Below are 57,363 nucleotides of genomic sequence, written 5' to 3' on the forward strand. Positions count from 1 at the left end.
GGGATCCTCTGGTCGATCCCGTACCTCGCGGTGTTCACTGTGTTCCTCGTCTGGCCCGCGGTGAAGGGGCTGTACATGAGCCTCCACACCTACCCGAACAAATTCGACCTCACGGAGACCGAGTGGGTCGGTCTCCAGAACTACGTCGAACTGTTTCAGGACCCGGTGTTCTACAACGCCATGGAGGGGACGCTCCTCTTCGTCGCCGTCTCGGTCCCGGCGCTCGTGATCCTCGGGCTCGTGATGGCGCTCGGCGTGAACCGGGATGTCACCGGGAAGCGGACGCTCCGTGCCATCTACTTCAGCCCCTACGTGCTGACCGTCGCGGTCGTGGCACTCGTCTGGGGACAGGTCTACTCCCAGAGCTACGGCCTGCTCAACTACTATCTCGGCTTCGTCATGGAGAACCCGCCGGGCTGGCTCACCTCGCCGGACCTCGTGATGGCGTCGCTCGCGTTCATGACGGTGTGGTGGCTGGTGGGCTTCAACTTCGTCATCTTCCTCGCCGCCCGCCAGAGCATCCCCGAACGGCTCTACGAGGCCGCGCGGCTCGACGGTGCGACCGGCTGGCGCGCGTTCAAGGACATCACGCTCCCGCAGATGCGGAACTCGGTCGTGTTCGTCGTCATGGTGCAGTTCATCCTGCAGTTCCAGGTGTTCGCACAGCCGTACATCATGACCCAGGGTGGCCCGAGCGACTCCTCGGACACGCTGGTCTACTACCTCTACCGGAGCGCGTTCTCCCAGCAGCAGTTCGGGTACGGCGCGGCGATGGGATACGTGCTTGTCGCCATCCTTATATTGATCGCCATCGTGAACTTCAAGGTAATCGGTGATTCCAATGCCTGAATCGACGCAATCGCGGTCGCTCGGCGCCTCTTTGACCGGGGACGCCGTTCGGAGCGCCCTGTTGCACGTGGCCCTCTACGGGCTCGCGTTCCTCATGGCGGTCCCGTATCTGTACACGATCTCGCGGTCGTTCCAGCCCAACGAACTGCTGCGCGACCCGCGGCCGTACTGGATCCCGCCACTCGTCGGCGAACCCATCACGTTAGAGCACTACCGGTACCTGCTGGAGAACACGCTGGTGGTCCAGTGGACGATCAACACGTTCATCATCGCCGGCGGGGCGACGATCCTCATCGTCGCCATCGACTCGATGATCGCATTCTCGCTCACCCGTCTGGACTGGCCCGGACAGGGTGCCATCATGGGGATCATCCTCGCGAGCTTCATGGTCCCGTACTACATGAACATCGTGCCCCTGTACCAGATCGTCTCGAACCTCGGCCTGATCAACTCCTACTGGGGCGTGATCATGCCGGCGGCCGCGAGCCCGCTCGGGGTGTTCCTCCTCTATCAGTTCTTCAGAGACATCCCGGTGGAGTACGAGGAGGCGGCCAGACTCGACGGTTTCTCGACGTTCCAGGTGTACACGCGCATCATCCTGCCGCTCGCGAAGCCGATCCTCTCGGCGCTCGCGCTGTTCATGTTCGTCTACAACTGGAACGCGTTCCTCTGGCCCCTACTCGTGCTGTCGAACGAGACGGCCTACACGCTCCCGATCGGTCTCGTGAACCTCTATCAGGGCAACATCGACACGCCCGGGCTCCACATGGCCGTCGCCATACTCGGCTCGCTGCCGCTGTTCGTCATCTATCTCATCTTCCAGGGACAGATCGTGCGGGCCGTACAGATGCAGGGCGCGACCGGATGACGATGAGCGACGGCGACTCCGCGGACGCGACCGTCGGCGTCCACCGCGCCCTCGCCACCGCGGCCCGTCAGGTGTATCGCCACCCGCTGCCGATGGTGGCGATCAGCGTCGGCTGGGTCCTCGCGTCCCTTCCGCTGGTCACGATCGGACCCGCGACGCTGGGCGCCTATAGCGCGGTGCGGTCCGTCCGCGAGGACGGCCGCGTCGACCGCGGAGCGGTCAGGGAGACGCTCGCGGCCCACTGGCTCGACTCGGTGCTGTTCAGCGGACTGCTGGTCGTGTTCCCTGCCATCGCCGTCCTCTATCTCGGTCAGTACGCGGCCACGGGCGCGCCGCTCTCGGGCGTCCTCGGCGCGGTCGGCTTCTACCTGGCGTATCACGCCTGGGTCGTCTTCGCGCTGGCGTTCGTCTCGCTCGCGGACGGCGCGGACGCGGTCGACGCCGTCACGGGCGGGTACCGGTGGTCGGTCGAGAACCCGGTCGCGACCGTGCTCGTCGGCATCGTCACCGGGACGCTGCTGGTCGTGAGCGCGCTCCTGACGATCGCGCTTCCGCTCGTGTTTCCCGCGCTCGCGGCCGCGTTCCACACGGAACTGGTGGCCGCGGAGCGAGACGCGTCGGACAGCGACGAAACGGAAGCGACCATTTCGTCGGAGCGGTCCGTCGCCGGTGACGACCGCAGAAACGACGTTTCGACGACGTTCGGACGGTAACGCGACCGTCAGTCGTCCAGATTCAGCGACTCGACGCCGTAGCTGATCTCACACAGCTCCGAGTTGGCCGCTGTCGAGGTCATCTGTAGGAGTTCGTCGCCGTGTCGCGAGGGCAGCAGCGGCGTGGTCCAGCCCACGAACCCACGGCCGCCGAGTTCGCTCTCCGTCTCGAACGACAGCGGGGCGTCCACGGCTTCCCAGTCGCCGCTGCCGTCGAGGTTCGAGTTCGCCAGAATGACCTCACCGTTGCCCGCTGCGAGGTCGCGGTTCCCGTCGACGAGCTGTTTCCCTGAGACGAGTATCGTCCCGTCTTTGCCGCCGGCGCGGGTCCACGTGACGTAGGGCCCGTTGATGAACCGCCGGCCATCGGCCGTCGAGACGAGGGTTCCCACGTCGGTCGGATCGCCCCAGTCACGCCCGTCGGGCGAGGTCTCGACGTAGACCTCGCCGTACAGGTAGTCCGGCCCGATGACCTCGTAGCTCATCATGTAGGTGCCGTCGGGTAGCGGGGTGACGGTGGGCATCCCCGGCCGCGTCGTCCCGTCCGGGATGGCCGCCACGAACTGCTCGTCGCCCCACGACTGGCCGCCGTCCTCGGAGGCCTTGTACGCGACGAGCTGATTGTAGTCGTCGTCGGTCCCCATCCGCTCGTCTGCGAAGTAACAGACGAGGTTCCCGTCGTCGTCGAGCCCCAGTTCCGGCTCCCAGACGGGACTGTTCCCGTCGTAAGGGACGGCCTTGCCGCCCGTGACGACCGTGCTCACGAACTCCCAGGACTCCCCGCGATCGGTGCTGGCGTAGAGGTCGATGCTCGTCTCGCCGAGTTCGCCGATCTCGCCCTCGGGAACGTCCTCCGGGTCGTCGAGGATCGGGATCGAGTTCCCGGCGGCGAGGACCGTCCCGGCCGGCCACGGGCCGACAGCGTGCGGGAGTTCGAACAGGGTCGGCTGGTATCGAAGCCCCCAGTCCTTTCCGCTCGTGTCGTGGATCTCGGAGAACTTGGACCAGGACTCCCCTCCGTCGGTGCTTCGGTAGACGGGGAAGTACGGCTCGGACCCGCCGCTCATCGACGGGTAGTACTCGAACGTCGCGAGCAACTGTTTCTCGCCGCCCTTCCCCGAACCGTGCTTCAGACGTGTGACGCGAGGATACAGCGACCCGGGCGCGGGCGCGCCAGACGGGGGCGAGTACAGAGTGCCCTCGACGTCTGTCGACTCGTCGTTACGCCCGCGGCCCGCGAGGACGCCGGCTGACCCGACGGCGCCGACCCCAACGGCACCGACCGCGGCGAGGTACTTACGGCGGCTGTGCTGGCTAGTGGAATCGCGTTCGCTCATGACGCAGTCACGTGTTCACACGACTCCACAATAACTGTATCCCCGCTGTCAGCTTGAAAGAGAAAGGTCCCGGCTACGTTACTCCGAGAGCGTCAGGCCGACGACAGATGACGCGGGGGCTTCGAACGTGACGGTGCCGTCGCCCTCGTCGTCGACGGCCAGGTCGGAACCCTCGAAGGACTCGGCGTTGTCCTTCGTCGAGTACTCGCGGATGTCCTTGCCGTCGAACAGCACGGTGGCCGACTCGACCGACGCGTCCGACCCGGCGTCGACGGTGATCGTCTCGGCCTCGTCGTGACGGCGGTTCGACGCCGTGACGAACAGCTCGCCGTCGCCCTTCGAGGCGGACGCCGAGACCATCGGTACGTCGTGGTCTTCCTCCTCGAAGGACTCCACGTCGGTGTCGACGCTCGTCTCCAGCGCGGTCTGGCCCACGTGGTTCTCGTAGAGTTCGAACACGCGGAACGTCGGCGTCCGCCACGCCGATTCCTCGTCGGTCTGGACGAGGCACTGCAGGACGTTGACGGTCTGAGCGATGTTCGCCATCGAGACCACGTCGGCGCGGTCGTGGATGAGGTCGAGGACGCCGGCCGTCGCAACCGCGTCCCGGACGGTGTTCTCCTGTTCGAGCCCGTTGTCGTTCGTCGCTTCGGGATGCCACGCGCCCCACTCGTCGACGATGATGCCGACCTCGTCCTTCGGGACGAAGTCCGAGATGGTGTCCGCGGCACGGTCGATGTCGCCCGCGATCTTCTCGGCCCGCGCGAACATCTTGTAGTACTGGTCGTCGGAGAAGTCCACGTCACCGCCGGCCTGGTAGTAGCGGTGGACGGAGAAGTGATCGAGCAGATTGAACGGGGACCCCATGCCGAGGAACGTCCCGGGGCCGAACTCCATCCCGCCGTTGAGGTTCTCGAAGAAGACCCGGTTCCAGTCGTCGGTGAGGTGGCCACAGGCGATGAACTCCGTCGAGTCGGCGTTCATCAGGTTGTCGAAGCCGTTGAAGTAGTTCGCGAAGCGGCGGTACTCGTCGGCGTACTCGTCGGGCGCGAACCGGCCGCCACAGCCCCAGTTCTCGTTCCCGATGCCCCAGTACTTCACTCCGTAGGGCTCTTCCTGCCCGTTCTCGCGTCGGCGGTCGGTCAGTTCCGTGTCGCCGTCGTAGTTACAGTACTCGATCCAGTCCAGCGCCTCCTGCGGGGTGGAAGACCCGACGTTGACCGCGATGTACGGGTCAGTCTCGAGGAGCTGACAGAGGTGCAGGAACTCGTCCGTTCCGAACTCGTTCGACTCCTCCGGAACGTTGTCGCGCCCCTGTGTCCACCACAGATTCCGTCGACGGGGGCGTTCGTCCTGCGGACCCACACCGTCCTCCCAGTGGTAGTCGTCCGCGAAACAGCCACCCGGCCACCGCAGGACGGGCATTTCGAGTTCCCGGAGCAGTTCGACGGTGTCCATTCGGATGCCGTCTTCCGTCTCGACCTGGTCGTCGTCGCCGACCCAGATCCCGCCGTAGATACATCGGCCGAGGTGCTCGGCGAAGTGGCCGTAGATGTTCTCCGAGATCCGATCGATAGTCTCGCCACCGCTAACGCTAACTTCGCTCGACATACGTTTTCGAATCCACGCCGGGTCGTATAACTATTGTGCTCGGCACCGGCTTCCGGTCCTGTTCCCCGGCATCGGCCCGGCAACCGCTGTCCGACGCACCGGGTCCGACTTGCTCAATTCATCCACCGCTGTCCGAACCACCGCAGAGCAATTCTCTGCTGAATCCTCGCGCTATACAAAATTCCGCGAAATAGGGACGAACGCACCCAATCACGCACTCAATACGAGATTGCAGTTCGATATTGGTCTTCAAATACGGATCTGATATAATATATGGCGATTCTCATATTGAACATAGATAAATATACTCGATATGAGCTCAAATACCTCGATATGGGATTATAGTGTCGTGTGGAGATAATATTAGAGCACACCGACAGGCATCAGCTGCCAGAATCGGTATCAGAGCGGTTCGCTCCGTCTGACTCGTCCCCCTTGCTGGGAACGCGTCCGGCACGCCAGTCAGCGGCGAACAACGTTCAACGATGTTGACCGCCAACTGCCGGTCCCCGGCCACTTCGGTGGTGGTCCGGTCACCCGTCAAAATCACTGCCCCTGGCGTCCGCTGCTCGATTACGAGGATCTGTCCCTCGACCGGTTCGAATATCGAACCGGGGCCACTCATAATGACTGTACAACTGTTATTTCATCGCCCGCTGCGTGCCAATAATTCCCACAACGCACCGTCCAACAGTGTTGAACGATGTGCGTGAGCAGTCGTGGTCTCCGACGGGCGGTCAGTAGTGCGAAAACCCGAGTTCGATGACGTTCGCGCTCTTCTTGACTGCGGCGACCAGTTCGTCGAAGCGCTCCGTCTCCTCGATACGGCTCTTCGGCCCAGAGGCCGACACGGCTCCGACGACTTCGTCGGCGCTCCGGCTGTGAATCGGCGCACCGATGGTGAGGACGCCCTGTCGCCTGTCCTGGTCCTCGATGGAGTACCCGCGGTCGCGGGTGCGCTCCAGTTCCTCGAACAGTTCGTCGCGATCCGTTATCGTGTGCTCGTTCGCACGGGGGAGTCCGTGTCTGTCGACGATGGACTCGACGCGCTCTCTCGGGTAGTGCGCGAGAATCGCCTTACCGAGGGCCGTCCAGTGCATGTGCGTATACTCTCCCACGGGGGCGTTGTCGTGGATCGCGTCCGGGCCTTCGGACTTGTAGATGAGGACGCGAAGCCCGTTCTCCTCGATTCCGAGGCTCGCGACCTCGCCCGTGTCGGTTTCGAGTTTGTCCACCTCTGCCCGCGCCGTCCGGTAGAGCTTCGACCGGTTTCGGAACGTCCCGCCGTATTCGAGGAACCGATAGCTCAGGGTGTACTCCTCGTCGGCCTGGACGACGAACCCTTCGTTCTGAAGCGTCTGGAGGTAGATGTGGACGGTGCTCTTGGGGATGTCTAGCTGTCCCGCGAGATCCGAGAGCCCGACCCGGCCTTCGGATTTGATCTGGTCGAGAATGGTGAACGCCTTCTCGACCGAACCGAGCGTCTTCCGCTCGTCCGCCGGTGAGTTGCTGGCCATAGGAGAACTGACTCGCTTCGCGGGTTTAATTGTATCCGTCGGGACCCTCGGGGTCTCGACCGCTCACTCGGAAAAATCGACCGCTCACACAGAACGAACCGCGTCCCGTCGCGAGTCGTTCGCGCTATGACTGTACGAGGTTCCGCAGGGACGCCTCGTCGCCGGTCTCCGAGAGCGTCGTCACGTTCTCCGCCACGATCTCTGCGAGCCGGTCCCAGTGCTTCGGACTGTGACCAGCGTTGTGCGGCGTGATGAGCACGTTTTCGAAGTCCCACAGCGGATGGTCGGCCGGCAGCGGCTCGGGGTCGGTCACGTCGAGAGCGGCCCCGTCGATCTGGTTCCCTCGCAGTGCGGTCACGAGCGCCTCGGTGTCGATAATCTGGCCGCGACCCACGTTGATCACTCTGGCGTTCGGCGGGAGCGTCCTGAATTCCTCCGCCGAGAGCAACCCGCGCGTCGTGTCTGTCAGCGGGGCTGCGACGACGAGATAGTCCGTCTCAGCGAGGGCGGCCTCGAACTCGGGTCCGTCGAAGCCGATGACCTCGTCGGTCGGTCCGCCCTTCTCCGGCGTGTACCTGACACCGATCGTCTCGACGTCGAAGCCGGACAGCCGCTCGGTGACCGCCGTTCCGATCGCGCCGAGACCGACGACCGTGACCGTGCTCCCCATCAGCTCCTCGGCCTGATAGTGCCGCCACTCGTTTCGCTGCTGGCGGTGCAGTCCCTCGCGGAGATGCCGCGAGAACAGGAGCATGTACCCCGCGACCTGTTCGGCGATGTTGGGCGCGTGGATGCCCGACGCGTTCGTCACCGCGATCCCTCTCTCGGCGAACCGTTCCAGGGGCAAGTGGTTGTACCCCGCCGCGACGCCGGCGAACAGCCGGAGGTTCTCCGCGCGCTCCAGGAGCGCCGCGTCGATGTCGACGCCGCTGACGACGGTGGCGTCTTCGATGAGGTCCCGCTCTTCCGTCGACGTGGCGGCGAATCGCACGTCGTGGTCCGGGAGTCTGTCGGCGAGCAAATCGGCGTAATCGCGTGCGTGCAGTCCGTGCGTGTTGGCACGGAGGACGAGCACGTCGGGTGCGTTGTCATTCATGGCTATCGCGCCGGCAGGAGACCGCGGTCTCCCTCTGGCTGTACGTGCAGGCAACTGAACGAACGTATATTAATGTTTCCCACTGTGGCCCCCGATACGGCAGTCGCTGCTCCACTCACCCAAACTATTATGTATGTTGGGGGTTTCGGTGCGAGTGAAGAGACCACCATGAACAGGCGTCAATTCATCCAAGCAGCGGCACTCAGTGGCACAGCCGGCCTCGCCGGGTGTATCGGCGGGTCGAGCGATTCGAACAGTTCGGGCAGTTCCGGGACCACGACCCTGGAGTACTGGGAGTACTTCCACTCGCAGTCCGAGGTCGCCAAGACCCTGATGGAGTCGTCCGTCGAGGAGTTCCAGTCCGAGACCGACACGCAGATGCAGATGAACTGGGCGAGCTGGAACGACATCAACGGGGGCAAGTGGAAGAACAACATCCAGAACGGGAACCGTCCGGTCATCTACGACTCCACGAACTCCCTCGACGGGCAGTTCATCGAGCCGGGCTGGGTGAAGCCGGTCAGCGAGTACAAGGACCGCCTGGACGACGAGGCGGTCGAACACCTCGAATGGGCCTTCGAGATGACACAGAGCTGTTACCGCGGCTTCGACGAGGGGCTCTACGAGATCCCGATCGGTCTGGAGGTCGGCGCGCCGTTCATCGCGCGGACTGACCACTTCGAGGAGGCGGGCCTCTCCATCGAGGACGACTTCCCGCCCGAGAACTACGAGCACCTCGTCCAGGTCGCGACCCAGTTGCAGGAGCAGGGGCCGGCTGACTACGGCTTCCAGATCTACGGGGCGCAGGGCGACGTGACCGACGAGGCCCTCGTGACCTGGACCGCGTCGGAGGGCGGCTACGACGGGATGTACCTCAACGAGGACTGGTCGGACGTGAACTACGACAACGACGTGTGGAAGGAGATGACGAAGAAGTACGTCGATCTCTATCAGGAACACGGACTGTCCTCGGATAAGGCCCCGACGGCCTCGAACGAGGGCGCGGCGCAGATGCTCATCCAGGGCAACGTGAGCATGGTCCAGGGCAGCACGAAGGACTTCGGGTTGCTCCGCAGCCGCGCGGAGGACATGCTCGCCGACGGGACCATCGTGTTCGGGCCGTCCTGGGAGGGAGCCGCCGGCAACCGCGGCGACTTCTTCACCCAGTGCATCGCGCTGATGCGAAAGCCCGACGGCGTGGACGAAGACGCCTGGCAACAGCGAGAGGAGGCGGCCATCGCGTGGATCAACAAGGTCCTCTCGAAGGAGTTCCAGCGGCAAGTCCCGCGATCGCTGGCCACGCTCCCCGCCCGCAAGGACGTCTGGCCGGCGCTCAAAGAGGACGACCTACTCAGCCAGAGCAACTTCATCTCGACCTTGGAGACCACCGTCGACGGGATGGAACACGGCTGGTCGAGCCACCCAGGCATGAACGCGATCCAGTACAACATCGCCGGGCCGCTGTTCCAGGAGGCCGTCCGCGGGGAGATCTCGGCCGAGGAAGCCTGTGACCGCGCCGCCAGCGAGATACGAAACCAGGTCACCTTCTAAGATGGCTTCCCAAACGAGTCACGCGCTCCTTCGCAGGACCGAACGCTACCGGGACGTCCTCTCGGAGAACTGGTTCGCGTACCTGTTGATCCTTCCAGTGCTGCTGTTCCTGGTGTTGCTCATGTGGGTTCCGTTCGTGCAGGGAATCTACATGAGTCTCCACAACTGGCCGTTCGGAGGCGACCCCTCCTGGGTCGGACTCGGCAACTACGAGTACCTGTTCGGGTGGCAGCCCTTCATCACGTCGCTGAAGGCGACGCTGATCTTCGCGTCGACCACGCTGTTCCAGCTCGGCGTCGCGCTGGCGGCGGCGCTCGCAGTCCGCGAGATCCGCCGGGGGAAGAGCCTCGTCACGGGGTCGTTCCTCCTCTCGTACACGCTGCCGCCGCTCGTCACCGGGACGATCTGGGCGTACATGCTCGAACCGGACCTCGGTCCGGTCTTCGGGTACCTCACGCAGTGGGAACTCCTCGAGGAGACGATCTACTGGGGGAGTCACGGCGACTCGGCGCTCGCCGTCATCCTGTTCGTGACGACCTGGACGTTCTGGCCGTTCATGTTCCTCATCATCTCGGCCAGCCTCGAGAGCATCCCCGAGGAGATGTACGAGACGGCGCGCATGTACGGGGCCAACCGGGTCCAGACCTTCCTCCGCGTGACGCTCCCGCAACTCAAGAGCGCCATTCTCATCGCGCTCAGCATCCGCATCATCTGGAACATGACGAAGATATCCCAGGTGCTCCAACTCACGAACGGCGGACCGGGGTACGAGACGTCGATCCTCGCGGTGTTGCTCTATCGGTTCAGCTACGAGCAGGGACAGATGGGCATCTCCTACGCCGTCGGCGTCGTCCTGCTCACGATGACCATCGGCTTCGTCTTCGTGTTCATCCGCGAGTTCGAGCGGGCAAGCGGCGGTGATGCGGCGTGAGCCTCGCCGACTACGACGCCGTCGGTGTCACGCTGAAGGCGTCGACCTACGGCGTCGTCTGGTTCCTGGTGCTGTTGAACCTCGTCCCGCTCCTGTTCATCCTCTCGGTGTCGTTCATGCCGCCGACGGAGTTCTTCGGCGCGCCCCACATCGTCCCGTACGAACCGACGCTGGAAGCCTGGACGAGCGGGTTCGCCGAACTGAAAGACAACCTCGTCAACAGCTTCCTCATCGGCACCGGCACGGCGCTGCTCGCGCTCGCTATCACGATTCCCGGCGCGTACGCCTTCGCCCGCAAGGAGTTCTACGGGAAGAAGCTCGGCTTCTACGCCATCATCCTCGCGATGATGTTCCCGTACATCCTGCTCGTCATCCCGATCATGGGCCTGTGGAACGACCTCGGGCTGTACAACACCATCCCCGGGATGATCCTGGCGTATCAGGTGTTCGTCGCCCCGTTCGCCATCTGGATCCTGCGAGACTTCTTCGAGACCCTTCCGAAGGACATCGAGGAAGCGGCGCAGGTGTACGGCTGCACGCAGTTCTCGGCGTTCGTCCGCGTCATCCTACCGCTCGCCGCGCCCGGAATCGTCGCCGTCGGCTTCCTCGCCTTCCTCACCGGCTGGAACGACTTCCTGTTCGCGAACCTGCTCACGACCGGGACCGGTCCGGTGCCGGCCGTCCCGGTGCTGTACGGGACGATCGGCGGCGGGTCCGGTGAACGGGTGTACTGGGGGAAGCTGATGGCAGAGACGCTCATCATCGGAACGCCGCCCACGGTGCTGTACCTCGTGGCGAGAAACTACCTCGAAAACGCCTTCACCGTATGAGTCGAAACACCACCACACGACGAGAGACGGACCGGACAGCGACCGACCCACCCGAGGAGAGTATGAACGCGACCACTGACCAGACCCACGGAGAGACGAACAGCGACGGCGACCACATCCAGATCGACGGTCTCCGAAAGACCTTCGACGACGGCGCGATCGTCGCTTGCGACGACGTGAACATCGCCATCGACGAGGGGGAGTTCGTAATTCTCGTCGGTCCCTCGGGCTGTGGCAAGACGACGACGCTGCGGTGTATCGCGGGACTGGAGGAACCAGATCAGGGCCAGATACTCGTCGACGGCGAAGACATCACGGGGCTGAAGTCGAAAGACCGGAACCTCGCCTTCGTGTTCCAGAGCATCGCCCTGTTCCCGCACATGAGCGTCCGGAAGAACATCCGGTTCGGCCTGGACATGAACACCGACCTGGGCTCGGACGAGAAGAACCGGCGCGTCGAGGACGTCGCGGAAACGCTGGGGCTGGCGGAGATGCTGGATCGGAAACCGAGTGCGCTCTCGGGCGGCCAGCAACAGCGCGTCTCGCTCGGTCGCGCGATGGTGATGGAGCCGAAGGCGTTCCTGTTAGACGAGCCGTTCTCGGCCCTCGACGCGAACCTCAGAGACGAGATGCGCGTCGAGGTCAAGAAGATCCAGCGCGATCTGAACACCGCGATGGTGTTCGTCACGCACGACCAGGAGGAGGCGATGACGCTCGGGGACAAGATCGTCGTGATGAACGACGGGCACGTCCAGCAGATCGGGACGCCGTACGAGATCTACAACGATCCGCGAAACCGATTCGTCGCCGACTTCATCGGGTCTCCCTCACCGAACCTGCTCGAGTGCACCGTCGAGCGAACCGAAGACGGTCTGGCGTTCGTCTCGGCGTTCTGTTCGATCCCCGCGACGGACGAACAGGTAGGGCACGTCGAAGACCGCGTCGGCGAGACGGTCGTCTACGGGATCCGACCGGAGTATCTCGACATCGTGCCCGACGGCGGCGCGTTCGTCGCGGACCTCGACGTCGTCGAACCGCTCGGCGACCGGGACGCCATTCACCTCTCGGCGGGTGGCACGTCGCTCTCGGCCGTCGCACCGCAGGGCGAGGTCGCGCGCGGAACCGACCGCGTCCGCATCGACATCCAGACCGAGGAGTCCTGGCTGTTCGAGCGAGACGGCACTCGGCTCGTCTGAACGGACTGATTCCCCACCCCCTACGCACGAAGATTTAAGCAATACCGGAAAGCAGTAGACACCATTCCAAGCCATGTCACGACACGAGACTGCCTATCACGCCGCCCTCGAAGGCTCCGAGGTCGCACACCGCCTCTTTCGAACGGAACTGTCCGTCACGACGAAGGACTCGGCGATGGACTACGTGACGAGAGCGGACACCGAGACGCAGCGGCGCATCATCGAGCGCATCCTCGAGGACTATCCCGACGCGACCGTCGTCGGTGAGGAGGGAGACGAACTGAAGGCAGTCCCCGCGAACGGGAGCGCCTGGGTCATCGATCCGATCGACGGGACCTCGAACTTCGTCCACGACATCCCGTTCTGGGCGACGACCGTCGCCGCGGTCCACGACGGCGACACCGTCGGGGCGACGACGATCATGCCGGCGCTCGGAAACACGTACACCGCCGGCCCCGACCGGGTGACGCTCAACGGCAATCGGATGACCGCGAGCGAGAAGACGGCGGTCGAAGAGTTCAAAGTCGCCGCCATGCTCCGATACGGCCCCGAGCGAGACGACGTGTTCGGCGACCTCCTGTCGACACTCATCCGACGGTTCGGCGACCTCCGTCGACTCGGGTGCGCCCAGGGAACGCTCGGTATGGTCGCCTCGGGGTCGCTCGACGCGGCCGTCTCGACACAGCCGAACCCGAACCCCTGGGACACGATCGCCGGCGTGTATCTCGTCGAACGCGCCGGCGGGACGGTGACCGATATCCAGGGGGAGCCCTGGACTCCCGACGCCGACGGATTCGTCGCGTCGAACGGTCGGGCCCACGACGCGGTCGTCGAGCGCGTCAGAACCGTCGTGGCGTAGTCCTCGGCTTCAGCGGCCCGCTGTCGACGATTCCACTCTGGACTCTGAAATACACAACTTCGTCCAATAAACAAACAGAATAACCGCATACGACAGCTAAAAACTCACTTATAAATATGAATACGGTAACATAGAAATAGAAACCTCATTTATGGGGTATAATACTAAATTCTGTAAACATTTCTTGCTATATAACATCGTCTATCGGTATTATACTCGTCTTACGGAGATGCTACGATGAGTGTGAACTCGACTATCGATCCGTCGATATCCACTTCGCTGGAATACCAAGCCGGAAAACTGTCTGTCGTTGAAACCGGCCAATTTCGCCGACGAACGCGCGGCTGGCGGTGTGTGCGTCCCTGCAAAGTCGTCGAAGGGAGACCGCCGGGACGGATCAGGCCGGCGGCGAGATGATCAGGTGATCTTCGACCGTCTCGAGCACGGCCGCCGGGAGCTTGACCCGACCGTTTTCGTCGGCCTCGATGCCAAATATCTCAGGCCGCTCGGTGTCGAGAACGAGCGTCTGGAGGGAGCCGGACTCGGGATTAATTATCACGTTGTGGACGTTTCCGACTTCACGGCCGTCCGAACTGACGACACGCTTGTCGGAGAGGGTGCTTGCGAGGACCATATCAGATTTACAGAGTGTTTCTAATTAAAACCTTTCACTACTCGGTCGACGGTGCCTCTTCACTCCTCAAAAGCGAAGTGCCGTAGCGGCGTCGTCCACAGAGAGTACTGACTGATTTCACTGTGACTCGCAGCGACCACCGGAGTCGAGGGAAGTACATCCATCAACGATGTGATGTCGAGACCGGGCTCGTGGAGCGATCGAACGTCAGTGCACACCCGAGCGGCCGACGTCACTGCGACCGTTGTGGCCCTCGGGGACGTACTCGGCGCCCGCCAGTACGGAGGCAAACGGAACTACAGCTTCGGGGTGACCACGGCGAACGGCACACGAGTCGGGGTCTGGAGGCGACTGAAAAACGCGGATCACGCTGCCAACGCGAGTACTCTTCGCCGGAGCAAGACGTGACGAAGAAGCCGTCGAAGCCAGCCCCGGATCGGAGGTTCAACCCAGTCTCACCGTCGGCTATCGACGCGAGGACCTGTGGCCTCCCAGAACCGAGCCAGAAATCTCGCCGTCGGTGTTGAATCAGCCATCCCAACCCACGTCCTGTTCGATCTCGTCGAAGAGCGCACGAACTCGCTGTCGGATCTCGTCTCGGATCGCACGCACCTCGTCGCGGTCCTCCCCATCGGGGTCGTCGAGCGCCCAGTCACGAACATCGACCGCCGTGTCGTCGGCGTCGAGGTCGAGCGTCGAGCAGCCCATCGTCGCCACGTACGCACAGGATTCGAGTTCCGCAATCGTGATCTCTCGTGGGGTCCGATCGGACAGGTCGATCCCCTCCTCGGCCATTACTTCGACGACGATCTCGTGGACGTGATCCGCGGGGTGGGTCCCGCCAGTGAGGATTTCGACCTCGTCTTCCAGTCCTCGCTCTCGTCGTTCCCGTTCGGCGAAGGCGGTCGACATCTGGCTTCGCCCAGCGTTCTGGACGCACACGAACGCCACTCGAATCGGAGCCTGACTCATCGCGAGTTCCCCCTGGTCTCGTCGAGTGCGTCGACGAGGGCGATCGCCCGGTCGGTCGCTTCGTAGTACCGCCAGGTTCCGTCCTTGCGGCGCGAGACGAGACCGGTATCGTACAGGTCAGAGAGGGCGTGGCTCACCGCACTGTCGCTGACATCGACGACAGGCGTAATCTCACAGACGCACAGCTCGCGGTCGGCAGCAATCAGGAGTCGAACGATCGTGTAGCGAGTGTCGTTACTGAGCGTCTTGAGTGCCGCCCGATCCCGAGCGCAATCTGCTGGCGAGTCCCTCACGTGACGTTCGAGCGCTGCAACTCGACCTTCGATATCGCTGGCACAGCACTCGCCTTCCTGATCGGCGATCAGTCGCTCCAGTCGCTCCGTCTGCTGGCTCATACTAAATTAGTTGAACATTCCTTCAGATAACTATTGCCGTTCTCGGCTGGGGGTGCAGTCGAGGGCTCGCTGACGACTCGCAGTACGCTCCCCGTCACCTCGAACTCTCGTACCAATGGAACGAGTTACACACTGATCGCGGTGCCGCGTGCGATCGGAATCAGTGGCTGAGACGAACACCTATCGGCCGATCGGGACTACCGAAAAAAGTCCCGGCGGTGGCGCCGTTCAGGTGGATCGGTTGCCACGCGTCCAGCCGGGGTCGTGGCCGGTACTGTGGATAAGGTCAGACCGGCACGCCGGGCAATAGTCGGGAGTGACCGATTCGCTTCGGGGAACGTAGACCGCATCGCCGCACTTCACGCACGCATCCGGGACGATGGTCGCGCAGTCCGCGCAGATGTTGAAGTCGTCAGCTGTGAGCTCGCGCAGGGGTTCGAGTTGTTTATCTAGGAGATACTCGTCGATGACCGTCTGACAGCTGTGACACGGTTTCATGGCGATGCGTGTCACCCCTGGTGACCACGCGATAAATATCTGCCTCCGAAATCGAACCACGACCGGGACTTGGACCGAGGTGGACTCGCGCCTGATCCTCCAGTCGTGCTTCCGACGGGGGGTCATGGTAATCCGACCCTCGGAAGTGTTATCCGCGAGAGCGGACTATCGTTGTTTGTAATGGCAAACGGTAAGGTTGATTTCTTCAACGACACAGGCGGCTACGGGTTCATTTCGACTGAAGACGACGACGTCGACGACGACGAGGACGTGTTCTTCCACATGGAGGACGTTGGCGGACCGGACCTCGAAGAAGGGCAGGAAGTCGAGTTCGACATCGAGTCGTCCCCGAAGGGGCCGCGCGCGACGAACCTCGTCCGCAAATAACGACTGAGTTCGTCCGTCGCTCGTCGCGACGGATGGCAATTCGTTCTTTCAGATGCCCGTCTCTGAGCGACAGCGTCGCGGGGCCCACACCGGTCAATAGCGCAGCGACGACTTGGACCGCGATGCTGTAACGCGACTCGTCGGAACCCCGCGCTGAGCGTTGGTTCGGCGGAGACCGGGTGAGATGCGAGAGGTATTCTGTCCGAGCAACAGAGTCGCGACGAGGGACGGAGATTCGAAGGGACAGTGCCGGGATATCACGGCACCGGGTGGTAGGCTGGGGGTGGCGGATAGGCACCGAAAGTGGACATGGGTCGGTGCCTGTGTCTGTGTTATCAGGCTCACTCCATTGTTTGTTCTGGCTAATTGTTTAGCCCCCTCCATCGACAGCGGGCTCGGCTACGAGGAAGATACCAAGCGAACGTCCCGGTATCGGCGACCTGGAGTTCTGTGGCAGATACGACACGCTCCCCGGCACCCGACCTCGAGCCGAGTGAAACGCTCCACCGAGCTACTTACACGCGGCAAACAGGACGCGACCGTCGGTGGTTCGACCGGCCCGCATTTAAATCGCCCCACGACTGAGAGTGTGAGTTAGCCGGCTCGACCCCGGACGCAGTGACGCATGCAGACGACACAGTCCGCAGACGGAACGGAGATTGCCTACGAACGACGCGGCGACGGGCGACCGCTCGTCCTCCTCCACGGCGGGATGGCTCCCCGGGCGTACTGGGAGCCGGTCGTCCCGCACTTCGAGGGGTTCGCGGCAGTCATTCCCCAGCGGCCGGGCTTCGGCACGTGCCTCGACGACCCGGCGGAGACGAGCGCCGATGACGTACTTGCGCGCGAGGCCGAGTACGTCCGCGCTATCGTCGACGACCTCGACCGCGAGCCGGTCCTGCTCGGGCACTCCTTCGGCGCGCTGACCGCCATCGAGAGCGCGACGGACGCGGCCGTCGAGGCGGTCGTCGCCTACGAGCCGGCGGTCCTCCCCGACGGCTTCCGCGCCGGGGCCGACCTCGCCGACGAGATGGCGACGCTGATCGAGCGCGGCGAGCGCCGTAAGGCGGTGAAGCGCTACGTCGAGACAGTGCTCCACCCCGACGGCATCGACGACCTCGACGGGTGGCTGGCGGAGTGGCCGGTCTGGCCGGACTGCGTCGACCTCGCCGAGGAGGTCGTCAGAATGAACCGGGCCGTCGAGCGGTATCGGCTCCCCGACCGCCTCGACGTGGACGCGCCGACGCTCGTCCTGACCGGGACCGCCGGCCCCGACTTCCTTCGCGAGAGCGCCCGGAACGTCCACGGCGCGCTCCCGAACAGCCGCCTCGTGGAGTTCGACGGCGTGGGTCACAGCGGTCCGGCGGAGGCCCCCGCCCTGGTCGCGGCGGAGGTCCGGGCCTTCATGCAACGGTCCGAGTAGCGATCCCAGCCGCGACGAGCCATCCGAACGGCGGTCCGTATCGGTGTTCCCATTAGCCGCCGTGGCAACGGTGACGTATGGGACTCGTCGCCGAGTTCGATATCGACTGCGAGGCGCTCCCGCTCGTGACTGTCGCGAGCGCCGCGCCCGAGGCGTCGCTGACGTTCGAGTTCCAGTACAACCACGGGCGACGGCCGCTGTTCCTCGTCACCACCAGCGGCGGGTCGAAGCACGCCATCGAGTCGGGGTTCACGGACGCCTACGACGTGGCAGAGTGGACGCTGGTCGGTCGGGCCGGCGACACCCGGCGGTATCAGCTCCGGCCGGCGCTCAGCATGACGGCCCAGCTCGGCGACCACCTCGACGACCTGACCGGCCTCAAAGCGCTCGCGACGGCCGACGCCATCATCGAACGGATCGAGGTCCGGCGGAACGGCTGGACCCAGACGGGCTGGTTCGCCGACCGGGACGCGTTCGAGCAGTTCTCGTCGTTCTGGCTGCGAAACGGCGGCTTCCGCGTACACCGGCTCACGCACGACGGCGAGCCTGAGCCGCCGGGAGACGGCCTCACGGACCGCCAGCAGGAGGCCCTTCGGACGGCGTACGAACTGGGGTACTTCGAGATTCCGCGGCGAGCGTCGCTCGAAGACGTGGCGGCCGAACTCGACATCTCGGCATCGTCGGTGTCCGAGCGCCTCCGGCGCGCACAGACGCAACTCATAAGCGAGACGATGGCGACGACGTGGCCGCCGCTCCCGGACTGAGACGGGCGATGGACCCCTCCGGACGCGGGCCGGACGGCGGCGTCACCGCCTGAATCCCCACTCGAAGACGAGGCCGGCGACGGCGCCGGCCGTGGCGGAGTAGACGAACTCCCACATCAGCCTGGACTCGATTTCGGCGTCTGTGAGCGTGGGGTCGAGCAACAGCTGGGTCCCGAGATAGAGGTCCGCGAGCCAGCGGCCGACGGCCCAGACGCCGGCGACGCCCATCGTCGTCACGACGACGAACAGCACCGCGAACCGCGGCGTCATCAGGACGGGCGTGAACAGGTGGAGTTCGAGGGCGACGACGAGCGCGATGGTCGCGACCGCGACGTAGGTGACCAGTCCCGACGAGAGCCAGGGCCGCGCGAACACGGTCCCCAACACCGGAAGACTCGCAAGCAGTAAGAGCGGCCACGGCAGCATCGCCCCCAGGTCGCGGTAAGCTAGCGCGGGGACGAGCGCGAGGCCGAGGACCACCGCTACCAGGAGCCACGGGAGCAGTTCACCAGCCGCGATTCCCGAGACGGACGCCACGGCGAGAAACGCGAGCAGAAGCCACGAGAGTCGGGCGTTCACCGAGTCCGTCCGGAGGAGACGCTCCAGACTGGCGACGGCGTTGCGGTCCTCCGGAGCACGGCCACCGCGCCGGTACTCGTCGAGTCGGTCGGTCAGCGTCTCGACGACGTCCGAGAACAGGTCCGTGGCGAACGTCGCGACGATGACGGCACCGAGCGTGTCGAACAGGAGGTCGAGCAGCGAGTCTTCGAGGCCGTACTGGATGAGGACGGGTTCGAGTCCCAGCAGGTCTGCCCCGATGCGCGCGACGAACTCGAGCACCTCCCAGAAGACGCCGAGACCGAGCGTGAACAGCAACACGAAGACGAACATGAACCGGGACGGCAGGTAGAGATCGTCGGTCCACTCGTCGACCGCCCGGGTGACGACGTAGCCGCCGGCGGCGACGATGGACGCCGAGAGGGTGTGCGTGACGTGGTCGAACCACCAGTACTCGTCGTAGAAGCCGAGCATCCCGAGCATGTGCAAGAAGAGCGCGAGCGTGATCCACAGCGTCACGCTCGCGTCCAGCTGGAGTCGGTAGTCGCGTTCGAGCACCGCGGGCACGAAGGTGAGACCGAGCGCGAGGGCGGCGTTCACCACCACGCTCAGATTCCGGGCGAACAGGCCGACGACGAGTATCGCGCCGATAGCGACCTGGAGCAGCCTGCTCGCCAGGCGCTTTCGCCGCGGGGACACGTCGAAGCGTCGAACTGCCATCGCTCTACCGGTCTCTGGGGCGTCCGTCGATATAAAACGACGCACGGCGGACCTGTCTGGGCGACACAGGGCGCCGGAATCCACATAAAGCGCCGTCTCGTACTCGGGGGTGATGATGGCGACAACACACGCGCTCGCGGGGATGGCCCTCGCGGGCGTGACGGCGCTCGTTGCGCCGGAGTACACGCCGATCGCCGTGAGCGCCGCCGCGGCCGGCGGCGTGTTCCCCGACCTCGACCTCTACGGCAACCATCGCCAGACCCTCCACTACCCGGTGTACTACTCGGTCGGCGCGGTCGCGGCGCTCGCGGTCGCGCTCCTCGCACCGGCTGTCGGGACCGTCGCGCTGGCGGCGTTCCTCGGCTCGGCGGCGCTGCACTCCGTGATGGACGCCTTCGGCGGCGGCCTCGAACTGAAGCCGTGGCTGGCCACCTCCGAGCGCGCGGTGTACGACCACTACCGGGAGCGCTGGATCCCTCCGCGGCGGTGGATCCGCTACGACGGCGCGCCGGAGGACGCGGCGCTCGCGGGCGCGCTCGCTCTCCCGACGCTCGCGCTCTCGACCGGGCGGCTTCAGACCGCGGTGTACGTCCTGGTGGCCGTCTCGGTCGTCTACGCCCTCGTCAGGAAGCCGATGGTCCACGTGACCGAGCGACTCGTCGACGCGCTCCCGCCGACCGTCATCGACCGCCTCCCGGCGCGGTTCACCGAGGACTTCACCGGCTAAACCGACGGCCCAAGACGACGAATCGAACGCGCTCGCTCGTCTTCGAGGGACGGTCGGGTGTCGTTCTCGCCTCCGGTCCGACTCAGGCGCTTGCGGTGTAGCCCGCGTCTTCGACGGCCTGAACGAGTGCGTCGGGATCGGCGTCACCGTCCACGCTCGCCTGTTCGGCCTCCCGGTCGGCAGTGGCGTCCGTGACACCGCCCACGCCTCGGAGCGCCTCCTCGACCGTCTGCTCGCAGTGTTCACAGCTCATTCCCTCGACGTTGATGGTGGTCGACATACGGGTATCCCTACGGTCCTCGGTCTTATGCGGATTATCCTTTCGGCCGAGGGGGTCGATCCGCGACTGCGCTTTGGAAACGAAGGTCTATTGGCCGAGCCACGATGATCGGGCGGCGGCCTGAGACGAGGCGTCCGCGCCGTCTCTGTCGTGACGGGTGACGAATGTCGCGACTCGATCTGCAATCGTCTCGCGCTCGGCCCACACGGTCACTTTCGATTCGAAGGTTTGCCCGCACTCACACGACGTATTCGAAGGGGAAAGCCGATTGAAGAAGGAACGCGTAGTCTCAGGTAATGAGTCAGCATCGAAGTCAGATCGACATCCAGGGGATGAGCTGCGCGAACTGTTCGCAGAGCATCACGGACGCCGTCGAATCGCTCGACGGTGTCTCGGCGGCGAACGTCAACTACGCCACCGACGAGGGGAGCGTCGAGTACGACCCGGACGAGGTCTCGCTCGGTCGGATCTTCGATGCCATCGAAGAAGCGGGATACACGCCGGTCACTGACTCGGTGACCATCGGTATCACCGACATGTCCTGTGCGAACTGCTCCGAGACGGTCCGGGAGGCACTGGAGGGGACGCCGGGCGTCGTCGACGCGGACGTGAACTTCGCGACGGACGAGGCGCAGGTAACGTACAACCCCGCCGAAGCCGACCTCGGGGACTTCTACGACGCCATCGAGGCCGCCGGCTACTCGCCCGTCCGCGAGGGCGGTGACGGGGATACCGACGGGGGCGACGCCCGAGAGGCAGCCAGAGAGGAGGAGATACGGCGGCAACTGCGGCTGACGCTGTTCGGCGCGGTCCTGGCCGCGCCACTGCTGGTGTTCATGGCCGATCACCTGCTGGGGCTCGGACTCGTCGGCGACGGGCTCTTCGGCGTTCCCACCGGCTGGATCGCGTTCGCGCTCGCGACACCGGTCCAGCTCGTGCTCGGCAAACCGTTCTACGAGAACTCCTACAAGGCGCTCGTCAGGAACGGCCGGGCCAACATGGACGTGCTGATCGCGCTGGGCTCGACCACCGCGTACGGCTACTCCGTGGCGGTGCTGCTCGGACTGATCGCCGGCGGGATCTACTTCGACACGGCGGCGTTCATCCTCGTGTTCATCACGCTCGGGAACTACCTCGAAGCCCGCTCGAAAGGCCAGGCCGGCGAGGCGCTCCGGACGCTCCTGGAGATGGAGGCCGACACCGCCACCGTCGTCGACGAGGACGGAACCGAGTCTGAGATTCCGCTCGAAGACGTAGCCGTGGGCGACCGGATGAAGGTCCGCCCCGGCGAGCAGATTCCGACCGACGGCGTCGTCGTCGACGGCCAGTCGGCGGTCGACGAGTCGATGGTGACCGGCGAGTCCGTCCCGGTCGAGAAGCGAGAGGGCGACGAGGTCGTCGGCTCGACCATCAACGAGAACGGCGTGCTCGTCGTGGAGGCGACGAAGGTCGGGAAAGACACCGCGCTCCAGCAGATCGTCCAGACCGTGAAGGAAGCGCAGTCCCGCCAGCCGGACATCCAGAACCTCGCCGACCGCATCTCAGCGTACTTCGTCCCGGCGGTCATCGCGAACGCCGTGCTCTGGGGCCTCGTCTGGTACGCGTTCCCCGCGACCCTCGCGGGCTTCGTCGAGTGGCTCCCGCTGTGGGGCCTCGTCGCGGGCGGCCCCGTCGCCGCCGGCGGCGTCTCGGTCTTCGAGTTCGCCGTCATCGTCTTCGCCTCCGCCGTGCTCATCGCCTGTCCCTGTGCGCTCGGGCTGGCGACGCCCGCGGCCACGATGGTCGGCACGACCATCGGCGCGCAGAACGGCGTCCTGTTCAAGGGCGGCGACGTGCTCGAACGCGCGAAGGACGTCGACACGGTCGTCTTCGACAAGACGGGCACGCTCACGCGAGGCGAGATGGAGCTGACGGACGTGGTCGCCTTCGACGCTGACGGCGACGCAGTGACCGACGGGGGCGACCCCGCGGCCGACGGCGGGCGCGTGGCCGCCCGTGACAGCCTGACCGAGGACGACGTGCTCCGGCTCGCGGCCTCGGCAGAGAGCGGGAGCGAGCATCCACTGGCCCGCGCGGTCGTCGACGGGGCCGAGGCCCGCGGACTCGACGTGCGCGACCCCGAGGATTTCGAGAACGTTCCCGGCCACGGGATCGAAGCCACCGTGGGTGACAGGAGGGTCCTCGTCGGCAACCGAAAACTGCTCCGGGACAGCGACATCGACCCCACGCCCGCCGAGGAGACGATGGCGCGCCTCGAACGCGAGGGGAAGACGGCGATGCTGGTCGCCGTCGACGGCGCGCTCGCGGGCGTGGTCGCGGACGCGGACACGGTCAAAGAGAGCGCGAGGGACGCGGTCGCGGCGCTGAGAGCGCGCGGCGTCGACGTGATGATGATCACGGGCGACAACGAGCGCACCGCCCGCGCCGTCGCCGAACAGGTCGGCATCGACCCCGAGAACGTCCGCGCCGAGGTCCTCCCCGAGGACAAGTCCGACGCGGTCGAGGCGATTCAGGACGGGGGCCGGAAGGCGATGATGGTCGGCGACGGCGTCAACGACGCGCCCGCGCTCGCCGTGGCGTACGTCGGCACGGCCATCGGCTCGGGCACCGACGTGGCCATCGAGGCGGCTGACGTGACGCTGATGCGCGACGACCCGCTCGACGTGGTGAAGGCCATCCGCATCTCGGAGGCGACGCTGGCGAAGATCAAACAGAACCTCGTGTGGGCGCTCGGCTACAACACGGCGATGATCCCGCTGGCCTCGCTCGGCCTGCTCCAGCCGGTGCTCGCCGCCGGCGCGATGGCCTTTTCCAGCGTCTCGGTGCTGTCGAACAGCCTGCTGTTCCGTCGGTACGTTCCGGACCACGACTACGAACTGCTCGGGTGGTTCCGGTGATCGGCTCTCCGGGGCCGGACGCCGGAGCGCTCGGACGGGAGCCCGTCAGAACAGGCCGGTGACGAAGCCGGCCCCCATGAAAACGAGGACGGCGGCCGAGAAGGCCGGGAGGTACTGCGCGTACCGCTCGACCGTCTCTTCGTGGTGCTCGTAGCCGGCGATCAGTAGCACCGTCACGCTCACGATACCGACAACGACCGTGAGTGCGTACGCGCTCATCAGTTCCAGACAGTGCGTCGACCCGGCACAGAGCGCGATGATCTCGAACTCCTCCTCGTGGGCGAACCCGAGGAGGAAGGCGAACCAGGCGATCCCCCAGAGCCCGCGTTCGGCGACTTCGTCCCGGTCGTCGTGGGCGTGCGAGTGAGGGTGGCCGCCGACGAACGGAACGATCCCCTTCAGACGGGATCGAAGGCCAATGTCGCCGTGGCTCGCGGGACGAGCACCAGCGTCACCGTGACTCCGACCGCTGGTATGGGAGTGCTCCTCCGCCGAATCGTGCTCGTGGTGGTCGTGGGTGTGTCCGTGCTCGGCGTTCTTCTCGTGGACATGTTCCTCTTCATCGCCGTCGGCGTGGTCGCCGTGTGAGTGGCCGTGTCTGTACTCCCGGACGCCGAGGGCGATGAGGAGGACGCCGGCCACGAGACTGACCGGGCCACCGATCTCGATTCCGCCGGCGATCGTGATCGGGCTGTTGACCTGCGTCAGATCGAAGTACGCCTTCGCGTAGAAGAACACGGCGACCATCGCGACGCTGCTGACGAGGTGACCGACGCCGAGCAGGAGGCTCGCGGCGAGGCCGTAGAGCCACGTGTTCGACTGGTCGAGCGCGTACGAGGCGGCGACGGGCCAGCCGTGGCCCGGTTCGACGCCGTGGACGGCCCCGAGGGCGACCGCGCCGAGCAACAGCCCGACCGCCTCTCCGTGTATCATCTCGTACCGCGACGCTTGGATAGACGCCGGAATAACGGTTGTTACTACCGAATCAGGGGAATCGTCATACTCGGGACTCTTGTGCGGGCGTACCGAACGGGACCGTATGCGGACGAGCTTCAACGTCCCGGACGACCTCGTCGCGGAGTTCGATCAGGTCTGGCAGGAACAGGGCCTCGACAACCGCTCGCGGGCGGTCCGCGAAGCGATGCGCGAGTACGTCGAGTCCCACACGCGCCTCGAACGGCTTCGCGGGGACGCCGTCGCGCTCGTCGCCTTCGACTACCGCCACCACGACGTGATCGAGGCGCTCCACGGCGTCCAGCACGAGTACCAGGACGTGATTCTCAACACGAGTCACACCCACCAGGGCGAGTGGTGTCTCGAGTCCCTGTTCTGTCGTGGTTCAGTCGAGCGGGTGCGAGAGCTGAGCCACCGGCTCAGGGACTTCGACGGCGTGCGCCGAGTTCGAGTCATGGTCATCCGCGAGGATGGCACGGGACCACAGCGCGACCGCTGACCCAGTCGAGTCGGCGGCCGCGAGCGACGGAGCGCTTTTTGCCGGTCCCGGTGAAGAGGCCGACTGTTCGCGATGGTCCTCGAAATCGTTCGCATGGTCGGGTTCGGCGTCTGCGGGACGTTCACCGTTGCGCTGGGGCTGGTGCACTTCACCATGCCGCGGCTGTTCGACTTCGACGGTGCGATCCCGATCGAGGGGGAGCCGCTACGCCCGCTCAGACTCCCACTCGTCACCTACCAGACGAAACGGTCGGACGTGCGCGGTATCGCACAGATCATGAACCACGCGGTGAGCTACGTGCTGGTGACGATCGGCGTCCTCGACCTCCTCGCGGGCCGGTGGCTCGCCGCGTGGTTCGCGCCCTACCTGCTCGTGTGGATCGCGGGGTGGTGGTTCCTCAGGGCGGCGACCCAGCGCCACATGGGCTCGCGCGTCGGAGATCGACTCGTCGCGGTCGGGTTCGCCGCCATCGGCATGTTCCACCTCGGCTTCGGGGCGCTCGCGTGGCCGTGAGTTCGCGACCGGGGGCCGGCCAGCGCCTCAGTCCCCGGCGCGCTCGCTCCGCGACGCGACCACGTCGAGCCCCGGGCTGTAGTAGTACACCGGGTCGGCGTCGGGTCGCGCGAATCCGTGAGCCGCGAGCAGCGTGTCCGCCTCGATGTCGGCGGCGGCCGGGTACAGCGTCCAGGGGTCGTGGGACACGTCCGTGTACCGTATCGAGCCGTCCTGAGCCTCCGTGTAGAAGCGATAGCGCTCGACGAGGAATTCTCCGAACGGGTCGTCGGGGGCCGAGAACGGCTCGCCGCTTGGCCAGTACGTCCCCTCGTAGTGGACCGGGCGCGCGCCGGGATGCCGGCGACGACTGCTGAACCTGACGCGGCCGTCGTCCAACTCCAGCGAGATGCGCGCGTAGTAGTACGGGAGGTGATGGAACAGGCGCGCGCCGACGACGCTCGCGAGGCCCTGCGCGTCGAGGCTGAAGAAGTAGACGCTCGGGACGCCGTCGCGGGTGACGTACGTCCTGAGGTTGAGCTCCGGCAGACGAACGCCGAGGCGTTCGGGGAGGCCTTTCGGCCGGACGGCGACGTTGGTGAACGGCACGGTGGAGAGCCACGCGGACCCGTCGTACACGTCGGGTTCCAGCCCGTCCGGGAGATGGGCGTCCATCACTGCCGGGTCGACCGGCCAGTTCTCGAACAGCAGGTGCCGCCATCCCATCGAAAGCGGGAGGACCATGTTTTGACTCGGCGGCGAGCGCAGAAGTCAATTCCGGGTCCACAGAGCCACCGTCAGAGCAGGCCAATCAAGAAGAACACGCTCGCAGTGACCGCGGCGACCGCGGCCGCCTGCGCTCGTGACACGTCGCGGCCCCGTTCGAGTCCGAACGTCCAGACGACCGCGCCCCAGGCCGTGCTGGCGACGTTGAGCGCGGTGGCCACGGGAAGCCACGGTCGCAGGCTCCCGAGGACCGTCCGTTCGAGGACCGCCGGGGCGGTCTCGGGCGTGATCGTCACGGGATCCATCATGAACCAGAGGGCCACGAGGCCGAGGGGCATCGTCACCAGGATCGGGGCGAAGCCCCACGCCGTGACGGCGAAGGAGTTGCCGAACCCCCCACGGCCGCCACACACCGCCGTCCCGACGTGGAGGACGACGGCGGTGCCGAGCAGGGCGATCGGCAGGCCGACGAGCATGGAGAGGTAGAACTGGCCGAGTGCGTCCCGGATGATCGGGTCGATGTCCCGCTCGATCTCGGCGGGGGCGTCGCAGTCGAAGCTCACCTCGCTCATCTCGGTGAACATCGAGTTCTGGTCCGAGTCACAGAACGCCTCGGACGGGCGGTCCGGGTTGTCGATCATGACCGTGCCGTCGATTTTCTCGGTGAACACGACGCCGAGTCCGGCGACGAGCGCGACGGACGCGATCGTCACCAGCGCCGCGACGACGAGTCCGCGAGCCGCGTCTGGCTCGCGGCTCTTGAAGTATCTGTCCGGGCGGAGGAGGGGCGTTCGCGGGGACATACCTGTCAGACCGCACGGTGCGGATAAGTGCCTTACGCCGGTCGAATCGGCGACGGGGTCGGCGAGCGAAGGCCCGGTGGTAGGGGTCGTTATCCTCCCTCTACCGCTTCGTCACTCGGCGACAGCGGTTCGAAGGTCTCACCCCCGCACTGGCGGCACCGCCCCGCAGTGGTGCGGAAGCCCTCCGCGGTGGGCGTCGCGACGTAGACGGTCCCGCAGTTCCGGCACGCGACTGGACGGCGCTCGTTCCAGTTTCTCACGCTCCGTCCCTCCGCAGTACCGTCGGTGTGCGGGGAGTCGGTGCGCCGACCCGCGCACGAGTCGGTGGCAGTGCTCTGTCCATCTCGTTATAACGGTGACAGATCGGTCTCATCGAGATCTATTTCGGCCGCCTGCTCCAGGTACGGGCGGATCTGTTCGGCGTTTGGGCCCAGTTCGATCAGTTCGTCGGACCGGTCGTACGCGACCACGTCGGCCTCCGCGAGCTTCGGGACGTGGATGTGGTACAGCGACGTGTAGATCGCGAGTCGCTCGTCGAGGCGCTCGTCCGCGGGCGCGTCGTATTCCCACTCGACGATCTGCCCGGCCACGTCGGACAGGCGGATCGGATTGGCGTACATGTAGAGGCAGTAGAGGGTGTACCGCCGTCGCCCTGCGGCGAGCAGGTCGTGGATCCTGTCGGCGGAGAGGTCGCTAGCGGTCACGCGGCGTCCCTCCGTCGCGTTCCGCCGCGTCCCTCCAGCGACCGACCCCACCGGTGGCACAGCTACGGCGCGTCTCTGTCGTTGTCATCGGTGCGTCCGTCTGTGAGATGAGTGATAGCTACGGGAGACGGCAAAATAGTCACTCCCTCTAGACACGTAGAGAGGAGACGCCCAGTTCGGCGAGCCGAAGCCGACGGCGGTAGGGGGGCGAATACCGGGGCTCTCTGCGGAAACAGGCCGGGACACGGGGAGATCTCTCACGAGCGTTCGGCCGTGATGCTTTTCAGTAGCCACGAAGTTTTGGTAGTTATCCAATATGTTGGGAGAGCGGGCCCGGGCGCTCTACGTCGGCCCCGACGAAGCCACGGCGGAGACGTACAGCGCCTCGCTGGAGCGGGCGGGATACGCGGTCGATACGGCGGTCTCGCCGGCCTCCTGCGTCGACAGCATCGCGCCGGACACGGAGTGCGTCGTCTGTTCGCTCGCCCTCGGTGACACGAGCGGCCTCGCGGTGCTCGGAGCGGTCCGCGAGTCGTATCCGGACCTCCCCTTCGTCCTCGTCGCGCGCGACGGGAGCGAGGCCGTCGCCAGTGACGCCATCGCGGCGGGCGTGACCGACTACCTCCCCGCGGACGGGGGCGGAGGCGTCCCGACCGATCTGATCGAACGGGTGGACGCCGCCGTTGAGGGTGGGCGAGAGCGGACGGCCAGCGGGACCGAGGGACGAGTGCTACGAGACCTCGGTGAAACCGTGTCGTCCAGCGACCGCTCGCTCACCGAGGAAGTCGAGTCGCTCCTCGAAGTCGGACGAGAGGCGCTCGGCATGGACTACGCGACGCTGTCGCGCGTCGAGGGCGAGGAGTTCGTGCTCGAAGCGGTCGATGGGGCCCCGGGAGTGGACATGACCACGGGCGACCGGTTCCCGATCGACGCGACGAACTGCGAGCGCGTGGTCGAAGCCGACGAGACGGTCGTTCGCGCTGGCACCGAGACCGATGCGATCGGGGCGGACGACCCGCCGGTCCGCATCGACGGTGGTGTCTCGCGATACATCGGAACGCCGGTCACCGACGGGACCGACGTCTGCGGGACGCTCTGCTTTTACGCCGAGGAGTCGGAGGCGGTCTCGGTCTCGGAGCGGGACGTGGCGGTCGTCGAACTGCTCGGTCGCCTGGTCAGCGACTGCATCCAGCGGGATCGCTACGCCGACCGGCTCTCGTCGTTCGAGGCCGCGTTCCCCGACGTCGGGCTGGTCCTCGACGCGGACGGACGGTTCCGTGACTGCATCGCCGGAGCGACCGCGTCCGCGTTGCTCTACGACGACCCCGAGCACATGGTCGGCCAGACCGTTCACGAGGTCTTGCCCCAGGGGACGGCGGACGCCATTCAGGCGGCGGTCGACGAGGCGCTTGATACCGGACGGCTCCAGTCCGTCGAGTACGAACTGGACGTGCAAGCGGGGACGAGGTACTTCGAAGGGCGGGCCGCCGCGGTCGCCGGCGGCGAGTACGGCCCGGAGCGAGTCGTGTTCGTCGCACGTGACATCACCGAGCGGACGGAACGCGAGCGACGACTGGAGCGGGCCGAGACGAGCTTCCGGAACGCCCAAGACGGGATCTTCCTCGTCGACGTCGCGGACGGCGAGTTCGTCATCGAATGCGTCAATCCGGCCTACGAAGCGCTGACAGGCCTCGCGGCGGACGACGTCCGTGGTCGAACGCCGCGTGAAGTCCTCGGTGACGAGATCGGCGGCGAGGTCGTGGAGCGCTACCGCGAGTGCGTCGAGCACGGCGAGCCGATCGAGTACGTCGAGCAGGTCCCGCTGCCGTCCGAGGAGACGCACTGGAAAACGAAGGTCGCACCCATCGGCGAAGCCGGGGAGGTGAGAAAGCTCGTCGGCGCGACGCGCGACATCACCGAGCGAACGGAACGCGAGGAGGAGCTGGCGTATCGCCGGGCGCTGCTCGAGGCCCAGGCGGAGACCGGTATCGACGGCCTGCTGGTGGTCGACTCGGGGCGGAACGTTCGCTACCACAACGACCGATTCCTCGATATCTGGAACATCCCCCGGTCCGTCGCTGACGCCCAGTCGGACCGGAAGCTGCTCGACGCCGTTCGCGACACCGTCGCCGACCCGGAGGCGTTCTTCGAGAAGGTCGAACACCTCTACGACAACCCCGAGGCGGTGAGCCGCGACACGATTCGTCTGGAGGACGGGCGCTACCTCGACAGGTACTCGGCCCCCGTCGTCGACGGCGAGACGCAGTACGGGCGCCTGTGGGTGTTCCGTGACGTCACCGACGAGAAGGAACGCGAGGTCGCGCTCAAACGGCAGCGCGACGAGCTGGCCGCGTTGCACCGCGTCGACACGCTCATCCGCGGGATCATGAAGCGCCTCCAGCACGCCTCGACTCGGGATGAGATGGAGACGGCGGTCTGTGCGCACCTCACCGAGACGGACCTGTATCAGACGGCCTGGATCGGCACGACGGAGAAACAGTCGGACGGTGACCCGACAGTCACACCGCGGACGGCCTCCGGCGTCGACGACGCCTATCTGGAGGGGATTCCGCAGACGAACAATCCGGCGGCGAGGGCGGCTCGTACGGGGTCCGTAGAGGTCATTCCCGACGTGGAGACAGACGACGGCTTCCCCGACTCGCGACGGGAGATCGCGCTCGACCACGGCCACCACGCGCTCGCGACGGTGCCGCTCACGACCGGCGACACGACCTACGGCGTCCTCGTCGTCTACGCCCCGCGAGAGCACGTGATCGACGACGAGGAGCGGGCGGTACTGGCCGACCTCGGTCGAATCGTCGCCTACGCCATCCAGCGGGTGCAGAGTCAGCGCTCGCTCACCGCGGAGTCCGTCTTCGAGCTTCGGATGCGGGTCGAGGACACCGACCTCGCGTACGGTCGGGTGACCGCCGAACTGAACTGTGAACTCCGCTTCGAGCGGCAGGTCCCGACCAGCGGCGGCTCGGCAATCCAGTACTTCACGGTCCGGGGGGCAGAGCCGGACCGCGTCGCAGACCGACTCGAAGCGGCTGCGTTCGTCGAGGCCTGTACCGTGGCCCGGCGCGGCGACGACGGCACGGGTCTCCTCGAAGTCGTCGTCGACGGCGGCGGCGCGAGTCCCTTCGACGTGGTGACCAACCACGGCGCGTCCCTCACCGAAGGGCGCGTGCGAGACGGCGACATCGCGCTCACGGCGGAGGCCGCACCGGGAATCGACGTTCGCGGACTGGTCGGCGCGATACAGGCGGTCGCACCGGGAGCGACGCTCGCCAGCAAGCGCCTCCGCGACCGGCGGACCACGACGGTCCCGGAGGTCAAGGGGTGGATCAGCGACGAACTGACACAGAAACAGGAGGCGGCCCTGAGCGCGGCCTACACGCGCGGGTACTTCGAGTGGCCGCGCGAGAGCACCGCGGAGGAAGTCGCGGCTCCGATGGACGTGTCCTCGGCGACGCTGCACTACCACCTCCGGAACGGTCTCCAGACGCTCCTGAGCATGTACTTCGAACCGGACTGCCGACACGCGCTCTGAGGGCGGGCGGCCCCGGGAAGTCGGCCGGCGGAGGATCGAAGCGAAGCGGCGGGCACCGTCGAACCGCGGATTCTCCGACGAGAGGAACTGTCGCTTCGCGTCTGCTCGCGACCGCTGGCGCACGCACGGTCCGACGGAGCGGAACTGTTCTGGTCCGGCAGGGCGAACGAACGCCTATGCAACGCTCCCGCCTCCGAACCGCCCTTCTCGGTGGAGCCGCCGCCCTACTCACCGCCGGGGTCCTGGGGACAGCCATCCGAAAGCGACGGACCGCGCGGCACGTCCGCGGCCTCCGACGATCGGCCGCCACGGGCCGCGACAGGACGTTCGCGACAGATGACCTCGCGGGGCTTCCCGAGCCGGTTCGCGAGTACTTCGCGACCGTCCTCCGAGACGGCCAACCACACGTCGACGCGGTCCGCCTCGAACAGGCGGGTACGCTGCGCGCCGGTGACGCCTCGTCGCCCTGGAAGCCCTTCACCGCGACGCAGTACGTCACCGTCGACCCGCCGGGCTTTCTCTGGGACGCGGCCGTCGACATCGCGCCGCTGGTGTCGCTCCGCGTCCGCGACAGCTATCGAGAGGGCGACGGGAGCGCGAGCGTCTCGCTTGGCGGCGTGGTCCCTATCGACGGAGCCGATCCGAGCCCGGAACTGAACGAGGGCGAACTGCTCCGGTACCTCGCGGAGGCGGTCTGGTACCCGACGGCGCTGCTGCCGAGCGAAGGTGTGGAGTGGGACGCAGTCGACGGCTCGACGGCGAACGCCACCGTCGAGTACGGCGGCGCGTCGGCCACCCTCACGTTCGCGTTCGACGACGGCGAAGTCACCGAGGTCCACGCGACGGACCGCCCGCGGCGCGTGGACGGTGGCTACGAGCCGACGCCGTGGACCGGTCGCTGGACGGACTACGAGACGCGCGACGGGATGCGCGTGCCGACGCGGGGCGAGGTCGTCTGGCACCTCCCCGACGGGGACCTGACGGCCTGGCGAGGGCGGCTCATGGACAGCAGCTACGACCCGTGGTGAGCGACGCAGAGCCGGGGCGTCTCGTGCGGTCGACCCTCGATTTTCACAAAAGCATCATATTGATGTGAATAAGAAAATTTTGACAAATTTACCTGGGGAACGAGCAAAATCTGTGACGACAGTCGCGCCGTCGCACTACCGGTGCGGTCACGGACACGGGTCGGCATCGCCGAGACGCCGACTGCGAGACAGCGTGAACCCGACCGAAGCGAGGTGATGGCCGCCCAGCGGGGCGAACCACCCGCTCTCGACGGCTTCCACGGGACCGGGCCGAATCGAACGAAGTTACAGTCGTCAGCGGTTATTACTCCAGGTTTTTCAAGTCCAGAGCCGAATAGTCGATGTATGTCACTGGACGACGAGTCACTCGAGTACCATCGGCAGGACCCGCCCGGGAAGATCGAGATCGCCACGACCAAGCCGACGAACACGCAGCGCGACCTCTCGCTGGCGTACTCGCCGGGCGTCGCGGGGCCGTGTCGGGCCATTGCAGACGACCCTGACGCGGCCTACGAGTACACCGCGAAGGGGAACCTCGTCGGCGTCGTCTCGAACGGCTCGGCCGTCCTCGGCCTGGGCGACATCGGGCCCACGGCGTCGAAGCCTGTCATGGAAGGGAAAGGTGTTCTATTCAAACAGTTCGCTGACATAGACGTGTTCGACCTCGAACTGGACCAGACCGACGTGGACGCGTTCGTCCAGACGGTCGCGGCGATGGAACCCACCTTCGGCGGCATCAACTTAGAGGACATCGCGGCCCCAGAGTGCTTCGAGATCGAGGCGGGGCTGCGCGAGGAGATGTCGATCCCCGTGTTTCACGACGACCAGCACGGGACTGCCATCATCTCCGGGGCCGGCCTCCTGAACGCGCTCGAACTGGTCGGGAAGGACGTCGAATCAATCGAAGTGGCCTTCGCCGGAGCCGGGGCGGCCGCGCTCGCCACCGCGAAGTTCTACGTCTCCCTCGGCGTCCAGAAAGAGAACATCACGATGTGCGACATCGACGGCGTCCTGACGACCGAGCGGGCGGAGTCGGGCGACCTCGACCCGTACAGCAGCGAGTTCGCCCGGGACGTGCCGGCGGGCGACGTGTCCGACGCGATGGCCGGCGCGGACGTGTTCGTCGGGCTCTCCGCGGGCGGCATCGTCGACGAGGAGATGGTGCGGTCGATGGCCGACGACCCGATCATCTTCGCGATGGCGAACCCCGACCCGGAGATCGACTACGAGACGGCCAAGAACGCCCGCGACGACACGGTGATCATGGCCACCGGTCGCTCGGACTATCCCAACCAGGTCAACAACGTACTCGGCTTCCCGTTCATCTTCCGCGGCGCGCTCGACGTGCGCGCCACCGAGATCAACGAGGACATGAAGGTCGCGGCGGCCGACGCGCTCGCCGAACTCGCCAGACAGGACGTGCCCGACGCCGTGCGGAAGGCCTACGAGGAGCGAACCCTCCAGTTCGGCCCCGAGTACATCCTGCCCAAGCCCCTCGACTCCCGGCTCATCACCGAGGTGTCGAGCGCCGTCGCCCGCGCCGCGATGGAGAGCGGCGTGGCACGGACCGAGATCGACCTCGACGCCTACCGCGAGCGGCTCGAAGCCCGCATCGACAGGTCGATGGAGCTGATGCGCATCGTCCTGAACGAGGCCCAGCGCGACCCCAAGCGCATCGCACTCGCCGAGGGCGACGACGAGAAGATCCTCCGGGCCGCCGTCAGACTGCAGGACGAGGCCATCGCCGAACCGGTCCTGGTCGGCGACCGGGACGCGATCAGCACGACGACCCGAGAGCTGGGAATCGAGGCGGACCTGGCGGTCGTCGACCCGGGCGACGTGGACGACGAGCGCTACGCGGAGCGCCTCTACGAACTGCGCCAGCGCAACGGCATCACGCGTCGAGAGGCCGTCGAGCGCGTCCGCACCGACCCGAACTACCTCGCCAGCGTCATGGTCGAGATGGGCGAAGTCGACGGCATGCTGACCGGGCTCACCAACCACTATCCGTCTGCGTTGCGTCCGCCGCTGCAGGTCATCGGGACGGCCCCCGACATCGACTACGCCGCCGGCGTGTACATGCTCACGTTCCGCAACCGCGTGCTGTTCGTCGCAGACGCGACGGTCAATCAGGACCCCGACGAGGACGTGCTGGAGGAAGTGGCTCGACAGACCGCGGCGCTCGCCCGTCGATTCGACGTGGACCCGCGCGTCGCGTTCCTCTCGTACTCCGACTTCGGAAGCGTCGACAACGAGGGGACTCGAAAGCCCCGGGAGGCCGCCCGCCGCCTCCGCGAAGACCCCGCGGTCGACTTCCCCGTCGACGGCGAGATGCAGGCCGACACCGCCGTCGTCGAGTCGATGCTGACCGGGACCTACGAGTTCGCCGAGTTCGACGAGCCCGCGAACGTCCTCGTGTTCCCCAATCTGGAGGCCGGTAACGTCGGCTACAAGCTCCTCCAGCGTCTCGGCGGGGCGGACGCCGTCGGCCCGATGCTCGTCGGCATGGACGAGCCGGTCCACGTCCTCCAGCGCGACGACGAGGTCAAAGACATCGTCAACCTCGCCGCCGTCGCCGTCACCGACGCCCAGAACGAGTAGCCACTCGCTCGGCCATCGACACAAGAGCTTTGCACCGCCCTTCGAAACGATCAGCCACTGACGATGTTCCCCGTCGACGCGCGCTTCCGTCAGCTCTCCGCCCCGCTCTCCGTAGCCGCGGTCGTCGCCGGCGCGCTCCTCGTCGTTCCGCCGCTGGTACTGGGCGAACTGACCGCAAGAGCGTATCTGCTGACGACGGCCCCGGTCATCATCGCGATCGCGTCGGCGACTCCCTACGCCGTCCTGGTCGGGGTCGGGACGCTCCCCGTACTGTACGCTGGGCTGGGGAGCTACGCGTCTCCGCGCGGGATCCCGAGGGGAGGCGAGCGGCCCGACCTCGGAACGGCCCTGCGACACGCCACCGCCGGCGTCGGGTACGCGCTGGCTGCTGCGATCCTCGGCGCGGTCGGCATCGGAATCGACATGGCGAGCCCCGCCGTGGCGTCCGTTCCCACCGCGCTGGAACCGTCGTTTTTCCATCTGGGCGGCGTCGTCGTGGGCGCGCTGTACGTCGGCTGCCAGCTGTGGCGATACGACGCGGCCGTCCGACAGCCAGATCCGCGAGTCATCGGGGCAACCGTCGTGCTCGGCGGCCTGTTGGCCGTCTCACCGGCCGTCGCCCTCTGGGTGTTCGGCGGCGGTGGGCTCTAGGCGCTCGCTGTCGGCGTCACCACCTGCTATCGATGGCCGCTTTCAGGTAGTCCGCCGCGTCACCGTCGGCGTGGATCACGTGCCCGCCGTCCGGTTCGTGGTCGTCATCCGTTACCTCGGCCGATCCCGCCGTATTCTGAGCCATCTGCGAAGTAATTGGATAGTATGACGGGTATAACTATTTCAGTGTTCTCACGAGTCGGGAATAGCAAGGCTGAAATCACCATCTACACGAACCAATAGCAAATATGCATGATTTATCTGGCCATGTTCGCGTTCTCCACGTCGACGACGAGGTCGACGTCGCGGACCTGACGGCGACATTCCTCGAACGGGACGAGCGCTTCAGCGTCGATATCGCTACGAGCGCAAGCGAGGGGCTGGATCGCCTCGCCGCCGAGTCCATCGACTGCGTCGTCTCGGACTACGAGATGCCAGAGATGGACGGGATCGAGTTTCTCGAAACCGTCCGCGACGAGTATCCGGATCTGCCGTTCATCCTCTTTACCGGCCAGGGAAACGAGGAGATCGCGAGCGAGGCCATCTCGGCCGGCGTTACGGACTACCTGCAGAAACAGACCGGATCGGAACAGTACGACCTCCTCGCAAACAGGATCCGAAACGCGGTCAGCCAGTATCGAGCCGCCAACCGAGCGACGAACCTTGACCGCATCCACCGCGTGTACAGCGGCGTGAACCAGGCTGTCATGGAGGCCGAAACGCGAGCGGAGATCGAACGTCGGGTCTGTGAGCGACTCAGCGAGTCCGATCCGTACCGATTCGCGTGGATCGGTGCGGCCGACGACGACGGACAGCGCATCGAACCGCGGGCGTCCGCCGGCGTCGAGAGCGGCTATCTCGACGCCATCGAGATCACGGTCGACGGGGACGACCCGACGGGACCGACGGCGCGTGCGTACCGGACGCGCGAACTCGCGGTGTTGCAGGACATTCCGGCGGACCCGGCCTACGAGCAGTGGCGGGCGGACGCGATCGAGCGCGGCTACCAGTCGAGCGCGGCGATACCGCTTCGTCACGGCGAGACACTCTACGGCGTCTTGAACGTCTACGCCGACCGCACGAACGCCTTCGACGAGCGAGAGCGCGCGTTACTGGCGGAACTTGGCGACACGGTGGGACACGCCATCCGGCGAGTGGAACTGCGAACAGACTTAGAGCGCCGGCTCCGCCGGTTCGAGAGCGCCGTCGAACACGCCGGCCACGTCGTCCTCATCACGGACACCGACGCGACGATTCGCTACGTCAACGGCGCCTTCGAGTCGGTCACCGGCTACGCCGCGTCGGAGGCCGTCGGTCGGACGCCGGCGATGCTCCAGTCGGGGGAGCACGACGGGGAGTTCTATCAGGACCTCTGGGAGACGATCCTCGCGGGCGACGTCTGGCAGGGTGAGGTCATCAACGAGCGCAAGAGCGGCGAGCGCTACGTCGTCGACCAGACGATCGCACCCATCACCGACGGCGACGGCGGCATCACCGGGTTCGTCGCCATCAACCGCGACGTGTCCGAGCGCAAACAGCGCGAGCAGAACCTCACGTTCCTCAAGCGCGCGATCGATCAGGCGGGCATCGGCATCGCCACCCACAACGCCGACGGCTACCCGACCTACGTCAATCAGCACCTCGGGTCACTGCTCGGAACCGACCGAGCGTCGCTCCGAGACGCCCACATGACGGACCACACGCCCGAGCTGGATCGCGACCAGTTCGAGACGTACTGGGACTCCTACGACGACGGCGAGCGGCGGGTCTACGACACTCGACTGGAGCGGACCGACACCGGCGAGACGATCCCGGTCGAGATCATCGGGTCGAAGATAACCATCGGCGGCGAGGCGTACCAGGTGAGCACGGTCCGGGACATCACCGACCGCAAACAGCGCACCCAGGACCTGCGCCGGTTCCGAAGCGCCGTCGAGCACGCCGGCCACGGCGTCCTCATCACCGACGTGGACGGGACGATCGAGTACGTCAACGACGCCTTCGAAACCATCAGCGGCTACACGGCGGCGGAAGCCGTCGGCGAGACGCCCGCGCTGCTCAAGTCCGGAGCACACGACCAGGCGTTCTACCGGGCCCTGTGGGAGACGGTCCTCGCGGGCGACGTCTGGCAGGGCGAGGTCGTCAACGAGCGAAAGGGCGGCGAGCGCTACGTCATCGACCAGACGATCGCACCCATCACCGACAGCGACGGGGAGACCACCGGGTTCGTCGCCATCAACCGTGACATCACCGACATCAAGCAGTACGAGCGGGAGCTCGAAGCACAGAACGAGCGGCTCAAGCAGTACGGACAGACAGTCGCACACGACCTTCGGAACCCGCTGACACCGCTGTACGCTGAAGTCGATCGGCTCCGAGCCCTGATGGACGACGACGAGGTCGACGCGGAGTCGGTCAGGGAGCGCTGTGACAGCATCGACGAGATCGTCCGTCGGATGGAGGCCCTCATCGACGACCTGCTGACGATGGCCGAGCAGGGACAGCTGGTGTTGCATCCCGAGGCGGTGTCTCTGGAGGAGGTCGCCACCGCCGCGTGGGCCCAGATCGAGACCCCGAACGCGTCGCTCGACGTCGATTCGACGCCGATACAGGCCGATCACGACCGCGTCATCGAGATGTTGTCCAACCTCTTTCGGAACGCGATCGAACACGGCGGTGACGCGGTCCACGTCCGCATCGGCCCGCTGGACTTCGAGGAGGGCTTCTTCGTCGCGGACGACGGCCCCGGAATCCCGGCGGCTGAGCGAGAGCGCGTCCTCGACAGGGGGTACACCACCGACGAGAGCGGCACCGGCTTCGGCCTGGCGATCGTCGACCAGATCGCCGACGCACACGGCTGGTCGGTATCGGTCACCGAGGGCCGGACCGGCGGTGCGCGCTTCGAGTTCCGCACCGGCGAGGACTGATCTGTCATACCGCGCGGCCCGGTAGAGACAGGCCCGGCGAACGACAGTGTGCGGTCCGCTGACAGCTGACCAGGGGCGACAAACTGATGTAATACTTAGATATCGTTTCTTTCGATAGGTAGTCCGCCTGTCTCGTGATTTGTCGGACCGAAGAAAATTGAAACAATCTCTTAGAGGATTTCTCTCCTCGTTTTGGAGGTGTTTCGGTGCAAACGGTGTGGGAATCCGTCTTTCGACATCGCGGAGCCGACATTTCGACTGAAGCGGCTATTTTCGACGGATTATCTTCTCCTTCACTGGCGTTGACACAGTACCGTATGAATATCATACAGATAGCTGGACTAGCGACCTCTCGATCGAGTAGAAGTTCCGGTCGCACCGACCGTCGCTCGACACCTCGGTAGCTGTGGCAAACCGATCCGGCCAGGCGCGTCTCGGCGGATCACATAATAGGCGTACATCTGTTATTCTCATTGCGGACCGAGAACCCATCCACTGTCGATAGCTGGGTCGACGACCGGGGCTCGGCCGATGCCATCTTGGGCTGTTGTTCAGTATCACTGTCGCTCTCAGGTCTGATACCGGATATCAGTCCATAGATAGTGGATGACGGAGCACTTTGTTCGAGGTTTTTGTAGTTCTGAACGCTCGTCCAGATTTGCTGACCCCCTGTCTGTGTTATCCTGGCACGGCCTGTCGTGTGACGTCGATCGATTCCGACGGCCCGATAGCCGCTCGTGACAGGCACCGACACACCGCATCGCGTCCCACTCACGTGTAGGTGATGTTCAGTTCGATCACGTTGGCGACGCTCTTGAGTTTCTCCGGCAGTTCCTCGCGGAAGCGCTCGTTCTGGAAGCGACTGGTCGGCCCGGAGACGCTGATCGCGCCCTCGACGGTGTCGTTGTTGTTGACGATGGGGACGGCGACACAGCGGAGGCCCTTGAGGCGGGCCTCGTCGTCGAACGCCACGCCCTCCTCCCGGACCTGTTCCAGATGGGAGAACAGTTCGTCGCGGTCGGAGATCGTGTTCTCCGTCGTCGCGGGCATGCCGTGCTGGTCGATGATCGCCTCCACCCGCGCACGCGGGAGGTGAGCGAGAATGGCGTTACCGAGAGCCGTGTTGTGGAGGTAGACCCGCTGGCCGATATAGGAGTCCGTCTTGACCGCGTCATCGCCGTGGGCGCGGTGCAGGTAGACGCCCTTGCCGTGTTGTTCGACGAGCAGATTCGCGAGTTCCCCCGTCTCTGCGGCCAGTTCGTCCACCTCGTCTTTCGCGATGTCGTAGAGCCGTTCCCGGTGGCGCGCGTGACCGCCGAGGTCGAGCAGTCGCAGTCCGACCTCGTAGGTGTTCCCGTCTTTCATGACGTAGCCGTCGTCTTCGAGCGTCGTGAGGTAGTTGTGGATGCTGCTCTTCGAGAGGTCGAAGGCGTCGGTGAGGTCCGTGACGGTGGCCCCGTTTCGCTCTTTCAGTTCCTCGAGTATCGAGAACGTCGTCTGAGCGGTCTTGACCGCGTTCGGGTTCTGCTGGTCGGCCATAGTCGACACGAGAACGGCAACATTGATAAATCTATTCCAGCGATGCCAACTTCGAGTTCAGTAATACTGGACCGCCGTGAACGACGACTGGGTGTTCGCTTCTGACCGGGACGACGGCGCGCCAGCACGCGCCGCTACTCGTCGTCGACCTGTTCGGTGACGAGCGAGCCGTCGTTGTCGACGCGGACGCGGTACCGGGCGGACCCGTCGGGCGTCGTCAGCACGACCCCGTCTCCGGCACCGGGAACACGAGCGTCCGCGCCGTCGACCACGAGCGACGCCTCGTCGTCGCCCGCGTGGAACGCGTGGGCCTCGTCGGTCCGGTGGCGCTCGACACCGTCGTCGAACCAGCGCGTCGACCCGTCGGCGTCGTCGCTCACGGCCGGTGCGGGGCGGACGTTCTGCTGGTCGAAGTGGGTGACGTACTCCAGGTCGGTGCCGACCTCGGCGTTGTAGCAGTCGACGTTCTGGATGTACACGCCGTCGTGGCGGTCGCCCTCGCCGTCGGTCACGTCGGCCACGGTGACGCCGCTGTGGTACTCCATCGCGTTGTGGCGCTCGCGGACGTTCTGGATCGAGACCTTCCGCACCGACGTGACGGAGTTCTCCAGTTTGACGATGCTCTCGCTGACGGACTGGAGCGGGTGACCGCCGCACTGGACGGAGTCCAGATTGATCGTCGCGCCGCCGTCGATGCGGATGCTGTGCTCGCCGCCGCCGCCCCGCCAGTTGTAGATGTCGAGGTCGAACGCCGGGCCGTAAGGCACGTCGTCGCTCCCGTGTTCCGCGAGGAACGCGTCGGTACAGCCCGTGACCTCCGTGTCGTGAACGGTCAGTTCGCTCGAACCGTGGTAGTCGGCCAATCGGACGCCGGCCGGGACGGTGTTGCGCCCTTCGAGGTTCTGGAGGTACATCCGCGAGAGGTGCCCGTGACCGAGGCCCTGGATGTCGACGAAGGACCGTTCGAGGTTCTCCTTCGCGTAGAACATCCCGCCGTTGAGCGTGATGTTCTCGGTCTTCTCGTCCGGGCCGATGACGAAGAAACTCTCGATGGTGTCGGTCGCGTAGATGAGCGTCCAGCCCATGTCGAAGACGAGCTTTCCAGTGTTGTTCCCGATCGTCATCGGCGACTCGACGCGCCAGGCCGGGAGCCCGTCGGCCGCGGCGGGGTCCTCGGGATCGGGAGCCGGAATCACGATCCGATGACCGGGCTGTTGGTTCGGGATGTCGTCGCCCTCTGGCAGGGCCGCGAGTACGTTGTCGACCTTCTGATCGAGCGTCTCGCCGGGGTACTCCGTCACGACGTGTATCGAGCCGGGAGTACCGCCGCTCGCGTTGAGGGTCCCGTCCGTCACGGAGAGGTTCGTCCCGGTGAGCTCCGATATCGAGGCGTCGCCGCCCGCCATCGAGAGCGAGCCGAGGTTGGTCAGGGCGTTCTCGCCGGCGTCGACGTCGGCCCCCCAGTCGTACCACGGCTGGTTTCCGCTGCCGTTTGTTCCCTCTTGGGCGCTCGCGGCCCCCGTTCCCGCGAGGAGGCCGCCGAGTCCGGTCCCGAGCGCCGCGAGCGCCCCGCGGCGCGAGAGGGGGAGATTGGCTGCCGATTCGCTACTGTCGGATCGCGTATCGTCGTCACTCATGGTAGTGCGTACTGTGTTGCCACAGCGCGTAGGAAATCAGACGTATCGTTCTTATAGCTTTGGGTGAACGGCCGCCAGAGCGCCAGAGGCCTTGCAATTCAGGCAATACGCGGTCGCCGAACGGTGTCAGCGAGCGCCGAGATATACGTGAACAATAATTTTATATACCGCGACCATGATAGCCAGCATATGGCACGCGACAGCAGCAATACCCATACGTCTAGTCACAGGAGCGGCCGCGCTCTCTCCCGACGGCAGTTCGTCACCGCAGTCGGTGCGTCCGGGCTGGCGGTCGGACTGGCCGGCTGTTCGGGCACAGGCGGCGGCGACGGCGGTGGCGGCGACGGGAGCAGCGGCGGCGACGTATCGACAGACGACCTCGAATACGGCGGCGAAGACGTCACCGTCGAGTACAGCACCGCGCCGCTGTTCGGAAACGTCGCCGACACGCTCAAGCAGGCGGCCTACGACGCCGGAATGCCCCAGAGCATCGACATCGAGTTCTCGACGACGGTGTGGGGCGCGGACGACCTGCAGGACCGCTACAACCAGATCCTCTCCTCCGGGCGGACGACGCCGGACTTCATGCTGACGAACTTCGCGTACACGCCGTTTTTCGCTCCCCGAGAGTGGCTGCTCGACCTCACACAGGTCCTCGGCGAGGAGAAATTGAGCGCGCTCGAAAACGACTACTCGCAGGTGATGGTCGACTCGATGCGCTGGGACGGCGGCCTCTACGGCATCCCCCAGTTCATCGACATCCCGACCATCCAGTACCGCAAGGACCTCGTCGAGGCCGCCGGCTACGACCCCGAGGGCGAGAACTGGGCGACGGAACCGCTCACGTGGGAGTACTTCGCAGAGGTCACGAAAGCGGCCCAGGAGGAGGCCGGGACGGATCACGGCTACACGACGGCGATGAACCAGCGCAACATCGGGAGCATCACCGGCTACGAGCACCTCGTCACCAACGGGGGCAACTACTTCGGAGACATGTCGAACCAGAACGGGCCCATCGGCGACCGGCCCGTCACCATCGACGAGGAACAGACCATCCAGACGCTCCGGCAGTTCAGGACGTTCCTCTACGGGAGCGACGACGAGTACGCGATCGAGGGACTCACCGGCGGTATCACGCCGTCGGACGCGCTGGGCTGGGACACCTCCCCGTCGATGGAGTCATTCAACGCGGGCGAGGCGATCACCCACCGGAACTGGTCGTTCGCCATCGCCGAGTACGGGAGCGAGGACAGTTTCGGCGAGGACCTCGGCGTCATGCCCTACCCCTACGGCGTCTCGGAGTCCGAGGCCCCACACGAGGGGGCCGGCGGCACGAACGCCAAACTGGGCGGCTGGCACCTCTCGATCAACCCCAACACCGAGAAGCTGGCAGCGACCGTCGAGGCGATCAAAGCGATGACCTCCGACGAGTTCTACCTCACCATCTTCGAGGAACTGGGATCGACGCCGCCGAAGCCCGGGCTGTTCGAGTCGGACCGAGCACAGGAGATCGACGTGATGGGCCGGTACCTCGACACGCTGCAGTTCCAGTCCCAGAACCAGTTCGCACCGCCGATCAACGCCGTCTGGGACCCCCAGAAGTCCGCGATCGGCCAGGAGTTCCACGCCTGCCTCAATCAGCAGAAGTCGCCCGAGGAAGCGGTCGCCGCCGCACAGAGCCAGGTCGAACAGATCGAGGAACAGGAGTCCTGAGCGTGACGCCAGCCACGACACCGCCCGCCGAAATCTACAAGCCACTGGGCGACGCCTGACACTAGCACGATGAGACAGAAAGTCCAGCAGGCGGTCTCACCGGTCTTCCTCAAGATCGAGCAGTTGGACGAGGACAAGTACGGGTACCTGCTCGTCGCGCCCGTGTTCCTCGTACTGGGGGTGCTGGCGTTCTACCCGCTGGTCAGGACGTTCTACTTCTCGCTACAGGACGACGACCTGACCGGGGTCCACCCCATCGGCGAGTTCGTCGGCATCGAGAACTACGTCCAGATACTCAGCGGCGACGCGAACGCCATCCTGACCTCGCCGTTCTTCGACCTGCAAGCGCCGTTCTCCAGCGCGCTCATCGTCACGTTGCTCATCACGGGCGTGAGCGTCGCGATCGGGACGGTCCTGGGCCTCGGGATGGCGATCATCCTCAACAAGGAGTTCAAGGGGCGACGGTACGCGCGGACCATCGTCATCCTCCCGTGGTCGATCCCCATCGTCATCCAGGGGATGATGTTCTTCCTGCTGTTCCAGCCGTCGCTGAGCCCGTTCGTCGAGCCGCTGGCGAACCTCGGGATCTTCAGCGCCAATCCGCTGATCAGCAGCCAGGACTCGACGATCATCATCATCCTCATCGACATCTGGCGGAAGATCCCGTTCATCGCGCTCATCATCATGGCCGGCATCGCCAGCATCGACCAGAACCTCTACGACGTGGCGGAGGTCGCGGGCGCGACGAAGTGGCAGCAGTTCCGCCTGATCACCCTGCCACAGATCAAGCCGGTGCTGTTCATCGGGATGATCTTCTACACGATCAGTTCGATGAAGATCTACGGCATCGTCGAGGCGTCGGCGGGGTGTAGCACCGTCCCCACGCTGACGTGTCTGGTCGTCCAGACGTTCAGACAGCAGCGCTGGGCTACCGCGTCCGCCATCGCGTTCCTCACCGCCGTCGTCATCGGCGTGATAATCATGGTGTACGTCGTGCGGTTCCGGGAGGCCGATGCGTCATGAGCGAACAGCAATACAGCGGCCTGACCGGCCGCATCGTCAAGTACGCCATCCACAACTCCACCGACGTGTACCGGTTGGGGTTCTGGGTCGGCCTGGTATCGTTCATCATGATCACCCTGTTCCCGTTCTACTGGCTGCTGGTGCTCGCGGTGACGCCGGACAACCAGCTCTACCAGATGGGGATCGTGCCGGAGAACTTCAACGTCGGCGTGTTCCTCACCGTCGTCCAGGAGTACCCGCTGCACCACTACATCTTCAACAGCATCCTGATCGCGACGATCACGGTGATCGTCTGCATCACGCTCGGGAGCCTCGCGGGCTACGCCTTCGGGCGGGTGGACTTCCCCGGGAAGGGGCCGCTACTCCTGCTGTTGCTGGTGATCTCGTACTTCCCGGGCATCGCGTTCCTCATCCCGCTGTTCGAGCTACTGACCGGCTCGCTGAGCATCCTCGGGACGCCGACGCCGGACCTCTACAACACGCCGTGGGGGATGGTGTTCCCCTTCACGATGCTCAGCCTGCCGATCACCATCTTCATCCTGACGACGTTCTACAGCCAGATTCCCGACGGGCTGGAGGACGCCGCCAGGGTGGAGGGGACGACGCGGCTGGGCGCGCTGTTCCGGGTCATCATGCCGCTGTCGGCGCCCGGGGTCGTGACCGCCGCGATCATCGTCTTCATCGGCGTCTACCGGGAGTTCTTCTTCTCGTTCATCATGACCGACGGCTCGCCGGAGAACTGGGCCGTCCTGGTGTACGGGATCCTGAACTTCCAGCAGCAACACACGCAGATGTACAACATGATGGCGGCCGCGAGCCTCATCGGGATCATCCCGATCGCCGTGCTCGTCATCCTCGCGCAAGAACACATCGTCCGCGGCCTGACCGCGGGCGGCCTCAAGGAGTAACACAATGGGAGAAGTCAACCTCACGGACGTTCGCAAAGAGTACGAAGACGTCGTCGCCGTCGAAGGGATGGACCTGACCATCGAGGACGGAGAGTTCGTCACGCTGGTCGGGCCATCCGGCTGTGGGAAGTCGACCACCCTGGAGACCATCTCCGGGCTGACGACGCCCACGAGCGGCACGATCGAGATCGCCGGCAGAGACGTGACCACCAAGCCGCCGAAGGACCGCAACATCGCGATGGTGTTCCAGAACATCGCGCTGTTCCCGCACATGACCGTCTACGAGAACATCAGCTTCGGGCTGCGACTGCGGAACTTCGACAAGGAGGAGATCGACCGCCGGGTCGAGAACGCCGTCGAGATCGTCCAGCTGGAGGGGATGCTCGACCGCAGCCCCGACGAGCTCTCGGGCGGCCAGCAACAGCGCGTCGGCATCGCCCGCGCCATCGTGCGCGAGCCGGACGTGTTCCTGATGGACGAGCCGCTGGCGAATCTGGACGCCAAGCTCCGCGTCGCGATGCGGACCGAGATCCAGCGCCTCCAGAAGGAACTGGGCATCACTTCGGTGTACGTCACGCACGATCAGGAGGAGGCGATGACGATGTCCGACCGCATCGCCATCATCAACGACGGCCAACTCCAGCAGTGCTCGCCGCCGCTCGAGTGTTACAACCGCCCGGTCAACACCTTCGTCGCACAGTTCATCGGAAGCCCCTCGATGAACCTCTTCGACGGCCAAGTGGCCGGCGAGGCCCTCGACGTGGGCGACTTCAGCGTCGCGTACGACACGACAGGGACGCCGCTCGTGGACGGCGACCGGGTGACCCTGGGCGTCCGCCCCGAGGACATCTACCTCGCCGACGACGCCGGCGACATCGCGCATCCGAGCACGCCGGTCGCGGTGACCGTCGACGTGCTGGAGCCCGTCGGCGACCAGACCTACGCCTACCTGCTGGCCGAGACCGACGGCGAAACGACGGAGCTGCTGATGAGCATCGACCCGGACAAGGAGATCAGCGAGGACGACACGATCGAGGTCGTGTTCTCCAGAGACGACGTACACGTCTTCGACGGCGCGGGCGACGCGGTCGTCCACAGCCTCGTCGACCCCAGCGCCGCGGCCGACGACGTCACCGTCGAGGGGGAGGCCTGAGATGCCGACGCTCACGGGGCTGGCGTACCTCGTCGCGATGACGCTGCTGTTTGGCCTCTGGATCTACGGCGCGGTGTCGCTGTACTTCGACCTGCGCCACCGGTTCCTCCCTCGACTGCTGGGCTGGCTCCGGGAGCGGCGCAACACCGATCGACGCCAGCTCGTGTAGCACCGGGCGGCCACCGCCCTGCTTCTCGGGCCCGTCATATCAGTTTTCCAGCTAGTTTTCACTGCACGACACCGAAAGGATTCGTCCTGACGTATCAGCGAGAACCGAAAGAAATAACCGCTCCGGCGGTGATCGAGTACTCATGAGCGACGTACCAGCCATCGGTCTCGGCACCTGGCAGAACACCGACCCGGAAACGTGCGCGGAGAGCGTCCGAACCGCCCTGGAAGTGGGCTACCGACACATCGACACGGCGCAGTACTACGGGAACGAAGAAGCCGTCGGCGAGGGCATCGCCCGGGCCGACGTCCCCCGCGAAGAGGTGTTCGTCGGCTCGAAGGTCCACGCGGAGAAGTTCGGACTCGCCCACGACGAGGTCATCGAGGGCCTCGAAGTGACGCTCGACCGCCTGGGGCTAGATAGACTCGACCTGCTGTACGTCCACTGGCCGGTCGGGAACTACGACGCCGCCGAGACGCTGCCGGCCTTCGACGAACTTCGGGAGCAAGGCCGTATCGACCACGTCGGCGTCTGTAACTTCAGCACGGAACTGCTGAACGAGGCGATGGATCACCTCGATTCGCCGCTGGTGGCCCACCAGGCCGAGACCCATCCCCTGCTCCAGCAGGACGACCTCGTCGCCCACGCCCAGGAACACGGCTACACCCACATCGCGTACTCGCCGCTCGCGCGCGGCGACGTCTTCGACGTGCCCGAGATCACCGACATCGCCGAGAAGCACGGCGTCAGCGCGTCACAGGTCAGCCTCGCGTGGCTCCTCGCGCGCGAGAACGTCAGCGTCGTCCCGAAGGCCACCGGCGAGGCCCACATCCGCGACAACTTCGGCGCGCTCGACCTCGAACTCGACGGCGAAGACGTCGATCGGATTCGAGGTATCGAGCGCGAGGAGCGCTTCGTCTCGCGCGACGGCGCGCCGTGGCTCGACGCCTGAACAGCGGTCGCAACGCAGCGGCGGTCCGTTTTCGAAACGACGACTCCGTTCGGTAGCGCTCGCACTGTTCGGGCGGGAAGGCGCTGTCGAGGCGAGCGGTCACCAGACGCGGTCGAACGCCGAAAACCAGTCCGTTACCAGGACGTGATGGAGATCTCGCGAAGCGGCTGGGCCAGCGGGATGTCCACCGACGCGCCGGTGTAGTGCGAGAGGTAGAAGCCGACGATGATCTCGAGCGACCGGGCGGCCTCCGTCCCGGGCGAGTAGTTCTCCTCCTCGCCGTTGAGGAGGTCTTCGACGTGAGTCGCCGCGTTCGCGAACGACCGCTCGTAGTCGTCCTCCCACGTCCACGCGCCGTCGATGCCGGGCAGCGACTGCTCGACGTGCTCGCCGTCTTCGAGCGACCAGTAGCGCCACTCGCCGTCGTCGTTGTTCATGTACAGCTTCCCCTCGGTCCCGATGAAGTTCAGCGTCATCGAGGACACGTCGCGAGGGATCGTACAGTCGACGGTGACGAACGAGCCGTCGTCCATCACGACGTGGCCGCCGCCGCCGGCGTCGACCACGTCCTGGGCCGCGTCGAGGGACTCGACGGCCTCGTTCTCGCCGTTGATGTACCCGCTGACCTCCGAGGCCCGGGCGTCGAGCAGGTAGATCAGCGTATCGAGCACGTGCGTGGAGTTGCGCATCAGTTCCATGCGGTACTGCGTGCTGACGGACACGACCTCGCCGAGGATGTCCCGGTCGTGGATGAGGTCGTAGAGGCGCTGGAGCTTGTCCGTGAACCGAAACGAGTGATTGACGACCAGTTCGGTGTCCGTCTCCTCGCAGACGTCGACCATCTCCTCTGCGGCGGTGACCTGCGAGGCGATGGGCTTCTCGCACCAGATAACGTCGGGATCGGCCGCCGACTGCGCGGCGTCGACCGTGTGCTCGTGGTGGAGAAACGACGGCGTGCAGACCGAGACCACGTCTAAGTCCTCCGCGGCGAGCATCGCCTCGTGGCCGACGTACTGGCGCTCGGCCGGGATGTCCCACGCGCTGCCGAACGTCGCCAGTTTCTCCTCGTCCACGTCTGCCACCGCGACGAGTTCGATGTCGTCGGTGCTCGCGTAGCCGCCGGCGTGGCTCGCGTCGATCTTCTCCGTGCCGATCGCGTCCTCGTCGTGCATCCCGAGGATACCCATTCCCGCGATTCCGCCCGTTCCGATTACGCCTGCTCGATATGTCATGGCTGTGTGAGTGCCGCCGCTGGGCACAGACGCGGCTCGGTCGATAGCCGCTCCGCTGCCGAGACGGTCCGCTGCCCGTGACGGTCGGTCTCCGTGGATAACACATCACTAGCAATCCTTATAAATCTTTGAGTGTGCCGGCGATTCCCGACGGACAATCGGCCCTGTGCGACGGGGAGAAACGACCGGGGGGCTACTCCCGAAGGGACGGCGCGGCGAACTGGCCGTCGTCGAACTCGATAGGGGACGGGTCCTCGACGACGCGGAGGTCGTCGCGGTCGCGGGCGGCGTCGACCAGCGCCGGCGAGGCGTACAACTGCTGGAGATGCATCGTGTCGGCGGCGCGCAGCACCCGGACGGTGTCGGTGTCGACGACGCCGATGGTCGAGAGCGCGGCGACCAGGCCGGCGCGGTCGGTCTCGACCACCGGCGGGAGCTTCACGCCGCGAATCGTGCTGGCGGTGAGCGCGTTGATGAGCGAGGTCTGGGCGTCGAGTTCGGCGGCGACGGCCTCGTGGACGATGTCCGCCGACCCCATCCCCATGGCGTTGCCGTGGGTCGCCTCGGTCAGCCCGCGGGTGTAGATGCGTTTGATATCCGGTTTTTCCGGGGCGGGCTCGTTGATCGAGAACGGACGGCGCCCGATGACGTTCGTGTCCAGCCCCTGCCCGCTGATCTCCTTGCCCTGGCGGTCGAACACCACGAGGTCGAGTTCCTCGAAGGGGAGTTTGGGCATCAGGTCGTAGGCCAGTTCCAGCAGTTCGCGCTCGCGGTCGAGAAAGCCCGACGGCGGAACGCCCTCGATGAGCGTGGTCTCGTCGCGCTGGTCCTCGACGAGCGCGACGCCGCCGACGACCGGCAGTTCGTCGAGCAACTGTCCGGTTATCTCGGGGATCATCTTCCGGAACGACCAGTCGACGGCCCACTTGTGGGCGATCTGTGCGCCGCGCTGCTTGCCCATCCCGATGACGAGCATCTTCGAGAGCCCGCTCTCGACGGAGCCGTCGAAGTCCGTGTGGGGCTTGACGCGGTTGATCGGCACGATGGCGTCGGCCTCGACGGCGTTGGCGTCGGCGACGACCGGCACGTCCCGGTCCGGGGTCCGCCCGACCTCGACGACCTCCATGCTCGATCGGATCTCACAGTCGATGGTCGACTCCGTCACGCCGAGTTCGTTCAGCATCTCGCGCTGGCCCTCGCCGGTCGCGCCGCCGTGGCTCCCCATCGCGGGGAACACGAACGGCTCGTAGCCGGCGTCTCTGACCGCCTCGACGACGCCGCCGACGATGGTCGAGAGATTCGCGATGCCGCGGCTGCCGACGCCCAGCGCGACCTCCCCGCCGTCGGGCACGTCGGCGAACGACAGGGACTCGACGGCCCGCGCAGCGTGGGCCGCGACCTCCCCGGGCGGAATCGGGTCGGTCTCCCAGACCTGTTCGATGACCCCCAGTTCCGGGAGCGGCGGGTCGCCGCAGGCCTCGACGATGGTGTCTTCCGGGACGGACAGCGCTCGCGCCGCTCTCTCCTGTTCGCTTGCGTCCATACACGTCGTATCGGTTCGTCGGCCTATAAAACGTGGTCCTCGTCGGTCGAGCGCCCCGGAGCCGCTCGCGACCGATCCCTCACTGCCGGTCGCTGTCCGCCGCCATGAGGTACCAGCCCTGCCCGTAGGGCGTCACGGTCAGCGGCGCTTCAGGGCCGCCGGGGGGACCGGCCACGCGATTGACGTTGCCCTCGTCGTCGACGACGCGCGTCACGGCGTCGAGCGCGTCGGCCGCCGCCTCGCCGTAGGTCGCCTCGTCGAGGTGTCCGAGGTCGATGCCGCGGTTGAACGCGTACGCGAACATCAGCGTCCCGGAGGATTCGAGCGGCGTGTCCGGGTCGTCCACGAGGTTGTGCCAGAAGCCGCTGCCGTCCTGAAGCGGGAGCAGCGACGCGCAGTGGTCGCTGAACTGCTCGGCGAGGTCGTCGCGGCGCGCGTGCTCGTCGGGCAGTCGGTCGAGGATCTCGACGGCCGCCGCGGCGGCCCAGCCGTTCCCCCGGGCCCAGAAGGTCCCCTGGGGGTAGTGGTCCGGCCGTTCGACCCAGATGTGGCGGAACAGGCCGGTCCGCGGGTCCCGGAGGTGCTCGGCGTGGACCTCGTACTGTTCGACGGCCTCGTCGTGGGCCGCCGGCTCGTCGGCGGCCTCGGCGTAGCGGCTGAAGAAGGGACACATCATGTACGCCGAGTCGATCCACAGCGACTTGATGCCGGCCACCTCGGGGTCGTGGTGGGGGATGCCGCCCGTCTCCGTCCGGTCGACGGACAGGAGCCACTCGTACTCGTTTCGGGCCGCGTCGAGGTAGCGCTCGTCGCCCGTCCGCTCGTAGAAGTCGAGCACGCCGTGGCCGATGGCGGTCGTGTTGTTCGTGTTCATGCACTTCTTGACCGTCAGGTCCCAGCTGGCCTCGTACTCCCGGCCGTGGCTGAACACCTCGATGGGATAGCTCGGGCCGTAGCCCAGCTGACCGTCGTCGTCCTGCGTCGCGACGGCCGTGTCGACGAGTGTTCGGGCTGTCTGGACCGACGGCTCGCTTCCCTCGGACAACAGTCCGTTGATGGCGACGCCGGTGATCCACGACTTGCCGTCGAGGTCGAGCGACCGGAGTTGCGATGCGACGCGTGCCGCTGAAGGTGTGGGTTCGTCTATCGACATCTGCTCGGTGTCTGTGCTTGCCACCCAGCCGACTAAAAGGTATGCGTACGACTCTCGCGCCTGTGGTCTCCTCATCTTTCAGAGACTCCGAGAGATCCGAGGAAAGCTGGATCGATTTTGATTTTTCTCTCTAATTTATATACGTGAATTCTAATATATGTATGCAAAATTGGATATATCGTAATGATTAGGCTCAATAGAGATAGATCTCGGGGCGATATCGAAGTAAGTACCATTGTATTCGACTATTCTGAATCTACCAAACGGGGTAAAGAGCGGTTCTGATACAGCGAGTACGCGGCCCGAGACGCAGTCTCAAACGAGCGATCCGCGTGACTGCCAGCGGTTTCACAAAATTTTTGCCGATCGGCTCTCGACGTTCTGAGTGGGTTCTGGTCCCCGCTTCGCTCCCCTTCGAGCCGCTCCACACATCGATTGCCCCCGGGCCCAGAACCCGGCGTTCGGATTCCGAGCGTCAGACGGTCTGGGACACGCCACGTTCGGCTGTCCCGCCGTTTTCTCTGAGTGCGACCGTCGAGTGTTCCGACCGGACCGGCGCGTCGGTGCTCAGGACTGCCAGTACGAGCGGGTGAGCAAGACGAGCACGGGGATGATCTCCAGCCGGCCGATCCACATCAGGAAGAACAGCAGGAGCTTCGTGCTCCGCGGGAACGGCAGGAAATTGTTCATCGGACCGACGAGACCGACGCCAGGCCCGACGTTGCCCAGCGTGGCGGCGACCGCGCTCGTCGCTTCGAAGGCGGTCAGGTCCCCGCCCGGAACGCCGACGACGACCACGGCCAGCGTCGCGACGGCGAAGATGAGGATGTAGAGAGCGGTGAACGCGTGGATTCCGCGAACCGCAGTCTCGTCGATGACCTGGTCACCGAGGCGCACCGGTCTGACGGCCTCGGGGTGTATCGTCGTGAAGAGCTCCCGGCGGAGCGATTTCAGGATCACGATCCACCTGACGACCTTTATGCTGCCGCCGGTGCTGCCGGCGGACCCGCCGACGAACATGCCGAAGAGCAGGACGTACTGCGCGTGGTTCCCCCAGTTGTTGAAGTCCATGCTCGCGTACCCGGTCGTCGTCACGATGGACGCGACCTGGAAGGCGGCGTGCCTGAGCGACGGTTCGAGCGCGCCCGTGAGCGCCGCGAATCCGGGCGTCGCGTAGAGGAGGCCGGTGACGAGCGCCGTGAGGATGCCGATCGCGCCCAGATAGCCCCTGATCTCCACGTCCTCGAGCACCGTTCGGAAGTCGCGGTTCCAGAAGTGCCAGAACAGCGCGAAGTTCGTCCCGGCGGCGATCATGAACGGGATGACGAACCACTGGACGACCGCGGTGAACGCTTCGAGCGAGCGCGCCTCCGGCGAAAAGCCGCCGGTTGGCATCGTCGTGAAGCCGTGGGCGACGGCGTTGTAGAGCGTCATCTCGGGGGCCATCCCGACGGAGTGAAACACGTAGAGCCCGGCGATCTCGACGGCGGTGAGCCCGACGTACAGGCCCCAGAGGGCGCGCGCCGTCTCGGCGATCCGCGGCGTGAGCTTCTCGATTCCCGGTCCGGGCGCTTCCGCGTCCATGAGCTGTGCGCCGCCCACCGAAAGTTCGGGGAGGATTGCGATCGCCAGGACGACGATTCCCATCCCACCGAGCCACTGCGTCTCCTGTCGCCACATCAGTAGCGCCCGCGAGTGGTGCTCGAAGGAGATGGTCCCCATGACGGTCGACCCCGTCGTCGTGAACCCGCTCATCGTCTCGAAGAGCGCGTTCACCGGGAATCGAAGCGTCGACTCCGCCCCGTACGCCGTCATCCAGCCCTCGACGAGGTACGGGACGGCACCGACCACGCTGACGAGGAGCCACGTCAGGGCGACCATAAGAAACCCCTCGCGGGCACCGAGAGCCTTCGCGGGGTCACCGTGGAGCCGTTCGAGTGCCCAGCCGACCGCGAACGCGACCGCGACGCTGACGAGGAACGTCACGAGCCCTCGTCCGTAGTAGGCCGCGAGCGCGACGGGGAACAGCATCGGCACTGTGAGCCACTTCACGACGCTGCCAGCGAGACTGAAGCTCGCGCGCCAGTCGACACGTACCATCGTATTCATCGGTTCCTGCGAGAGTCGTCAGCGCTCGGGACGGCCGTCACTCCTCGTGGACGTCGAGCGTGTGGGACCTGACCGCCCCGCACTGCGGACACTCGTGGGAGTACTCTACCACGTCGCCGTTCGTCTCGCTCCGCCAGCCTCCGTCGGCGTCCTCGTACCCGCAGTCCGGACAGACCAGCTCTTCGTGATCGTAGTACTCTCGCAGGCGTTCCAGCGCCGACCGACTGTGTTCTGTCGTCATGTTCCCCCGTAACGAGAGGGAGGATAAAAATCCATCGCCACAGATTATCGAATTGCCCATCTGAATTACAATTCACTATCGAGACGGTAATATTAGATATATTCATTTTTGTTTCGGAAACAGAAGGCACGTGGCGAGAACGACGGTGATACGGGATCGATCGCGGGGCAAGCGAGCGAGACAGGCACCGACATTCGATCGCCGCTCACTGAATCCCTTCGGCTGCGAAAGCGCGTTTGATAGTTTCGGGCGCGGACTCCCGGCAGAAGATCGAGACCACGTCGCCCGCTTCGATGTGCGTCGCCCCCTTCGGCGTGAGTCGGTCGTCGCCGCGTTCGATACCCACGACGAGCACCTCGTCCGGCAACAGTCCGGCCCGGTTGGCCTCCTCCAGCGACAGCCCCGTGATTTCGGCGTCAGCCGAGACGGTAAATTCGAGTATTTCGGCCCCGCCAGCGAGCGACTGGAAGTCGGTGAGCGCCGTGTGCGAGCGTCCGTTTTCGGGGTTGAACGGCTGGTAGGGGTGGAACTGCTCGTCCCGGACGATGTCCTCGCGCTCGACGACGAGGCCGAGGTCCGAGAGCATCTGCGTGATTCGGCTGATGTCGTCGGTGTCCTCGCCGACTGCCATGACGACGACGTTCTCCTGGCCGGCCATCAGCTCCCTGACGTTTACCACGCCGGGAATCGTGGTCGCCTCGGAGACCAGCGCCGAGAGATCGCTCGGCGGCGCGGTACACGTGAACTGCGTCGTGATCTTTCCGCCGATGCGCTCGTAGTCGATGTCGGCGTGATACCCCTCGATGATCCCGTTGTCCTCCAGTTGGCGGACCCGATTGCGAATCGTGGCCGGCGTCACGTCCACTTCCTCGGCGATCATCGGTGCCGACGTTCGCCTCGCGTCGGCCGCCAGGTGATAGAGGATACGCCGGTCGATTTCGTCGACTCTGTAGCTCATAGTCTTCGTATTTTCGTATCGGTGAAGTATATTGCGGCCCGTTTTCGAATCGGAAACGAGCCCGGTAGTGGGCGCGATAGTCACGCCGAAATCGGCAGCCGCCGCGGGTCAGCGGACGCTCAGTCGGCCGTCTGGGCGTGTTCGCCCGGTCCGCTCTCGCCGACGGACTCCGTGCGGTGGAGCCAGTAGAGGAACAGGAAGAAACCGGTCGCGAGCACGTTCAGCACCAACTTGTAGTTCATCTCGATCTGGACCTCGGCGATCTGGACGCTCTCCGGGTCGGGGATGAGCCCGAATCCAAGGAAGACGAAGTGGATGACGAACCCGGTGACGACGGCGGCGACGAAGATCATCGCCGAGAGGATGGCGGCGAACGTCGTACCGTAGTACTCGCGGTAGGCGTCCACGATCGGCGGGACGATGAGGTCAGCGTAGATGTAGCTCAGGACGGCACCGAATGGCAGTCCGTTCGAGAACAGCACCGCTCCGAACGGGACGTTCCCCACCGAGCAGACGAACGTGGCGACGCCGATGACGGTCCCGAGCACCGCGGTCCAGAAGACGTACACCGGCAGGCCGAACGTCGCGCCAGAGAACACGCTCGTCCAGACCTGTTCGGGAATGAAGCCGGCGATGAGACCGGCGAAGACGAATCCGATGGCGATTTCGTCCCACAGCATGCCCCACTCCTTCCACTGCTTGTCGGCCAGCGCCTTCCATCCCGAGAGAGACGTGGCCTGCTCGCGGATCGTGGTGTCGGCCTCCTCGGGGTCGAAGCTCTCCTTGCAGGACGCCGAACAGAAGTAGTACGTTCGGCCGTCGGTGTCGACGGAGTAGTCGGTCTCGTCGGGGTCGACCTCCATCCCGCAGACCGGGTCTCGGGCGGTCCGGTCGCCGTCGTCCTGAATGTTGTCTCTGGCCTCCTCGATGACTTCCTGTGGCGTCAGGTAGACGAACCCGAACGCCATCATGCCGATGAGCATGAAGCCGCCGACTACGTCGGCGAGCAGGAACTGCCAGCCGAGCAGTATCCAGATGACGGCTCCGATCTCGATGACGAGGTTCGTCGAGGCGAACATGAACGCCCCGAGCGTCGCGGCGGCCGATCCGCCCTTCTTGAAGAGGTTCTTCGCGGTTGCGATGGCGCTGTAGGAACACGACGAGGAGACGAAGCCGAACAGCGACCCGTAGCCGATCTCGCGGGCGCCGTGGCCCTCCAGGAGTTCCGAGACCGTCTCGTCCGAGGTCCACGCCTCGACGCCGCCTGCGATGGCGAATCCGATCACGAGCGCCCACCACGTGATCCACGCCATCGCCGCCGTCGTCGTCACGAACTGCCGAGTGCTCTCGACGAGAAACGCCGACAGCGGCTCGGTGGTGGTGACCACGCCGATACCGACCGTCGCGGCTGCGATGACAGCCAGGATCGCGTATTCGTTGCGCTCCATGTGTACAGAACGTGGGGCTCTTTGCCTAACGGGATTGTGACTAGGAAACTGAACGTCTCCCACCTGTGTCTCTTTGGTTTCCAAGCCCTCCGGGCCGGGCTGCATTGGTGTCTCAATCCCCGGAGCGGACTCCGAGCACCACCGCCGAGAGCGATATCCTTCACCGTCCGGTTCCAACGCCAGAATCGCGTGCAGTCGCTCGGGGACCAGCCGAACACTGTTACTGTGCTCCCAACTGATGCCTGCCGGAACACGCCACACTGCCCTCGCTCAAGCGGTCTCACGCTCGCAGAGCGGAGAATGTGACATCTGACTACGGCCACAACCCACGTGCTTCGTGCGCCTCAGCGATGCGGGATAGTGCGACGATGTAGGCCGCATCACGCCAGCTACCGTCGCGTTGCTCGAACTCCGATTGAACCGCATCCCAGGCGGCCTGCATTTCCGCTTCAAGTTCGTCGTTCACCCGTTCGAGCGACCAGGCCCGCCGGTTGATGTCCTGGAGCCACTCGAAATAACTCACCGTGACACCGCCTGCGTTGGCGAGAATATCGGGAATCACAGCGACACCCCGGGCAGCGAGAATCGAATCAGCCGCCGACGTCGTCGGACCGTTCGCCCCCTCGATGACGAGGTCTGCAGCAATCGCCTCCGCGTTCCCTTCGGTGATCACGTTCCCCAGGGCAGCCGGAATGAGAACGTCGACGTCGAGGGTAAGCAATTCGTCGTTCGAAATCACGGTGTCCGCGTATGTGGTCACGGCTTCTGGCTCTTCGTCGTGCGACGGAACTGCCGCCGTCTCGATCCCCTCCGGCTCGTACATCGCTCCATTCACGTCGCTGATCGCGACGATAGTTGCGCCCCACTCGTCGAGGAGTCGGGCTGCATTTGCGCCGACGCTCCCGTATCCTTGGACTGCGACAGTGGCGTCCTCGAGCGGCTGGTCGTAGTACTCGCAAGCCAGCTGTGTGATGAGCGCGACACTCCGTCCAGGGGCTTCCTCGCGGCCTTCGCTCCCGCCGACCACCGGTGGC

50 protein-coding genes and 1 pseudogene (2 of these 51 running past the window's edge) are annotated in these 57,363 nt (G+C 65.5%); 26 read left to right on the plus strand and 25 right to left on the minus strand.

What is annotated here, in order from left to right; genetic code table 11:
• The 3 genes in view from GM656_RS14490 to GM656_RS14500 are tightly spaced (each overlapping or abutting the next) and all read left to right on the plus strand, a layout consistent with a single transcriptional unit that may run on beyond the window.
• Positions 1-849 carry the 3' portion of a carbohydrate ABC transporter permease gene (locus GM656_RS14490; RefSeq protein WP_162414522.1) on the plus strand. Its footprint begins 27 nt before the window's first position, so the window shows 849 of its 876 coding nt (coding positions 28-876); the start codon falls outside the window, past its left edge; its stop codon occupies positions 847-849.
• Positions 842-1,717, plus strand: a complete 876-nt coding sequence (locus GM656_RS14495; RefSeq protein WP_162414395.1) for a carbohydrate ABC transporter permease — start codon at positions 842-844, stop codon at positions 1,715-1,717. Before GM656_RS14490 ends, GM656_RS14495 begins: the two co-directional genes overlap by 8 nt.
• Complete coding sequence (locus GM656_RS14500; RefSeq protein ID WP_241692785.1) at positions 1,714-2,430, plus strand: DUF2189 domain-containing protein; 717 nt, start codon at positions 1,714-1,716, stop codon at positions 2,428-2,430. Before GM656_RS14495 ends, GM656_RS14500 begins: the two co-directional genes overlap by 4 nt.
• An 8-nt stretch (positions 2,431-2,438) precedes the next feature.
• On the opposite strand, the gene GM656_RS14505 is transcribed toward GM656_RS14500, so the two are convergent.
• The 4 genes from GM656_RS14505 to GM656_RS14520 all read right to left on the minus strand — a co-directional run bounded on the left by GM656_RS14505 (position 2,439) and on the right by GM656_RS14520 (position 7,991).
• Positions 2,439-3,767: a sialidase family protein gene (locus tag GM656_RS14505; protein WP_162414396.1), complete on the minus strand. Its 1,329-nt coding sequence runs from the start codon at positions 3,765-3,767 to the stop codon at positions 2,439-2,441.
• A 78-nt stretch (positions 3,768-3,845) separates the two neighbouring features.
• The gene (locus GM656_RS14510; RefSeq protein ID WP_162414397.1) at positions 3,846-5,378 is read right to left on the minus strand and encodes an alpha-N-arabinofuranosidase; all 1,533 of its coding nucleotides are present in this window, start codon (positions 5,376-5,378) and stop codon (positions 3,846-3,848) included.
• Positions 5,379-6,115: 737 nt separating this feature from the next.
• The gene (locus GM656_RS14515) at positions 6,116-6,895 is read right to left on the minus strand and encodes an IclR family transcriptional regulator (RefSeq protein WP_162414398.1); all 780 of its coding nucleotides are present in this window, start codon (positions 6,893-6,895) and stop codon (positions 6,116-6,118) included.
• A gap of 124 nt (positions 6,896-7,019) precedes the next feature.
• Positions 7,020-7,991, minus strand: coding sequence for a D-2-hydroxyacid dehydrogenase (locus GM656_RS14520; RefSeq protein WP_162414399.1), 972 nt, complete (start codon positions 7,989-7,991; stop codon positions 7,020-7,022).
• A 168-nt stretch (positions 7,992-8,159) separates the two neighbouring features.
• On the opposite strand from GM656_RS14520, the gene GM656_RS14525 reads away from it, so the two are divergent.
• From GM656_RS14525 to GM656_RS14545, 5 genes are all read left to right on the plus strand, one after another.
• On the plus strand, positions 8,160-9,542 hold the full coding sequence (locus GM656_RS14525) for an ABC transporter substrate-binding protein (protein ID WP_174242986.1): 1,383 nt from the start codon (positions 8,160-8,162) through the stop codon (positions 9,540-9,542).
• Between the two features lies 1 nt (position 9,543).
• Positions 9,544-10,473, plus strand: a complete 930-nt coding sequence (locus GM656_RS14530; RefSeq protein ID WP_162414401.1) for a carbohydrate ABC transporter permease — start codon at positions 9,544-9,546, stop codon at positions 10,471-10,473.
• Positions 10,470-11,303, plus strand: a complete 834-nt coding sequence (locus tag GM656_RS14535) for a carbohydrate ABC transporter permease (protein WP_162414402.1) — start codon at positions 10,470-10,472, stop codon at positions 11,301-11,303. Before GM656_RS14530 ends, GM656_RS14535 begins: the two co-directional genes overlap by 4 nt.
• Positions 11,304-11,365: 62 nt before the next feature.
• A complete protein-coding gene (locus tag GM656_RS14540; protein ID WP_241692786.1) occupies positions 11,366-12,499 on the plus strand; it encodes an ABC transporter ATP-binding protein in 1,134 nt (377 codons plus the stop codon).
• A 73-nt stretch (positions 12,500-12,572) separates the two neighbouring features.
• Entirely contained in the window at positions 12,573-13,358 is a 786-nt protein-coding gene (locus tag GM656_RS14545) for an inositol monophosphatase family protein (RefSeq protein WP_162414404.1), read from the plus strand.
• A 397-nt stretch (positions 13,359-13,755) separates the two neighbouring features.
• Here the strand turns inward: GM656_RS14545 and GM656_RS14550 are convergent, their stop codons facing one another.
• The 4 genes from GM656_RS14550 to GM656_RS19370 form a co-directional block, all read right to left on the minus strand.
• Complete coding sequence (locus GM656_RS14550) at positions 13,756-13,992, minus strand: PRC-barrel domain-containing protein (RefSeq protein ID WP_162414405.1); 237 nt, start codon at positions 13,990-13,992, stop codon at positions 13,756-13,758.
• Between the two features lie 528 nt (positions 13,993-14,520).
• Positions 14,521-14,964 (minus strand): arsenate-mycothiol transferase ArsC, encoded by a 444-nt coding sequence (locus tag GM656_RS14555; protein WP_162414406.1) that lies wholly within the window; start codon positions 14,962-14,964, stop codon positions 14,521-14,523.
• On the minus strand, positions 14,961-15,359 hold the full coding sequence (locus tag GM656_RS14560) for an ArsR/SmtB family transcription factor (RefSeq protein ID WP_162414407.1): 399 nt from the start codon (positions 15,357-15,359) through the stop codon (positions 14,961-14,963). The genes GM656_RS14555 and GM656_RS14560 overlap by 4 nt, the downstream gene beginning before the upstream one ends.
• 228 nt (positions 15,360-15,587) lie before the next feature.
• The gene (locus tag GM656_RS19370) at positions 15,588-15,857 is read right to left on the minus strand and encodes a DUF7571 family protein (RefSeq protein WP_162414524.1); all 270 of its coding nucleotides are present in this window, start codon (positions 15,855-15,857) and stop codon (positions 15,588-15,590) included.
• A gap of 180 nt (positions 15,858-16,037) precedes the next feature.
• Here GM656_RS19370 and GM656_RS14570 point away from each other — a divergent pair, with 180 nt between their 5' ends.
• The 3 genes from GM656_RS14570 (at position 16,038) to GM656_RS14580 (ending at position 18,431) form a co-directional block, all read left to right on the plus strand.
• Positions 16,038-16,244, plus strand: a complete 207-nt coding sequence (locus GM656_RS14570) for a cold-shock protein (protein ID WP_162414408.1) — start codon at positions 16,038-16,040, stop codon at positions 16,242-16,244.
• A 625-nt stretch (positions 16,245-16,869) separates the two neighbouring features.
• Positions 16,870-17,667 carry an alpha/beta fold hydrolase gene (locus GM656_RS14575; protein WP_162414409.1) on the plus strand — a complete coding sequence of 266 codons (798 nt, stop codon included), beginning with the start codon at positions 16,870-16,872 and terminating at the stop codon, positions 17,665-17,667.
• 77 nt (positions 17,668-17,744) lie between these two features.
• Entirely contained in the window at positions 17,745-18,431 is a 687-nt protein-coding gene (locus tag GM656_RS14580) for a helix-turn-helix domain-containing protein (RefSeq protein ID WP_162414410.1), read from the plus strand.
• Between the two features lie 648 nt (positions 18,432-19,079).
• Here the strand turns inward: GM656_RS14580 and GM656_RS19625 are convergent.
• Positions 19,080-19,709 (minus strand): annotated as a pseudogene (locus tag GM656_RS19625) (hypothetical protein); the annotation flags it as partial.
• Positions 19,710-19,821: 112 nt separating this feature from the next.
• On the opposite strand from GM656_RS19625, the gene GM656_RS14590 reads away from it, so the two are divergent.
• Positions 19,822-20,436 (plus strand): metal-dependent hydrolase, encoded by a 615-nt coding sequence (locus tag GM656_RS14590; RefSeq protein WP_162414411.1) that lies wholly within the window; start codon positions 19,822-19,824, stop codon positions 20,434-20,436.
• 82 nt (positions 20,437-20,518) lie between these two features.
• On the opposite strand, the gene GM656_RS14595 is transcribed toward GM656_RS14590, so the two are convergent.
• A complete protein-coding gene (locus GM656_RS14595; protein ID WP_162414412.1) occupies positions 20,519-20,716 on the minus strand; it encodes a CopZ family metallochaperone in 198 nt (65 codons plus the stop codon).
• Positions 20,717-21,012: 296 nt separating this feature from the next.
• Between GM656_RS14595 and GM656_RS14600 the strand changes: the two genes are divergently transcribed.
• Complete coding sequence (locus GM656_RS14600; RefSeq protein WP_162414413.1) at positions 21,013-23,613, plus strand: heavy metal translocating P-type ATPase; 2,601 nt, start codon at positions 21,013-21,015, stop codon at positions 23,611-23,613.
• A 45-nt stretch (positions 23,614-23,658) separates the two neighbouring features.
• Here GM656_RS14600 and GM656_RS14605 read toward each other — a convergent pair whose 3' ends face one another.
• Positions 23,659-24,546: a hypothetical protein gene (locus GM656_RS14605; protein WP_162414414.1), complete on the minus strand. Its 888-nt coding sequence runs from the start codon at positions 24,544-24,546 to the stop codon at positions 23,659-23,661.
• A 106-nt stretch (positions 24,547-24,652) separates the two neighbouring features.
• Between GM656_RS14605 and GM656_RS14610 the strand changes: the two genes are divergently transcribed.
• Both GM656_RS14610 and GM656_RS14615 read left to right on the plus strand, forming a co-directional pair.
• The gene (locus GM656_RS14610) at positions 24,653-25,066 is read left to right on the plus strand and encodes a CopG family ribbon-helix-helix protein (protein WP_162414415.1); all 414 of its coding nucleotides are present in this window, start codon (positions 24,653-24,655) and stop codon (positions 25,064-25,066) included.
• Between the two features lie 72 nt (positions 25,067-25,138).
• Positions 25,139-25,579 (plus strand): hypothetical protein, encoded by a 441-nt coding sequence (locus GM656_RS14615; protein WP_162414416.1) that lies wholly within the window; start codon positions 25,139-25,141, stop codon positions 25,577-25,579.
• A gap of 27 nt (positions 25,580-25,606) precedes the next feature.
• Here GM656_RS14615 and GM656_RS14620 read toward each other — a convergent pair whose 3' ends face one another.
• From GM656_RS14620 to GM656_RS14630, 3 genes are all read right to left on the minus strand, one after another.
• Entirely contained in the window at positions 25,607-26,302 is a 696-nt protein-coding gene (locus tag GM656_RS14620) for a YqjF family protein (protein ID WP_162414417.1), read from the minus strand.
• 53 nt (positions 26,303-26,355) lie between these two features.
• Positions 26,356-27,087, minus strand: a complete 732-nt coding sequence (locus GM656_RS14625) for a YIP1 family protein (protein WP_162414418.1) — start codon at positions 27,085-27,087, stop codon at positions 26,356-26,358.
• A 347-nt stretch (positions 27,088-27,434) separates the two neighbouring features.
• Entirely contained in the window at positions 27,435-27,791 is a 357-nt protein-coding gene (locus GM656_RS14630; RefSeq protein ID WP_162414419.1) for a DUF7344 domain-containing protein, read from the minus strand.
• Between the two features lie 316 nt (positions 27,792-28,107).
• Here GM656_RS14630 and GM656_RS14635 point away from each other — a divergent pair, with 316 nt between their 5' ends.
• The 4 genes from GM656_RS14635 to GM656_RS14650 all read left to right on the plus strand — a co-directional run bounded on the left by GM656_RS14635 (position 28,108) and on the right by GM656_RS14650 (position 35,624).
• The gene (locus GM656_RS14635) at positions 28,108-31,344 is read left to right on the plus strand and encodes a PAS domain-containing protein (protein WP_162414420.1); all 3,237 of its coding nucleotides are present in this window, start codon (positions 28,108-28,110) and stop codon (positions 31,342-31,344) included.
• A 176-nt stretch (positions 31,345-31,520) separates the two neighbouring features.
• Positions 31,521-32,372 (plus strand): DUF6544 family protein, encoded by an 852-nt coding sequence (locus tag GM656_RS14640; protein ID WP_174242987.1) that lies wholly within the window; start codon positions 31,521-31,523, stop codon positions 32,370-32,372.
• A gap of 345 nt (positions 32,373-32,717) precedes the next feature.
• Entirely contained in the window at positions 32,718-34,973 is a 2,256-nt protein-coding gene (locus GM656_RS14645) for an NADP-dependent malic enzyme (RefSeq protein WP_162414421.1), read from the plus strand.
• A gap of 63 nt (positions 34,974-35,036) precedes the next feature.
• Entirely contained in the window at positions 35,037-35,624 is a 588-nt protein-coding gene (locus tag GM656_RS14650) for a hypothetical protein (protein WP_162414422.1), read from the plus strand.
• A gap of 16 nt (positions 35,625-35,640) precedes the next feature.
• Here the strand turns inward: GM656_RS14650 and GM656_RS19545 are convergent, their stop codons facing one another.
• A complete protein-coding gene (locus GM656_RS19545; protein ID WP_277815058.1) occupies positions 35,641-35,769 on the minus strand; it encodes a hypothetical protein in 129 nt (42 codons plus the stop codon).
• Positions 35,770-35,872: 103 nt separating this feature from the next.
• On the opposite strand from GM656_RS19545, the gene GM656_RS14655 reads away from it, so the two are divergent.
• The gene (locus GM656_RS14655; protein WP_162414423.1) at positions 35,873-38,551 is read left to right on the plus strand and encodes a PAS domain S-box protein; all 2,679 of its coding nucleotides are present in this window, start codon (positions 35,873-35,875) and stop codon (positions 38,549-38,551) included.
• A gap of 771 nt (positions 38,552-39,322) precedes the next feature.
• Here the strand turns inward: GM656_RS14655 and GM656_RS14660 are convergent.
• Positions 39,323-40,090: an IclR family transcriptional regulator gene (locus tag GM656_RS14660; protein WP_162414424.1), complete on the minus strand. Its 768-nt coding sequence runs from the start codon at positions 40,088-40,090 to the stop codon at positions 39,323-39,325.
• Between the two features lie 134 nt (positions 40,091-40,224).
• Positions 40,225-41,727: a hypothetical protein gene (locus tag GM656_RS14665; RefSeq protein ID WP_162414425.1), complete on the minus strand. Its 1,503-nt coding sequence runs from the start codon at positions 41,725-41,727 to the stop codon at positions 40,225-40,227.
• A gap of 189 nt (positions 41,728-41,916) precedes the next feature.
• Between GM656_RS14665 and GM656_RS14670 the strand changes: the two genes are divergently transcribed.
• The 6 genes from GM656_RS14670 to GM656_RS14690 all read left to right on the plus strand — a co-directional run bounded on the left by GM656_RS14670 (position 41,917) and on the right by GM656_RS14690 (position 47,645).
• Positions 41,917-43,440, plus strand: a complete 1,524-nt coding sequence (locus GM656_RS14670) for an extracellular solute-binding protein (protein WP_162414426.1) — start codon at positions 41,917-41,919, stop codon at positions 43,438-43,440.
• Positions 43,441-43,509: 69 nt separating this feature from the next.
• Positions 43,510-44,463 (plus strand): carbohydrate ABC transporter permease, encoded by a 954-nt coding sequence (locus GM656_RS14675; protein ID WP_162414427.1) that lies wholly within the window; start codon positions 43,510-43,512, stop codon positions 44,461-44,463.
• Complete coding sequence (locus tag GM656_RS14680) at positions 44,460-45,371, plus strand: carbohydrate ABC transporter permease (RefSeq protein WP_162414428.1); 912 nt, start codon at positions 44,460-44,462, stop codon at positions 45,369-45,371. Before GM656_RS14675 ends, GM656_RS14680 begins: the two co-directional genes overlap by 4 nt.
• Before the next feature lie 4 nt (positions 45,372-45,375).
• Complete coding sequence (locus GM656_RS14685) at positions 45,376-46,524, plus strand: ABC transporter ATP-binding protein (protein WP_162414429.1); 1,149 nt, start codon at positions 45,376-45,378, stop codon at positions 46,522-46,524.
• A 1-nt stretch (position 46,525) separates the two neighbouring features.
• Positions 46,526-46,693 (plus strand): hypothetical protein, encoded by a 168-nt coding sequence (locus GM656_RS19160; protein WP_174242988.1) that lies wholly within the window; start codon positions 46,526-46,528, stop codon positions 46,691-46,693.
• Positions 46,694-46,835: 142 nt separating this feature from the next.
• Positions 46,836-47,645, plus strand: coding sequence for an aldo/keto reductase (locus tag GM656_RS14690; protein WP_162414430.1), 810 nt, complete (start codon positions 46,836-46,838; stop codon positions 47,643-47,645).
• Positions 47,646-47,779: 134 nt separating this feature from the next.
• On the opposite strand, the gene GM656_RS14695 is transcribed toward GM656_RS14690, so the two are convergent.
• From GM656_RS14695 to gdhB, 8 genes are all read right to left on the minus strand, one after another.
• A complete protein-coding gene (locus GM656_RS14695) occupies positions 47,780-48,877 on the minus strand; it encodes a Gfo/Idh/MocA family protein (RefSeq protein ID WP_162414431.1) in 1,098 nt (365 codons plus the stop codon).
• Positions 48,878-49,070: 193 nt separating this feature from the next.
• Positions 49,071-50,420, minus strand: a complete 1,350-nt coding sequence (locus GM656_RS14700; RefSeq protein WP_162414432.1) for a lactate racemase domain-containing protein — start codon at positions 50,418-50,420, stop codon at positions 49,071-49,073.
• 79 nt (positions 50,421-50,499) lie between these two features.
• A complete protein-coding gene (locus tag GM656_RS14705) occupies positions 50,500-51,573 on the minus strand; it encodes a glycoside hydrolase family 88 protein (protein WP_162414526.1) in 1,074 nt (357 codons plus the stop codon).
• A 567-nt stretch (positions 51,574-52,140) separates the two neighbouring features.
• The gene (locus GM656_RS14710) at positions 52,141-53,682 is read right to left on the minus strand and encodes a TrkH family potassium uptake protein (RefSeq protein ID WP_162414433.1); all 1,542 of its coding nucleotides are present in this window, start codon (positions 53,680-53,682) and stop codon (positions 52,141-52,143) included.
• A 37-nt stretch (positions 53,683-53,719) separates the two neighbouring features.
• Positions 53,720-53,923 carry an HVO_0649 family zinc finger protein gene (locus tag GM656_RS14715; RefSeq protein ID WP_162414434.1) on the minus strand — a complete coding sequence of 68 codons (204 nt, stop codon included), beginning with the start codon at positions 53,921-53,923 and terminating at the stop codon, positions 53,720-53,722.
• A gap of 205 nt (positions 53,924-54,128) precedes the next feature.
• Positions 54,129-54,881, minus strand: coding sequence for an Lrp/AsnC family transcriptional regulator (locus tag GM656_RS14720; protein WP_162414435.1), 753 nt, complete (start codon positions 54,879-54,881; stop codon positions 54,129-54,131).
• Positions 54,882-55,000: 119 nt separating this feature from the next.
• Positions 55,001-56,329 (minus strand): permease, encoded by a 1,329-nt coding sequence (locus tag GM656_RS14725; RefSeq protein ID WP_162414436.1) that lies wholly within the window; start codon positions 56,327-56,329, stop codon positions 55,001-55,003.
• 313 nt (positions 56,330-56,642) lie between these two features.
• Positions 56,643-57,363: the 3' portion of a glutamate dehydrogenase GdhB gene (gene gdhB, locus GM656_RS14730; protein ID WP_162414437.1), read on the minus strand. Its footprint extends 587 nt past the window's final position; 721 of the gene's 1,308 nt are visible here — the last part of the coding sequence; its start codon lies beyond the right edge, outside the window — the gene reads right to left on this strand; it ends in the stop codon at positions 56,643-56,645.

This window comes from Haloarcula salina, assembly GCF_010119195.1.
In the GTDB taxonomy this organism is placed as follows: domain Archaea; phylum Halobacteriota; class Halobacteria; order Halobacteriales; family Haloarculaceae; genus Haloarcula; species Haloarcula salina.

Excerpts from the sequence above, each read along its gene's own strand:
- GM656_RS14495 (WP_162414395.1), top strand. The coding sequence starts at position 842 with ATGCCTGAATCGACGCAATCGCGGTCGCTCGGCGCCTCTTTGACCGGG.
- GM656_RS14500 (WP_241692785.1), top strand. The coding sequence starts at position 1,714 with ATGACGATGAGCGACGGCGACTCCGCGGACGCGACCGTCGGCGTCCAC.
- GM656_RS14505 (WP_162414396.1), bottom strand. The coding sequence starts at position 3,767 with ATGAGCGAACGCGATTCCACTAGCCAGCACAGCCGCCGTAAGTACCTC.
- GM656_RS14510 (WP_162414397.1), bottom strand. The coding sequence starts at position 5,378 with ATGTCGAGCGAAGTTAGCGTTAGCGGTGGCGAGACTATCGATCGGATC.
- GM656_RS14515 (WP_162414398.1), bottom strand. The coding sequence starts at position 6,895 with ATGGCCAGCAACTCACCGGCGGACGAGCGGAAGACGCTCGGTTCGGTC.
- GM656_RS14520 (WP_162414399.1), bottom strand. The coding sequence starts at position 7,991 with ATGAATGACAACGCACCCGACGTGCTCGTCCTCCGTGCCAACACGCAC.
- GM656_RS14525 (WP_174242986.1), top strand. The coding sequence starts at position 8,160 with ATGAACAGGCGTCAATTCATCCAAGCAGCGGCACTCAGTGGCACAGCC.
- GM656_RS14530 (WP_162414401.1), top strand. The coding sequence starts at position 9,544 with ATGGCTTCCCAAACGAGTCACGCGCTCCTTCGCAGGACCGAACGCTAC.
- GM656_RS14540 (WP_241692786.1), top strand. The coding sequence starts at position 11,366 with ATGAACGCGACCACTGACCAGACCCACGGAGAGACGAACAGCGACGGC.
- GM656_RS14545 (WP_162414404.1), top strand. The coding sequence starts at position 12,573 with ATGTCACGACACGAGACTGCCTATCACGCCGCCCTCGAAGGCTCCGAG.
- GM656_RS14550 (WP_162414405.1), bottom strand. The coding sequence starts at position 13,992 with ATGGTCCTCGCAAGCACCCTCTCCGACAAGCGTGTCGTCAGTTCGGAC.
- GM656_RS14555 (WP_162414406.1), bottom strand. The coding sequence starts at position 14,964 with ATGAGTCAGGCTCCGATTCGAGTGGCGTTCGTGTGCGTCCAGAACGCT.
- GM656_RS14560 (WP_162414407.1), bottom strand. The coding sequence starts at position 15,359 with ATGAGCCAGCAGACGGAGCGACTGGAGCGACTGATCGCCGATCAGGAA.
- GM656_RS19370 (WP_162414524.1), bottom strand. The coding sequence starts at position 15,857 with ATGAAACCGTGTCACAGCTGTCAGACGGTCATCGACGAGTATCTCCTA.
- GM656_RS14570 (WP_162414408.1), top strand. The coding sequence starts at position 16,038 with ATGGCAAACGGTAAGGTTGATTTCTTCAACGACACAGGCGGCTACGGG.
- GM656_RS14575 (WP_162414409.1), top strand. The coding sequence starts at position 16,870 with ATGCAGACGACACAGTCCGCAGACGGAACGGAGATTGCCTACGAACGA.
- GM656_RS14580 (WP_162414410.1), top strand. The coding sequence starts at position 17,745 with ATGGGACTCGTCGCCGAGTTCGATATCGACTGCGAGGCGCTCCCGCTC.
- GM656_RS14590 (WP_162414411.1), top strand. The coding sequence starts at position 19,822 with ATGATGGCGACAACACACGCGCTCGCGGGGATGGCCCTCGCGGGCGTG.
- GM656_RS14595 (WP_162414412.1), bottom strand. The coding sequence starts at position 20,716 with ATGTCGACCACCATCAACGTCGAGGGAATGAGCTGTGAACACTGCGAG.
- GM656_RS14600 (WP_162414413.1), top strand. The coding sequence starts at position 21,013 with ATGAGTCAGCATCGAAGTCAGATCGACATCCAGGGGATGAGCTGCGCG.
- GM656_RS14605 (WP_162414414.1), bottom strand. The coding sequence starts at position 24,546 with ATGATACACGGAGAGGCGGTCGGGCTGTTGCTCGGCGCGGTCGCCCTC.
- GM656_RS14610 (WP_162414415.1), top strand. The coding sequence starts at position 24,653 with ATGCGGACGAGCTTCAACGTCCCGGACGACCTCGTCGCGGAGTTCGAT.
- GM656_RS14615 (WP_162414416.1), top strand. The coding sequence starts at position 25,139 with ATGGTCCTCGAAATCGTTCGCATGGTCGGGTTCGGCGTCTGCGGGACG.
- GM656_RS14620 (WP_162414417.1), bottom strand. The coding sequence starts at position 26,302 with ATGGTCCTCCCGCTTTCGATGGGATGGCGGCACCTGCTGTTCGAGAAC.
- GM656_RS14625 (WP_162414418.1), bottom strand. The coding sequence starts at position 27,087 with ATGTCCCCGCGAACGCCCCTCCTCCGCCCGGACAGATACTTCAAGAGC.
- GM656_RS14635 (WP_162414420.1), top strand. The coding sequence starts at position 28,108 with ATGTTGGGAGAGCGGGCCCGGGCGCTCTACGTCGGCCCCGACGAAGCC.
- GM656_RS14640 (WP_174242987.1), top strand. The coding sequence starts at position 31,521 with ATGCAACGCTCCCGCCTCCGAACCGCCCTTCTCGGTGGAGCCGCCGCC.
- GM656_RS14645 (WP_162414421.1), top strand. The coding sequence starts at position 32,718 with ATGTCACTGGACGACGAGTCACTCGAGTACCATCGGCAGGACCCGCCC.
- GM656_RS14650 (WP_162414422.1), top strand. The coding sequence starts at position 35,037 with ATGTTCCCCGTCGACGCGCGCTTCCGTCAGCTCTCCGCCCCGCTCTCC.
- GM656_RS19545 (WP_277815058.1), bottom strand. The coding sequence starts at position 35,769 with ATGGCTCAGAATACGGCGGGATCGGCCGAGGTAACGGATGACGACCAC.
- GM656_RS14655 (WP_162414423.1), top strand. The coding sequence starts at position 35,873 with ATGCATGATTTATCTGGCCATGTTCGCGTTCTCCACGTCGACGACGAG.
- GM656_RS14660 (WP_162414424.1), bottom strand. The coding sequence starts at position 40,090 with ATGGCCGACCAGCAGAACCCGAACGCGGTCAAGACCGCTCAGACGACG.
- GM656_RS14665 (WP_162414425.1), bottom strand. The coding sequence starts at position 41,727 with ATGAGTGACGACGATACGCGATCCGACAGTAGCGAATCGGCAGCCAAT.
- GM656_RS14670 (WP_162414426.1), top strand. The coding sequence starts at position 41,917 with ATGGCACGCGACAGCAGCAATACCCATACGTCTAGTCACAGGAGCGGC.
- GM656_RS14675 (WP_162414427.1), top strand. The coding sequence starts at position 43,510 with ATGAGACAGAAAGTCCAGCAGGCGGTCTCACCGGTCTTCCTCAAGATC.
- GM656_RS14680 (WP_162414428.1), top strand. The coding sequence starts at position 44,460 with ATGAGCGAACAGCAATACAGCGGCCTGACCGGCCGCATCGTCAAGTAC.
- GM656_RS14685 (WP_162414429.1), top strand. The coding sequence starts at position 45,376 with ATGGGAGAAGTCAACCTCACGGACGTTCGCAAAGAGTACGAAGACGTC.
- GM656_RS19160 (WP_174242988.1), top strand. The coding sequence starts at position 46,526 with ATGCCGACGCTCACGGGGCTGGCGTACCTCGTCGCGATGACGCTGCTG.
- GM656_RS14690 (WP_162414430.1), top strand. The coding sequence starts at position 46,836 with ATGAGCGACGTACCAGCCATCGGTCTCGGCACCTGGCAGAACACCGAC.
- GM656_RS14695 (WP_162414431.1), bottom strand. The coding sequence starts at position 48,877 with ATGACATATCGAGCAGGCGTAATCGGAACGGGCGGAATCGCGGGAATG.
- GM656_RS14700 (WP_162414432.1), bottom strand. The coding sequence starts at position 50,420 with ATGGACGCAAGCGAACAGGAGAGAGCGGCGCGAGCGCTGTCCGTCCCG.
- GM656_RS14705 (WP_162414526.1), bottom strand. The coding sequence starts at position 51,573 with ATGTCGATAGACGAACCCACACCTTCAGCGGCACGCGTCGCATCGCAA.
- GM656_RS14710 (WP_162414433.1), bottom strand. The coding sequence starts at position 53,682 with ATGAATACGATGGTACGTGTCGACTGGCGCGCGAGCTTCAGTCTCGCT.
- GM656_RS14715 (WP_162414434.1), bottom strand. The coding sequence starts at position 53,923 with ATGACGACAGAACACAGTCGGTCGGCGCTGGAACGCCTGCGAGAGTAC.
- GM656_RS14720 (WP_162414435.1), bottom strand. The coding sequence starts at position 54,881 with ATGAGCTACAGAGTCGACGAAATCGACCGGCGTATCCTCTATCACCTG.
- GM656_RS14725 (WP_162414436.1), bottom strand. The coding sequence starts at position 56,329 with ATGGAGCGCAACGAATACGCGATCCTGGCTGTCATCGCAGCCGCGACG.